This is a genomic window from Clostridium sp. JS66, assembly GCF_033561535.1.
Taxonomy (GTDB): domain Bacteria; phylum Bacillota; class Clostridia; order Clostridiales; family Clostridiaceae; genus Clostridium_AM; species Clostridium_AM carboxidivorans.
The window spans coordinates 5478796-5536466 of sequence record NZ_CP131467.1 but is presented as its reverse complement, the minus strand read 5'-3'; the positions used below and the strand labels follow the sequence as shown (position 1 = coordinate 5536466).

67 protein-coding genes and 1 pseudogene (1 of these 68 running past the window's edge) are annotated in these 57671 nt (G+C 30.0%); 51 read left to right on the top strand and 17 right to left on the bottom strand.

The window, feature by feature from the left end; all coding sequences use genetic code 11:
* The 4 genes from Q6H37_RS25705 to Q6H37_RS25690 form a co-directional block, all read left to right on the top strand.
* Positions 1-105 carry the 3' end of a hydroxyacid dehydrogenase gene (locus Q6H37_RS25705; RefSeq protein WP_318737677.1) on the top strand. 879 nt of this gene lie to the left of the window's left edge, so 105 of the gene's 984 nt are visible here — the last part of the coding sequence; the start codon falls outside the window, past its left edge; the stop codon is at positions 103-105.
* Between the two features lie 54 nt (positions 106-159).
* Positions 160-858: an RraA family protein gene (locus Q6H37_RS25700; RefSeq protein WP_318737676.1), complete on the top strand. Its 699-nt coding sequence runs from the start codon at positions 160-162 to the stop codon at positions 856-858.
* A gap of 119 nt (positions 859-977) precedes the next feature.
* Complete coding sequence (locus Q6H37_RS25695) at positions 978-2057, top strand: methyl-accepting chemotaxis protein (RefSeq protein WP_318737674.1); 1080 nt, start codon at positions 978-980, stop codon at positions 2055-2057.
* A gap of 150 nt (positions 2058-2207) precedes the next feature.
* Entirely contained in the window at positions 2208-3176 is a 969-nt protein-coding gene (locus Q6H37_RS25690; RefSeq protein ID WP_318737672.1) for an aromatic acid exporter family protein, read from the top strand.
* 101 nt (positions 3177-3277) lie between these two features.
* On the opposite strand, the gene Q6H37_RS25685 is transcribed toward Q6H37_RS25690, so the two are convergent.
* Positions 3278-3745: a hypothetical protein gene (locus Q6H37_RS25685; RefSeq protein WP_318737670.1), complete on the bottom strand. Its 468-nt coding sequence runs from the start codon at positions 3743-3745 to the stop codon at positions 3278-3280.
* 307 nt (positions 3746-4052) lie between these two features.
* Here Q6H37_RS25685 and Q6H37_RS25680 point away from each other — a divergent pair, with 307 nt between their 5' ends.
* The 4 genes from Q6H37_RS25680 (at position 4053) to Q6H37_RS25665 (ending at position 7947) form a co-directional block, all read left to right on the top strand.
* The gene (locus tag Q6H37_RS25680; RefSeq protein ID WP_318737669.1) at positions 4053-5039 is read left to right on the top strand and encodes a sugar-binding transcriptional regulator; all 987 of its coding nucleotides are present in this window, start codon (positions 4053-4055) and stop codon (positions 5037-5039) included.
* Positions 5040-5215: 176 nt separating this feature from the next.
* Positions 5216-6592 carry an acyclic terpene utilization AtuA family protein gene (locus tag Q6H37_RS25675; protein ID WP_318737667.1) on the top strand — a complete coding sequence of 459 codons (1377 nt, stop codon included), beginning with the start codon at positions 5216-5218 and terminating at the stop codon, positions 6590-6592.
* Between the two features lie 2 nt (positions 6593-6594).
* Positions 6595-6900, top strand: coding sequence for a DUF4387 domain-containing protein (locus Q6H37_RS25670; RefSeq protein ID WP_318737665.1), 306 nt, complete (start codon positions 6595-6597; stop codon positions 6898-6900).
* 108 nt (positions 6901-7008) lie between these two features.
* A complete protein-coding gene (locus Q6H37_RS25665) occupies positions 7009-7947 on the top strand; it encodes a LysR family transcriptional regulator (RefSeq protein ID WP_318737664.1) in 939 nt (312 codons plus the stop codon).
* Positions 7948-8073: 126 nt separating this feature from the next.
* Here Q6H37_RS25665 and Q6H37_RS25660 read toward each other — a convergent pair whose 3' ends face one another.
* The 5 genes from Q6H37_RS25660 to Q6H37_RS25640 form a co-directional block, all read right to left on the bottom strand.
* Positions 8074-10116: a methyl-accepting chemotaxis protein gene (locus Q6H37_RS25660; RefSeq protein ID WP_318737661.1), complete on the bottom strand. Its 2043-nt coding sequence runs from the start codon at positions 10114-10116 to the stop codon at positions 8074-8076.
* A gap of 294 nt (positions 10117-10410) precedes the next feature.
* On the bottom strand, positions 10411-10977 hold the full coding sequence (locus Q6H37_RS25655; RefSeq protein WP_318737659.1) for an isochorismatase family protein: 567 nt from the start codon (positions 10975-10977) through the stop codon (positions 10411-10413).
* Between the two features lie 39 nt (positions 10978-11016).
* Positions 11017-11292, bottom strand: a complete 276-nt coding sequence (locus Q6H37_RS25650; protein ID WP_318737657.1) for a hypothetical protein — start codon at positions 11290-11292, stop codon at positions 11017-11019.
* A 218-nt stretch (positions 11293-11510) separates the two neighbouring features.
* A complete protein-coding gene (locus Q6H37_RS25645; RefSeq protein ID WP_318737656.1) occupies positions 11511-13814 on the bottom strand; it encodes a hydratase in 2304 nt (767 codons plus the stop codon).
* 203 nt (positions 13815-14017) lie between these two features.
* A complete protein-coding gene (locus Q6H37_RS25640) occupies positions 14018-14953 on the bottom strand; it encodes a LysR family transcriptional regulator (protein WP_318737654.1) in 936 nt (311 codons plus the stop codon).
* Between the two features lie 151 nt (positions 14954-15104).
* Between Q6H37_RS25640 and Q6H37_RS25635 the strand changes: the two genes are divergently transcribed.
* Positions 15105-16187: an AbrB family transcriptional regulator gene (locus Q6H37_RS25635; protein ID WP_318737652.1), complete on the top strand. Its 1083-nt coding sequence runs from the start codon at positions 15105-15107 to the stop codon at positions 16185-16187.
* Between the two features lie 92 nt (positions 16188-16279).
* Here Q6H37_RS25635 and Q6H37_RS25630 read toward each other — a convergent pair whose 3' ends face one another.
* A complete protein-coding gene (locus Q6H37_RS25630; RefSeq protein WP_318737650.1) occupies positions 16280-16972 on the bottom strand; it encodes a response regulator transcription factor in 693 nt (230 codons plus the stop codon).
* 249 nt (positions 16973-17221) lie between these two features.
* Between Q6H37_RS25630 and Q6H37_RS25625 the strand changes: the two genes are divergently transcribed.
* Positions 17222-19480, top strand: a complete 2259-nt coding sequence (locus tag Q6H37_RS25625; protein ID WP_318737648.1) for a cache domain-containing protein — start codon at positions 17222-17224, stop codon at positions 19478-19480.
* Positions 19481-19565: 85 nt separating this feature from the next.
* Here the strand turns inward: Q6H37_RS25625 and Q6H37_RS25620 are convergent, their stop codons facing one another.
* A complete protein-coding gene (locus Q6H37_RS25620) occupies positions 19566-20870 on the bottom strand; it encodes a citrate:proton symporter (protein WP_318737646.1) in 1305 nt (434 codons plus the stop codon).
* A 401-nt stretch (positions 20871-21271) separates the two neighbouring features.
* Between Q6H37_RS25620 and Q6H37_RS25615 the strand changes: the two genes are divergently transcribed.
* From Q6H37_RS25615 to Q6H37_RS25550, 14 genes are all read left to right on the top strand, one after another.
* Positions 21272-21961, top strand: a complete 690-nt coding sequence (locus Q6H37_RS25615; RefSeq protein WP_318737644.1) for a GntR family transcriptional regulator — start codon at positions 21272-21274, stop codon at positions 21959-21961.
* 4 nt (positions 21962-21965) lie between these two features.
* Positions 21966-22844 (top strand): triphosphoribosyl-dephospho-CoA synthase CitG, encoded by an 879-nt coding sequence (gene citG / locus Q6H37_RS25610; protein WP_318737643.1) that lies wholly within the window; start codon positions 21966-21968, stop codon positions 22842-22844.
* Positions 22845-23031: 187 nt separating this feature from the next.
* Complete coding sequence (gene citC, locus Q6H37_RS25605) at positions 23032-24075, top strand: [citrate (pro-3S)-lyase] ligase (RefSeq protein ID WP_318737641.1); 1044 nt, start codon at positions 23032-23034, stop codon at positions 24073-24075.
* Positions 24076-24090: 15 nt separating this feature from the next.
* Positions 24091-24390, top strand: coding sequence for a citrate lyase acyl carrier protein (gene citD, locus Q6H37_RS25600; RefSeq protein WP_007060773.1), 300 nt, complete (start codon positions 24091-24093; stop codon positions 24388-24390).
* Complete coding sequence (gene citE, locus Q6H37_RS25595; protein WP_318737637.1) at positions 24390-25277, top strand: citrate (pro-3S)-lyase subunit beta; 888 nt, start codon at positions 24390-24392, stop codon at positions 25275-25277. The genes citD and citE overlap by 1 nt, the downstream gene beginning before the upstream one ends.
* Position 25278: 1 nt before the next feature.
* Positions 25279-26811, top strand: a complete 1533-nt coding sequence (citF, locus tag Q6H37_RS25590) for a citrate lyase subunit alpha (RefSeq protein WP_318737636.1) — start codon at positions 25279-25281, stop codon at positions 26809-26811.
* Positions 26812-26840: 29 nt separating this feature from the next.
* Positions 26841-27383, top strand: coding sequence for a citrate lyase holo-[acyl-carrier protein] synthase (citX, locus tag Q6H37_RS25585; RefSeq protein WP_318737635.1), 543 nt, complete (start codon positions 26841-26843; stop codon positions 27381-27383).
* 241 nt (positions 27384-27624) lie between these two features.
* Positions 27625-29052, top strand: a complete 1428-nt coding sequence (locus Q6H37_RS25580) for an oxaloacetate decarboxylase subunit alpha (protein WP_318737633.1) — start codon at positions 27625-27627, stop codon at positions 29050-29052.
* Positions 29053-29118: 66 nt separating this feature from the next.
* Positions 29119-29451, top strand: a complete 333-nt coding sequence (locus Q6H37_RS25575) for a hypothetical protein (protein WP_318737629.1) — start codon at positions 29119-29121, stop codon at positions 29449-29451.
* A 25-nt stretch (positions 29452-29476) separates the two neighbouring features.
* Positions 29477-29866 (top strand): biotin/lipoyl-containing protein, encoded by a 390-nt coding sequence (locus Q6H37_RS25570; protein WP_318737627.1) that lies wholly within the window; start codon positions 29477-29479, stop codon positions 29864-29866.
* A gap of 25 nt (positions 29867-29891) precedes the next feature.
* On the top strand, positions 29892-31013 hold the full coding sequence (locus Q6H37_RS25565; RefSeq protein ID WP_318737625.1) for a sodium ion-translocating decarboxylase subunit beta: 1122 nt from the start codon (positions 29892-29894) through the stop codon (positions 31011-31013).
* A 19-nt stretch (positions 31014-31032) separates the two neighbouring features.
* The gene (locus tag Q6H37_RS25560; RefSeq protein WP_007060781.1) at positions 31033-31167 is read left to right on the top strand and encodes an OadG-related small transporter subunit; all 135 of its coding nucleotides are present in this window, start codon (positions 31033-31035) and stop codon (positions 31165-31167) included.
* A 145-nt stretch (positions 31168-31312) separates the two neighbouring features.
* The gene (locus Q6H37_RS25555) at positions 31313-31525 is read left to right on the top strand and encodes a zinc ribbon domain-containing protein (protein WP_318737622.1); all 213 of its coding nucleotides are present in this window, start codon (positions 31313-31315) and stop codon (positions 31523-31525) included.
* A 234-nt stretch (positions 31526-31759) separates the two neighbouring features.
* A complete protein-coding gene (locus Q6H37_RS25550; RefSeq protein WP_318737620.1) occupies positions 31760-33331 on the top strand; it encodes an Ig-like domain-containing protein in 1572 nt (523 codons plus the stop codon).
* 156 nt (positions 33332-33487) lie between these two features.
* Here the strand turns inward: Q6H37_RS25550 and Q6H37_RS25545 are convergent, their stop codons facing one another.
* Positions 33488-34558, bottom strand: coding sequence for a M20 family metallopeptidase (locus Q6H37_RS25545; protein ID WP_318737619.1), 1071 nt, complete (start codon positions 34556-34558; stop codon positions 33488-33490).
* A gap of 285 nt (positions 34559-34843) precedes the next feature.
* Positions 34844-35272, bottom strand: a complete 429-nt coding sequence (locus Q6H37_RS25540) for a hypothetical protein (protein WP_318737617.1) — start codon at positions 35270-35272, stop codon at positions 34844-34846.
* 206 nt (positions 35273-35478) lie between these two features.
* On the opposite strand from Q6H37_RS25540, the gene Q6H37_RS25535 reads away from it, so the two are divergent.
* The 5 genes from Q6H37_RS25535 to Q6H37_RS25515 all read left to right on the top strand — a co-directional run bounded on the left by Q6H37_RS25535 (position 35479) and on the right by Q6H37_RS25515 (position 38401).
* Positions 35479-35739 (top strand): SdpI family protein, encoded by a 261-nt coding sequence (locus Q6H37_RS25535; RefSeq protein WP_318737615.1) that lies wholly within the window; start codon positions 35479-35481, stop codon positions 35737-35739.
* A 445-nt stretch (positions 35740-36184) separates the two neighbouring features.
* A complete protein-coding gene (locus Q6H37_RS25530; protein WP_318737613.1) occupies positions 36185-36364 on the top strand; it encodes a hypothetical protein in 180 nt (59 codons plus the stop codon).
* Between the two features lie 12 nt (positions 36365-36376).
* Positions 36377-36919: a baseplate J/gp47 family protein gene (locus Q6H37_RS25525; RefSeq protein WP_318743163.1), complete on the top strand. Its 543-nt coding sequence runs from the start codon at positions 36377-36379 to the stop codon at positions 36917-36919.
* Positions 36916-37320, top strand: coding sequence for a baseplate J/gp47 family protein (locus tag Q6H37_RS25520; RefSeq protein WP_318743161.1), 405 nt, complete (start codon positions 36916-36918; stop codon positions 37318-37320). The genes Q6H37_RS25525 and Q6H37_RS25520 overlap by 4 nt, the downstream gene beginning before the upstream one ends.
* A complete protein-coding gene (locus tag Q6H37_RS25515) occupies positions 37313-38401 on the top strand; it encodes a phage tail protein I (protein ID WP_318737611.1) in 1089 nt (362 codons plus the stop codon). The genes Q6H37_RS25520 and Q6H37_RS25515 overlap by 8 nt, the downstream gene beginning before the upstream one ends.
* Positions 38402-38509: 108 nt before the next feature.
* Here the strand turns inward: Q6H37_RS25515 and Q6H37_RS25510 are convergent, their stop codons facing one another.
* Positions 38510-39805: an IS110 family transposase gene (locus Q6H37_RS25510; protein WP_318733743.1), complete on the bottom strand. Its 1296-nt coding sequence runs from the start codon at positions 39803-39805 to the stop codon at positions 38510-38512.
* A gap of 413 nt (positions 39806-40218) precedes the next feature.
* On the opposite strand from Q6H37_RS25510, the gene Q6H37_RS25505 reads away from it, so the two are divergent.
* The 9 genes and pseudogenes from Q6H37_RS25505 (at position 40219) to Q6H37_RS25475 (ending at position 44396) form a co-directional block, all read left to right on the top strand.
* Positions 40219-40689, top strand: a complete 471-nt coding sequence (locus tag Q6H37_RS25505) for a putative ABC transporter permease (RefSeq protein WP_318737609.1) — start codon at positions 40219-40221, stop codon at positions 40687-40689.
* Positions 40690-40858: 169 nt separating this feature from the next.
* Positions 40859-41596, top strand: coding sequence for a hypothetical protein (locus Q6H37_RS25500; protein ID WP_318737608.1), 738 nt, complete (start codon positions 40859-40861; stop codon positions 41594-41596).
* A 163-nt stretch (positions 41597-41759) separates the two neighbouring features.
* Positions 41760-41927, top strand: a complete 168-nt coding sequence (locus Q6H37_RS25495) for a hypothetical protein (RefSeq protein WP_318737607.1) — start codon at positions 41760-41762, stop codon at positions 41925-41927.
* Between the two features lie 184 nt (positions 41928-42111).
* Positions 42112-42678: a hypothetical protein gene (locus Q6H37_RS25490; protein WP_318737606.1), complete on the top strand. Its 567-nt coding sequence runs from the start codon at positions 42112-42114 to the stop codon at positions 42676-42678.
* Positions 42679-42692: 14 nt separating this feature from the next.
* Complete coding sequence (locus tag Q6H37_RS25485; protein WP_318737604.1) at positions 42693-43043, top strand: hypothetical protein; 351 nt, start codon at positions 42693-42695, stop codon at positions 43041-43043.
* 2 nt (positions 43044-43045) lie between these two features.
* A complete protein-coding gene (locus Q6H37_RS29620; RefSeq protein ID WP_412523888.1) occupies positions 43046-43156 on the top strand; it encodes a CD1375 family protein in 111 nt (36 codons plus the stop codon).
* Positions 43152-43211, top strand: a pseudogene (locus tag Q6H37_RS29615) (CD1375 family protein); the annotation flags it as partial. The gene Q6H37_RS29620 and the pseudogene Q6H37_RS29615, both read left to right, overlap by 5 nt.
* Before the next feature lie 184 nt (positions 43212-43395).
* Positions 43396-43824, top strand: coding sequence for a hypothetical protein (locus Q6H37_RS25480; RefSeq protein WP_318737602.1), 429 nt, complete (start codon positions 43396-43398; stop codon positions 43822-43824).
* A 275-nt stretch (positions 43825-44099) separates the two neighbouring features.
* Positions 44100-44396, top strand: a complete 297-nt coding sequence (locus Q6H37_RS25475; RefSeq protein WP_318737601.1) for a hypothetical protein — start codon at positions 44100-44102, stop codon at positions 44394-44396.
* On the opposite strand, the gene Q6H37_RS25470 is transcribed toward Q6H37_RS25475, so the two are convergent.
* Positions 44389-44601: a hypothetical protein gene (locus Q6H37_RS25470; protein WP_318737599.1), complete on the bottom strand. Its 213-nt coding sequence runs from the start codon at positions 44599-44601 to the stop codon at positions 44389-44391. The two genes, Q6H37_RS25475 and Q6H37_RS25470, sit on opposite strands and share 8 nt — an antisense overlap.
* Before the next feature lie 118 nt (positions 44602-44719).
* Between Q6H37_RS25470 and Q6H37_RS25465 the strand changes: the two genes are divergently transcribed.
* The 4 genes from Q6H37_RS25465 to Q6H37_RS25450 are packed head-to-tail and all read left to right on the top strand — an operon-like array spanning position 44720 to position 46505.
* Positions 44720-45088, top strand: coding sequence for a hypothetical protein (locus Q6H37_RS25465; RefSeq protein WP_318737597.1), 369 nt, complete (start codon positions 44720-44722; stop codon positions 45086-45088).
* Positions 45088-45225, top strand: coding sequence for an XkdX family protein (locus Q6H37_RS25460; RefSeq protein ID WP_318737596.1), 138 nt, complete (start codon positions 45088-45090; stop codon positions 45223-45225). Before Q6H37_RS25465 ends, Q6H37_RS25460 begins: the two co-directional genes overlap by 1 nt.
* A gap of 9 nt (positions 45226-45234) precedes the next feature.
* Positions 45235-45495 (top strand): hemolysin XhlA family protein, encoded by a 261-nt coding sequence (locus Q6H37_RS25455; RefSeq protein ID WP_318737595.1) that lies wholly within the window; start codon positions 45235-45237, stop codon positions 45493-45495.
* Positions 45496-45545: 50 nt separating this feature from the next.
* Positions 45546-46505 (top strand): GH25 family lysozyme, encoded by a 960-nt coding sequence (locus Q6H37_RS25450; RefSeq protein WP_318737593.1) that lies wholly within the window; start codon positions 45546-45548, stop codon positions 46503-46505.
* 229 nt (positions 46506-46734) lie between these two features.
* Here Q6H37_RS25450 and Q6H37_RS25445 read toward each other — a convergent pair whose 3' ends face one another.
* The 3 genes from Q6H37_RS25445 to Q6H37_RS25435 all read right to left on the bottom strand — a co-directional run bounded on the left by Q6H37_RS25445 (position 46735) and on the right by Q6H37_RS25435 (position 49577).
* Positions 46735-47541 (bottom strand): ExeA family protein, encoded by an 807-nt coding sequence (locus Q6H37_RS25445; RefSeq protein WP_318733562.1) that lies wholly within the window; start codon positions 47539-47541, stop codon positions 46735-46737.
* 15 nt (positions 47542-47556) lie between these two features.
* Positions 47557-48816, bottom strand: a complete 1260-nt coding sequence (locus Q6H37_RS25440) for a DDE-type integrase/transposase/recombinase (RefSeq protein ID WP_318734736.1) — start codon at positions 48814-48816, stop codon at positions 47557-47559.
* A 206-nt stretch (positions 48817-49022) separates the two neighbouring features.
* A complete protein-coding gene (locus Q6H37_RS25435) occupies positions 49023-49577 on the bottom strand; it encodes a DUF6431 domain-containing protein (protein WP_318742904.1) in 555 nt (184 codons plus the stop codon).
* Positions 49578-49882: 305 nt separating this feature from the next.
* Between Q6H37_RS25435 and Q6H37_RS25430 the strand changes: the two genes are divergently transcribed.
* From Q6H37_RS25430 to Q6H37_RS25415, 4 genes are all read left to right on the top strand, one after another.
* A complete protein-coding gene (locus tag Q6H37_RS25430; protein WP_318737591.1) occupies positions 49883-50329 on the top strand; it encodes a hypothetical protein in 447 nt (148 codons plus the stop codon).
* Positions 50330-50600: 271 nt separating this feature from the next.
* The gene (locus Q6H37_RS25425) at positions 50601-51179 is read left to right on the top strand and encodes a hypothetical protein (protein WP_318737590.1); all 579 of its coding nucleotides are present in this window, start codon (positions 50601-50603) and stop codon (positions 51177-51179) included.
* A 323-nt stretch (positions 51180-51502) separates the two neighbouring features.
* Complete coding sequence (locus Q6H37_RS25420) at positions 51503-51868, top strand: ACT domain-containing protein (RefSeq protein ID WP_318743159.1); 366 nt, start codon at positions 51503-51505, stop codon at positions 51866-51868.
* 180 nt (positions 51869-52048) lie between these two features.
* The gene (locus Q6H37_RS25415; protein WP_318737588.1) at positions 52049-52678 is read left to right on the top strand and encodes an HD domain-containing protein; all 630 of its coding nucleotides are present in this window, start codon (positions 52049-52051) and stop codon (positions 52676-52678) included.
* Positions 52679-52789: 111 nt separating this feature from the next.
* On the opposite strand, the gene Q6H37_RS25410 is transcribed toward Q6H37_RS25415, so the two are convergent.
* Both Q6H37_RS25410 and Q6H37_RS25405 read right to left on the bottom strand, forming a co-directional pair.
* Positions 52790-53419, bottom strand: coding sequence for a class I SAM-dependent methyltransferase (locus Q6H37_RS25410; protein WP_318737586.1), 630 nt, complete (start codon positions 53417-53419; stop codon positions 52790-52792).
* A gap of 177 nt (positions 53420-53596) precedes the next feature.
* Positions 53597-53977 (bottom strand): Rrf2 family transcriptional regulator, encoded by a 381-nt coding sequence (locus Q6H37_RS25405; RefSeq protein WP_318737585.1) that lies wholly within the window; start codon positions 53975-53977, stop codon positions 53597-53599.
* Positions 53978-54335: 358 nt separating this feature from the next.
* Here Q6H37_RS25405 and Q6H37_RS25400 point away from each other — a divergent pair, with 358 nt between their 5' ends.
* The 5 genes from Q6H37_RS25400 (at position 54336) to Q6H37_RS25380 (ending at position 57585) form a co-directional block, all read left to right on the top strand.
* Positions 54336-54866 (top strand): GNAT family protein, encoded by a 531-nt coding sequence (locus Q6H37_RS25400; RefSeq protein WP_318737584.1) that lies wholly within the window; start codon positions 54336-54338, stop codon positions 54864-54866.
* Positions 54863-55228: a helix-turn-helix domain-containing protein gene (locus tag Q6H37_RS25395; RefSeq protein WP_318737583.1), complete on the top strand. Its 366-nt coding sequence runs from the start codon at positions 54863-54865 to the stop codon at positions 55226-55228. The genes Q6H37_RS25400 and Q6H37_RS25395 overlap by 4 nt, the downstream gene beginning before the upstream one ends.
* 82 nt (positions 55229-55310) lie before the next feature.
* A complete protein-coding gene (locus tag Q6H37_RS25390; protein WP_318737582.1) occupies positions 55311-55814 on the top strand; it encodes a YbhB/YbcL family Raf kinase inhibitor-like protein in 504 nt (167 codons plus the stop codon).
* Positions 55815-55835: 21 nt separating this feature from the next.
* On the top strand, positions 55836-56504 hold the full coding sequence (locus Q6H37_RS25385; protein WP_318737580.1) for a class I SAM-dependent methyltransferase: 669 nt from the start codon (positions 55836-55838) through the stop codon (positions 56502-56504).
* A gap of 268 nt (positions 56505-56772) precedes the next feature.
* On the top strand, positions 56773-57585 hold the full coding sequence (locus tag Q6H37_RS25380; protein WP_318737579.1) for an alpha/beta hydrolase: 813 nt from the start codon (positions 56773-56775) through the stop codon (positions 57583-57585).
* The last annotated feature ends 86 nt before the right edge of the window (positions 57586-57671 follow it).

The window sequence follows — 57671 nt, the reverse complement described above, 5'->3', positions numbered from 1 at the left end:
TCACTTCATTCTGCTATTGGTATCCATGAAGTGTACGAAGGTAAACAACCAACATGGCCTGTTAAAGCAATAGATTGGGATACAGCAGAAACTTTTGAAGACTAATTCAAAAATTTATTATATATAAAATAATTTTATAAGAAAAAGGAGAAGATTAATATGCCAGTAGGAAATAGAGTATTTTTAAAAAGAGAACTTCCAGATAAGGAATTAGTAAAAGCATTTAGTGAATTACCAGCAGCAAATGTTGCAGATGCTATGGGACGTTTATGTGCACTTCATTCAGATATAAAGCTAATGTCAAGTCCAACAAAAAAAATGTGTGGAGTAGCTTTAACTGTAAAGTCTCGTCCTGGTGATAACCTTACTTTACATAAAGCACTTAATATAGCTGAAGAAGGCGATGTAATAGTAGTTTCAAATGAAGGAGATAGAAGCCAATCAATAATGGGCGAAATCATGTACAAATATCTTTCTGAATATAAAAAGATTAAAGGTATTGTAATTGATGGACCTATACGTGATATTGATGTAATATCACAATGTGAAATGCCAATTTATGCAACAGGAACAACTCCAGGTGGTCCTTATAAAGAAGGTCCTGGTGAATTAAATGTGCCGATTGCTTGTGGACGTATAGCTGTTAATCCAGGAGATATAATTCTTGGAGACCATGATGGAGTAATCGTAATTCCTAAAAATGATGCAGCATTAATATTAGATAAAGCACAGACTATTGCAGCAGGAGATGCAGCAAAGGTTGCAGCTTCAGCATCAGGAACAGTCAATAGACAATGGGTAGATGATTTACTTGAGAAAAAAGGTTTCGAAATTATAGATGATGTATATAGACCTTAATAGAATTTTTTAAGATAAGTTCACTTTATTCGCTGCTTTCCAATTTATGTAGAGTAGTGGATAAGTGAACTTATTTTTGCATATGTAAATAAATATTATGGAAGCAAGGGGATTTATAAATGGGTAAAATTTTATTTGTATTAGTAAACAAAGAAACAGCAAACATGGCATCTCAATCAATTAAAGAAATGAATTTAGATATACCAATTAAATTAGTTAATAGTTCAAAAGAAGCAGAAAATTTTGTGAAGGAAAATCCAAATGTGGATGTGTTTATCAGCAGAGGTGAAACAGCACGACAAATAGAACGTTTTTCTGGTAAACCTGTAGTTTATATAACTTGTTCTATTAATGATATCTTAGATGCACTCCAAAAAGTAGTAATCACTGGAATTGAAAAAATTGCTGTAATTGGTTCTCTTTCTTTAATAGGTGAAGGAACTTATGATTATACTTTGGGAAATACATTAATACATATGCATTCTTATGAAGGAAAAGACTTAGAAGCAGTAATCTCACAACTTCAAAAGCAAGGATTTACTTCATTTGTTTCAGCTTCTTTTAATTCAAAAATAGCTGATAAATATGGAGTGAATATGCAAAGATTAGATATAAATATATTCTCTGTAAAAACAGCTATAAATGAAGCACTAAAAATCGTACAAGCTCAAGATAATGAACATTTAAAAGAGAAAGAATGGAAAGATGCAGTTCAGCTGCAGACTTCAAAATTATATGAGTCTATTGAGCACTCAGCTTCAACAATTGAAGAATTAGCCTCTTCTTCAGAAGAGCTTGCAGCTACAAGTCAAGAAACAGCTAATGTTGTAACTAAAGCTTTTGAAGAGGTTAATAATACATCAGAAATACTAAATATAATTCAACAAGTTTCAAAGAAAACTAACATTCTTGGTTTAAATGCAGCCATTGAAGCATCAAGAGCTGGTGAATTTGGTAGAGGATTTTCAGTAGTTGCATCCGAGGTTCGTAAGCTTGCTAAAGAAAGTAATATATCTGCTGAAAGAATAAACGATATGCTTAAACATTTTCAAAGTTCTGTTGAAGCTGTATCTAGTAATATTGAGCAAAGTAATATAATTACACAAGAACAGGCAAAAGCAAATCAAAATATTGCTTCAATGATAGATAAGCTTAGAGATGTGGGGTATGGATTAATGACTTTAGTGGATAAGAATTAAGAAAGGAAATTTAACGTTTATTGATATTGTAGAAAATTTTATCGTAATAGTATCTGAATTTATAGTTGATGAACCATAAGATAAATGTTAGGATTAAGTGTAAATGAAGTTATAATTAATAGAAATTTTACAATTAATGGGGTTAATCAAATGAAGAAATTTGTTGGTTTGAGAATATTAAAAACAGCAATTGGTTCATCACTTGCTATTATTATTGCAGAATGTTTGGAATTGAAATATGCTGCAGCTGCTGGGATTATAACTATTTTAAGTATTCAAAATACTAAAAAAACATCTATAAAATTAGCTCTTCAAAGAATTGAATCTACCGTCTTAGCATTGATAATTTCAAGTATACTATTTTTAATTTTTGGGTTTAAGCCTTTAACCTTTGGAATATATTTAATTATTTTTATTCCACTTACTGTTCTTTTAAAAATCACAGATGGAATTGTTGTAAGTTCAGTTTTAGTTACACATCTATTAGCTGCAGAGTCAGTATCTATGTTTTGGATAAAAAATGAATTCTTACTTATGACTGTTGGCGCAGGAATGGGTATATTTCTTAATGTTTATATGCCTAAAATAGAAAATGAAATAAAAGAAACTCAGGAAAATATTGAAGAACATATGCGCAAAATTTTATTTAACATGGCAGAAAATTTGAGAAATCAAAGTATTCATATAGAAAATGGATTATTTAACGAATTAGAAATAATATTAAAAGAAGGTACAAGGAGTGCATATAGACATTTGAACAATTATATTATTAATGATGTAAAATATTATGTTCAATATATGGAAATGAGAACTCTTCAATATGAAACACTAAAATATATGAAAAATAATTTTATTAAATTTTATATGACTTTTGAACAAACTGAAACTGTTGCAGCATTTACAGAAAAAGTTGCATCCGATTTTGGAGAGTTTAATACTGCTGAAGAGCTTTTAAAGGAATTAAATGAAATTATAAATATGTTTAAGGGTCAAGAGCTTCCTAAAACAAGAGAGGAATTTGAAAATAGAGCAATGCTTTTTCAATTTTTAAATGACATGGAATCACTTTTGAGGGTAAAAAAAAGTTTTATAAAAAACTATAAACATATTATTGAGTAGAAGTATAAATAAAATGATTTAGTACATAGGATTGGTTGCAAAAGTATGTAGAGTATTATTATACATATGTTTACAACTAACCTTATGTAGATTTTTTATTTTTAATTATTTATCATTTTGTTTTTGTTAAAGTTGATTAAGCAGCCAGATAATAAAATTTCTATTTCATTGTCTGTAAGTTGTCCAACACTTAAGGATATTTCTTTCATTTCATCGCCTACTATATAACCCTTGATTTCAGGTTTTCTTTCTCTAATTGAATTTACTACATCTGTAAGATAAATAAAGTCTCCACATTTAAATTCTGGTTCTCCATCCATAAGTAATGGTAGTATTCCCCAGTTAATAAGGTTTGAACGATAGCTTGATGTATCTCCTGATGGAATAAGTTCATCTGTTGTAGTTACTGGATCTAATTTGTCTAAAATGTCCATCATATTTGAATTAAGTTCATTATTAAGATATTTTTCACCTAATTTAGCTTTAATACATTCATTAGATTCTTTGCTATTGAAAATTAAATCATTACCGTTTAACAAATATGCGCCTTCGCTGTATAAATTGATCATAATTACCTCCTATAATATATGAATAAATTTTAAAAAAACTAGAGATTTTAATTTCTTATATTTTGAATTATAGCATATGAATAGATAATGTTCAACATATGTTTCTTAAAATTACAAATGTTAAATAATTGTATTATTATAAAACATATGTTAGAAAAGCTTTTACATAATGCTATGATGGATTGTAGGTTTTTAATAATTTTATGGATAAATCAGAAGAAATTGAAGTTAATGATATAAATACTTTTAAATTTATCTTAAAAATGATAAAATATATTACGAATTGTTTCATAGAAGAGGGATAATAATGTTTAATGATTATGATAAAATGAACGAAGAAGAAAAGGATGAGGTTTTATCGAAAGTTGCACATATGTACTACAATGAAAATAAAACTCAATCTGAAATTGCAGACTATTTTTCAACAACGAGATTTAAGGTTTCAAAATGGATTCAAGATGCAAGAAATAAAAATATAGTAGAAATAACCGTGCATACTTCTAATAATAGGAATACAAAGCTAGAAAATATATTTAAAGAAAATTTTGCTTTGCAGAATGTTATTATTCTAAATAATCAGTATATACCATATGAGGATACTTTACGACAGCTGGGTAAGTTGGGTGCAGAGTATCTAAATAGAATAATTACACCAGATTCAATAATAGGCGTTTTATGGGGGAAGACTGTTTATAATGTAATAAATCAGATTAGTGCTAACAATAGTCAGTTCATGAATATTACTGCTTTGCAGATAGTTGGTAGTGTAGCTAAAGATAATCCTATTTTAGATTCACCAGAGCTTATTAAAAATTTAGCAGCAGCGTATAATGGTAAATATAAATTTTTACTTGCGCCATTATATATTGAGAATGATTATATAAGAGAAAAAATAATTGATGAACCTGTTATTAAAGATGCTATTGAATATGGTAAAAAAGCAAATATTATTCTTACTGGTATAGGTGGAGAAACATGTACATCTCTATATAGTAACATATGGGGAAAATATATGGACAAATGCGATTTAGAAAATATAAATGCAGTGGGAAGTATTTATGGACGTATTATTGATAAAGATGGTAATGTGTGTGATATAGATATTAATAAAAAAGTTGTAGGAATTGACATGAAATCTATATTAAAGGTTAGATACCGTATAGGAATAGTAGTTGGAAAACATAAAACAGATGCTACAATTGGCGCTTTAAAAGGCAATCTTATTAATACTCTTATTACAGATACGGATATGGCTATTAGCATTTTAAAAAAATGTAATATTAAATTCGATTAAAAAATCTAAGTAGAATAAAATTGGTTGAAAGGCAATATGTAATTTTTGTATGCATTATAAAATTACATATTGCCTTTTATAAGTGAAACCTATGTGGAATATAAAAACAATATATTATACACGTAAATCTCTCTATGTTACTATAAAGGCAGATAAATCAAAGGAGTGAAATATTTATGAGTATATGTAAAGTATTTGTTCCATACGGCTCCGTTGGATTTGGTATCAGCCAGGAAGATTTTGATGCTGCAATGGCTTTAAAACCAGATATTATTTCAAGTGATGCTGGTTCAACTGATTCAGGCCCATATTACTTAGGAAATGGAAAATGTAAATATTCAAGAGAATCTGTAAAAGCAGATATTCGCATGATGATAGTAGCAGCGCACAAAAGTGGAATTCCTATTACTATTGGCAGTAGTGGTACTTGTGGTGTAGATGATTCCGTTGATTGGGTATCAGAAATTTGCTGTGAGATTTGTAATGAAGAAGGAATTAATGCAAAAATAGCTAAAATATATACTGAACAGTGCGGCAATGAAATGAAGAAAAGATATACAGAGGGTAAAATTAAACCACTAGAAGCTGCACCGTCAATTCAAGAAAGCACATTTGATGAATGCTCACATATTGTTGCTTTAGCAGGTATTGAGCCTTTCATAAAAGCGCTTAAGGAAGGTGCTGATATTGTAATTTGTGGAAGAGCAACAGATACAGCAGTAATTGCTGCTATGCCAATTTTGAAGGGATGCGGTGCTGCAGTAGCTTGGCATGGTGCAAAGGTTACTGAATGTGGATGCATTTGTACTACTAACCCTCTAACTGGTGGAGTTTTCCTTACTGTTGAGGATGACAGCTTTATTGTTGAAGCTGTATCAAAAACTAGCAGCTGCACACCTTATTCTATATCTGCACATCTTCTCTATGAAAATTCAGATCCTTTTCATCTTACTGAGCCAGGAGTTGTCATTGATACTACAAATTGTACATACGAACAGCTTGAAAATGGACGAGTTAAGGTTACAGGAACTAAAATCAGTTATTCAAAGCAGTATACTATGAAATTAGAGGGAGCAGGACCTGCAGGATTTCAGACAGTTACTCTTGTTGGAGTACGAGATAAAAGAATTATGAAGGATCCAGAGAAATGGATTTCCAACATGGAAGCATTTGTAGCAGATAGGTTGAATAAATTAGGATTTAATTCTGAAGATTATTCTTATAATTTGCGTGCATATGGTTGGAATGCAGTTTATGGTGGACCAGTACCATCAGATTATGTACCTAATGAATTAGGTATTTTACTTACTGTGACTGCTCAGACTCAAGAGTTAGCAACTAAAGTAGCCAAAGTATTTAATCCATGGCTTCTCCACTTTCCAGTAGATAAGAAAAGTCAACTTCCATCTTTTGCGTTTCCTTTTTCACCTGCAGAGATTGAAAAAGGTCCAATATTTGAATTCAAATTGGATCATGTAGTTGAAGTAAATGATCCATTAGAACTTATACGCATGAAATTTATAGAATGTTCAAAAAAGATAGGGGGTAAATAAGTATGGCAACTATAGGTGATACTGCATTCTATGTTAGAAGCAAAAATGCTGGACCCTTTTGGGTTACAATAGATATCTTTTGTGATATACAGGAAAAGTTTGATATTTTTCATGAGTCCAAGAAGATTACACCTGAAGCAATTGCACAAGTATATGGTGTGGACCCAGCACATTTGAAAATTTTCTATTTGCCTGAGCTTAAAGTGATTAAGATTTCCTACCCACGTCCTTGTCCTCAAGGTGGACGTTATGAACGTGATATGCATTCAGGACAGCAATATGTACAAATTTTAGATTTAGAGATTTAAAAAATATTATATAAAATATGAAAGCCGCTTTAATGAATTTTTTCAGTAAAGCGGCTTTTTATATGCATTATTTAAATTATGATATAATAAAAGAAAGGAGAGAGAGTAATGGATATTCGTGAATATAGATATATTATTGAAGTAGTGGATCAGGGTGGAATTACAAAAGCAGCTAGTGCACTTTATATTTCTCAACCTTCTCTTAGCATGTACATTAAAAATCTGGAAAAAAGACTTGGATTTGTTTTCTTTGAGAAAGTTGAAGGAAAAAATGTGCTTACACCTGAAGGAGAATTGTATGTAGATTATGCACGCCGAATTACACGCTTGAATGATGAACTTTACAAGCAGTTAGATAAAATTAGTCACTTAAAAAGTGGGCTTGGTAGAATTGGAATTACACGTATGCGTGGAGCTGCTTTACTTCCTGTGCTTTTACCTTTGCTACACAAAAAATATCCAGGAATCCATGTACAAGTTGTAGAAGCAACTTCTCAAAGATTAGAAGAGCTTGTATGTATGCGTGAACTAGATTTTATACTAATAAATTTTCCATTTAGGCAAAAAGATCTTAGTCACATTGATTTATTTAGTGAAGAGATCTTAGCTGCTATTCCTGCTGATAATCCCATATGTGAAAAAGCCATTTCAATAGACGGTATTGCGCATAGATGGATTGATATTAAGTTATTAGCAAATGAAAAATTTATTTTGCTTAAGCAAGGTCAAAAAATACGTCAGATAGCAGATGAGCTTTTTTTAAAAGCTGGTATTACACCCAATATTCTTTTAGAGACGAGTAATGCAGAAACTGCTTTAAATCTTTCACGTGTTGGAGAAGGAATTTCTTTTGTTCTTGATTTCTTATGTAAGTCTGTATCCAATTCTAAAGATATAGAATTTTTTAGTATAGGAAGTCCCCAGGTATTCAATAAATTTGTTATTGCATATCCACATGAAAGCTATATATCTATTGCGGGTCGTGCTGTAATTGGTGTGATTCAAGATAAATTTAAATTATATAGTGAATCAAACAATATTCACTAGTAGTGGTCATATTTCCATGCTGTGTAGTATTAAGTTAGTTATACAATAAAAAACACCCCTTTCCTATATGCTAATAATTTATGAAACTAGCATCAGGAAAGAGTGTATTATAAAACTTTTATGTTATTATTTAATTTTAAATTTACTTAATTCGCCTTCAACCTCATGTATTAAGCTATTTAATGTATCAGCATGAGCACTAACTTCCTGTGATGAAGCAGATTGTTGTTCAATAGAAGCTAACATTTCTTCTGTTGATGCAGAGGTTTCTTGTGATAAAGCTGAAATATTTTCTATCATTTCTGTAACTTTAAGTTTTTCGTCAACTAATATTTTAATAGAATTTGTTTGATTTTTAATATCATTTAAAGATGCTACTATAGAATTCTTTATTGCATTAAAGGAAGTATTTACTTTTTCAACGGCAGCCTTTTGCTGAGAATTTGTTTCATTAGTTTTTTGCATTTCTAATACTGCATCTTTTGTATCATTAATTACTGTAGCAATAATATCCCTAATATTTTCAGAGGATATTTTGGATTGTTCTGCAAGATTCCTAACTTCATCAGCTACAACAGCAAATCCTTTTCCAGATTCACCAGCTCTTGCTGCTTCTATAGAAGCATTTAAGGATAAAAGGTTAGTTTGTTCAGATATACTGGATATTACATCAACAACTTGTATTATGTTGGCTGTTTTTTCATTTAAAGTATTTATTATATTTTCTACCTTTGATAACGAATTTTCTAGATTTTCATAAGTTTTGGATAGATCACAAATATCTCTTTCCCCTAATTCAAGATTTTTATTTGAAACATTAAGTGCCTCATTAGATTTATTACAATTTTGCATTACAAAGTCAATTTCTTTACCTAATTTTTGTGTAGCTCTTGAACCTTTATCCATACTGGTAGCTTGCTCTAAAGTTCCCTTAGATATATGATCTATAGCATTACTTACTTCACTAATAGATTTTGAATTTTCTGATGATATCCTTATTAATTCTTCGGAACTATTATCAACCTTACCAAACTTCTCATATATATTAAGCAATAGAATTTTTACACTATCTAACATATTATTATAATCATTTGAAATTTGAATTCCCTCTGTGATATTATCGATTTTTAGAGGAGTTATAAAATCACCTTCAGATGTTCTCTTAATTGCTGTAGAAATTTTAGTAAATATGTTCATTATGTATTTTGAAATGAAAATACTAGCTATGATAGCAATTATTACTCCAATTATAACTGAAATAAAACTAAACCAAATTAAGTCTTTTGTTGTGCTTGTTATGTAACTATAAGGCATAAGGGAAATAATTTTAATTCCCAATTTATCATAAGTTGAATACTCTACGTAATATTTTTTATTGTTTAAGTTAGTATCCAAATTATCTTCCTTATTTTTATAAACTTCATCAACCCAGTTGTATTGTTTTGCAAATTCATTTTTATCTTCTACAATATTTTTTATATTTTTTTTATTATTATTTTTCACTGAAATATTAACACCGACTTCTTTTACTAATCCAGAAGTTAGTAAAGTTCCAGTTTTGTCACTTATAATAAGCTTATTATTTGTGTTATTTTCAAATTGTTTCCTTAAGTTGCTTATTGAATTTAGATTTATATCGTATGCAACTATACCTATTACATTATTGTCTTTCATTACTGGACAAGAAATTGAGATCATCATATTTCCAGTTATTTTGTCTTTGTAAGCGTCAGACCAACTTACTCCATTTTTTGAAATAGTGTCTTTGTATGTTTTGGTGTCTTTAGGGTTATCAAGATTAGTATAAGGTGCAATAAGCATTTTATTTGCAGTACTATCAATATAGTAAACTGCTGCTAATGATTTATCTGAGCTTAAAAATGTCCCACTTAATTTTTGTATACTGTCAAAGTTATTATTCTGGGCATACAAAGCTGATACAGAATTTGCATAGTTTTTGATTGATAATTCATATTCATTAAAATATGTTTCTATAGCAATTCCTGAAGTTTTTACGATGGAATTATTCTGATTTTTTAAATTGTATGTAAGTGAATTTTGTGAATGAAAACACATGATGCTAATGGTTATTATAAGGCACATTAGTACAGCTAAGATGTTTAAGAATTTTAAAATAAACTTTAGACTTTTTTTACCAGATTTGCTCATAATATTTTTTAATCTCCTTGCGCGATATTTAATATTGTATGGTTTCAAAATATATGATAACTAGATTTATATGTACTAGAAATGAAAATAAAAGGTTTTCTTAGAACTTAAAATCAATAGTTAATATTGAAACTGCACATACAGTATAACTAAAATTTTGGCAAATTTCAACAAAAACATTGTATTTAATACACATTACAAAAAAACTATAAAAACCAATGGAGAGTTTTACAACTTGGTCTTTATAGTTATAATAAAAAATTTATTCCAATTTAAATAGGTGATCATAAAATATCAATAAATAACACATGTTCCTTTTTGTTCAAAGTCATTTAAGGTATTTATATGTTTAGTTTTATCCACATACCCAAGGCCATTTGCAAGAATAGTAACATTGAATCCATTTTTCTGAAGCTCAAGTATTGTTTCTTTAACACAGTATTCACTGGCAATTCCACAGATTACAATTTCATTATCAAGTGTATCGTATAGTTTTTCATTTTTTATGTTTAATGCATTGTAGGCTGAATACTCTTCAACATCATCATTTATACCTTTCTTAAAAACAATTTCAGAATTTTGTGGGGATTTGTTTTTATCTTTTATTCCAAGAGTAAATTTCTTAGAAAGTGAAGCGCCTTCTGTGCCTTCAACACAGTGAATAGGCCATATTCCACCATTTTTTTTAAATGATTTATTAGTAATTTTATGCCAATCACAGGAATAAAATACTTTCAATTCTGGATTTTTATTAATATAGTCTACAATGTTTGATACAGCTTTCTCTGAATTTTGGCATGCAAGACTGCCAGTTATAAAATCATTTTGACAATCAATTATTAATAATGATTTTTTGCTCATAATAATTACCTCCAACTCCATATAAATTTAATGTGAATTTTATAGAGAAGCTAGAAAGGTTTCATATGTGTCATCAAAGGAGTCATATGGGTATGGATTTCCACCATTTGTGCTTTTGCATTGGTTGTCACTAAATTCTTGTCCAATTGCAAAAAGTTCACCAACAGTTATGGCATGTCCTGCATCACAAGCTATTTTGCAAAATGCATCCATAGGATCATCTGCTGAACGTGTTGCAAGGAGCTTCTCTCTTAACAAAGGATCTTTTTTAGCATCAGAATGAAGCAGTTCCAATTCTTTATTTATATCGTTCATAATTACATCTCCTTATACTCTAAATTAATAATATTATTATAGCACTACAGCAGGATTTAGTATATTAACTCAACTTTGCTGACTTATAAATTTAAAGCTTATTTTGCATTAGCAAAATAAGCTTTAAAATAAATTAGTTTTCCGACGTAAGGAAGAAAACTCACGTTCATTGTCCTCTGTCCTATGTCAATTGTCCTCTAATATATTGGCATTCTATATTATTTATCCATTTTGTTTTTGTTAAAGTTAATTAAGCATCCAGATAATAAAATTTCTATTTCATTGTCTGTAAGTTGACCAACACTTAAGGATATTTCTTTCATTTCATTGCCTACAATATAACCTTTGATTTCAGGTTTTCTTTCTCTAATTGAATTTACTACATCTGTAAGATAAATAAAGTCTCCACATTTAAATTCTGGTTCTCCATCCATAAGTAATGGTAGTATTCCCCAGTTAATAAGGTTTGAACGGTATCTCTTAGTAGCATATTCTTTTGCTATATTTGCAAATCCACCTAAAACCTTTTGACAGCTTGCTGCTTGTTCTCTTGCAGAACCATCTCCTGGCTTATTAGCATAAATCATGCTTCCGATTAATGTGTTATTTTTATCAAAATTGCAGAACTTAGCTGAGAGCTTTTCATAAGCTTCTTTTAAAGCTGTGTTATCTTCTTCAGGAGTAGATCCTTCCAATCTCTTAATTTCAGCAGCTTGAATTTCTTTTGAACGGCCTACATAATGTGGGTCTTTTCTACAAAGTGTAAAACTTGCTAACTTATGAGGATTTGAACGATAGCTTGATGTATCTCCTGATGGAATAAGTTCATCTGTTGTAGTTACTGGATCTAATAATACTGATGCTACTTGAAGAAGCATGTTATCTGTTAATGGTTCCATCTTTGGCCAATCTGCAATGTTTGGACCAAATCTTAATTCTGTATCATCATTTCCTTTATTGTAAGATTGTAATACTCTGTTATCATATATAGTCTTATTGAAGTAATACTTTGGAATTTCAGAGTTAATTCCTTCAAGTTCAGTAGCTGCTGTAATAAGTCCTTTGTTAACTGCTGTGGCTGCAATTGAACGAGCATCCATTAATGCAACTGAAGCAATTTGTCCATCTCCTGGTTTTGAACCTTCTCTGTTAGGGAAGTTTCTTGTAGTATGTCTAACTGATAAGGAATTGTTTGCAGGGGTATCTCCGCCGCCAAAGCATGGTCCACAGAAAGCTGTTTTTAAAACTGTCCCTGTTGGTATAAGTTTTGAAGCAATTCCATTATCCACTAAGCTTTGATATACTGGCATACTTGATGGATAAACACTTAAAGTAAATTCTGCATTTCCAATAGATTTTCCGTCAAGTATATTTGCTGCTGCACAAATATTTTCATAATTTCCACCTGCACATCCAGCAATTGATCCTTGTTCAGAGAATAATCTTCCATTTATAACTTTATCCTTTAATGAGAATTTTAAGTCAGTTCCCTTGAAGAGTTTTTGTCCTTCTTTTTCTACTTTGTCCAAAATATCCATCATGTTTGCATTAAGTTCATTAATTGTATAAACATTACTTGGATGGAATGGAAGTGCTATCATTGATTGTACTTTAGATAAGTCAACAGTTATTATCTTATCATAGTAAGCAACTTCTTCTGGATTAAGTTCTGAGTAATCATTTCCTCTTTGGTGAACTTCAAGATAATCTTTTACTTTATCATCTGTACACCAAATTGATGTAAGACATGTAGTTTCAGTAGTCATTACGTCTATCCCAGTTCTATATTCAACACTTAAGTTTTTAATTCCAGGTCCAACGAATTCCATAACTCTATTTTTAACGAAGCCGTTTTTAAATACAGCACCAATTATGCTAAGAGCAACGTCTTGTGGTCCAATACCTGGGTTTGGTGTTCCAGTAAGATAAACACCAACAACTTCTGGATAATCTACATCATATGTGTTAGATAGCAACTGTTTAACTAATTCTCCGCCACCTTCACCTATTGCCATAGTTCCTAATGCACCATAACGGGTATGACTATCTGAACCTAGAATCATTTTTCCACATCCAGCCATCATTTCTCGCATATATTGGTGGATAACTGCAATATGTGGTGGAACAAAAATTCCGCCATATTTTTTAGCTGCTGATAATCCAAATAAATGGTCATCTTCATTAATTGTTCCCCCAACAGCACAAAGACTGTTGTGGCAGTTTGTTAGTACATAAGGTATTGGAAATTTTTCAAGGCCTGAAGCTCTTGCTGTTTGTACAATACCTACAAAAGTTATATCATGAGATGTCAAAGCATCAAATTTTAATTGTAATTTATCAGGATTACCTGATTTATTGTGATCTTGTAAAATACCATAAGCTATAGTATTTTTCTTAGCTTCTTCTTGATTAAGATATTTTTCACCTAATTTAGCTTTAATACATTCATCAGATTCTTTGTTATTGAAAATTAAATCATTACCGTTTAACAAATATGCGCCTTCGCCGTATAAATTGATCATGGGTACCTCCTGTAAATATTATAAAATTTAGATAAATCTTACTAATTGAAAGTTCTTCGTTTTTATAATTCAAATTATAACATATAAAAAAGTAATATTCAAAATTTGTTTGTTGATTTTACAAATGTTTAACGTTTGTAAACATAATAAACAAATGTTGAAACAATTACCATTGTATGCTAAAACAAAGTGCAAGTTTTTTATTAAATATCCTTTTGATTTTTTGGAAAAACTGTTTTTAAAATAGAAATAAACTCTCTGGCAGCTACTGAAAGATATCTGCCTTTTTTGTAGGCAACTATTACATCTCTAGTGGGTTTCAATTTGTCAATTGAACAATAAAGTGGATAAGGTTCTGTTTGATGAGAAGATATTAATGTATCAGGAACAAAAGTGATACCCATACCTGCTTTTGCTAATGCATGAGCGGCTTCAATACTTTCACTTTCAAGTATAATTCGCGGAGAAAAGCCAGCTTGCTCACAAAGTGAAGTAGCCATTTTATGAAGTTTTTGATCCCTCTTTAGCAAAATAAATGGCTCATTTTTAAGTTCTTTAAGTTCAATTGTAGGATGAGTAGATTTAGTAGAAGTTTTATATTTAATCTTACTTTGTATAGGATGATTTGGAGGAATTACAACTAGTATTTCCTCTGAGAATATAGTTTCAAAGTCAAGCATGTCATTTTGCATAGGGGTTGTTATTAAGTCAATATCGGTTGAACCCTTCACTGCTAAAGTTTCTAGGGTACTAGAGATATCTTCGATAAGAACTACTTCAATATCAGGAAATTTATCATGAAATATTGGAAGGATTTTTGGCATAATGTAAGTGCTTCTAACTGGAGAAAGTCCTATAATAACACGACCTTTTTTTCGATTAGCAATATCGTTAATTTGTTGATACAGCTGATCTTTTAGATCTAAAATATTCTTGGCTGTTTCAATGTATAGCTCTCCTGCAAATGTAAGCTTTAATGGTGAGGAAGATCTATCAAAAAGTTGTGTACCTAATTCAAGTTCTATTTTTTGAATATATTGACTCAATGAAGGTTGAGATATAAATAATTTATTTGCAGCTTTAGAAAAATTTTTTTCTTCAGCTACTGTTAATACATATTGTAATTGTCTAAAATCCATTAAAGTATCCTCCTTGACTACTATAGGTTAAAAGTTATAATGTTTATATTAATTATAGTATTAGATATATTATATATTACATGATAGAATATGACTAGATAAATATTAGAATTCAACAAAGTTTAGATAATTGACGGAAAGGTTGTTATTTATGATAAATTTAATTATGACTTTAATTGTTGCAATTCTTGGTGGTACTATTGCACTGCGTCTTAAAATTCCAGCAGGTGCCATGGTTGGGTCTATGGTGGTTGTAGCTGTGTTTAGTGTTATTACAGGACATGCGTTTATTCCACAGAATATAAAAATCATAACTCAGATATGTGCTGGAGCATATATTGGAGACAGTATAAAACGTAAAGACGTATTGGAAATGAAGTTAATAATAAAACCTGCTATTTTAATGGTGGTAAGCATGATAACTTTAGATCTTTTTATGGGATATGTAATGTTTAGAGTTACAAGAATTGATTTAATAACAGCGTTATTTTCAACAGCGCCTGCAGGTATTGTAGATATGTCGCTTATAAGTGATGATTTTGGAGCAGATACTTCAAAGGTAGTGGTTTTGCATCTTATTAGACTTGTTACTGTACTAATTGTGTTTCCTCCAATGATGAATTTTATAGCTAAGAGCTTTAAAAATGAAGATAAAAATGCTTTGGATGAAATAGCTAGTAGTGTTGATGAAGCAAATTTACAAAGAAAATCAAATAGAGCAAAAAATAAAAGCACATTAAAAGAAAAATCAATAAATTTATTGATAACTACAGTTTTAGCTTTAGCAACTGGTTTGATTGGATATATACTAAAAATTCCAGCTGGTACAATGACATTTTCAATGGCTGCAGTAGGTGCTCTCAATGTAATTTTTGATAAAGGCTTCATGCCGCTAAATCTTAGGAGATTAACTCAAATGTTTGCAGGAGCTCTCATAGGATCAAGAGTTACATACGGAGATATAGTACAGCTAAAAAGCATATTAATACCTGCTTTTATCCTTTTAATAGGTATTATTTCTGTTAATTTATTTATTGGATTTTTAATAAATAAAACTAGTGGACTTGAACTTATAACTTCTCTTTTAGCTAGTGCCCCTGGTGGATTATCAGATATGGCACTTATAGCAAAGGATTTGGGAGGAGACGCACCTAAAATTGCCATTTTACATACAGTAAGAGTTGTAACTGTAATTGGTATTTTTCCAGTGCTGATTAAAATTGTGACATCGTGAAAAAACAAGTACAGTTTTTCATATACATAAACAACTTTATGGCACTTATATTTAAAAGTTGTTTATGTATATGATATTAAGTAGAAAACTATTTATATGTAGAATTCGTAACCTATTCCCCATACGGTTTTTATATGTTTTGGTTTACTTGGTATATCTTCAATTTTATTTCTAAGATATTTTATATAAACCATTATGCTATTGTCATCGCTGTTATTATCTTGCCAAACACTTTGGTAAAGTTGTTCTTTTGAAAATACCTGGTTTGGATGTTCCATAAAGAACTTCATTAATTTTGTTTCCTTTGAAGATAGTTTGAGTTCTATATCATTTTTATAAAATTTATACGTATTCAAGTCATATTTAAAAGGAAAATGAACTATTATGTTTGAGTCAGTGTTTTCATGTAATATTTCTTTACGTCTTTTTATTTTTGATTTTACCTGTGCAGAAAGAACTGAAGGACTAAAAGGTTTTGTAATATAACTATCTGCACCTATGTCTAGGCCTTTTACAATATCTTCATCATCTTTTTTACCACTAAGAAAGATAATTGGAAGCTGTAAGTTATGTTTTCTGATTTCTCTTGCAACGTCATATCCAGATATGTCATCCATCAATATGTCTAATAGTACTAAATCAAAGCTATATTTATTTATCATTTCAAGGCCTTGACTTCCATTTTGAGCTTGATAAACTAGCATATCTTGAGTTGAAAGTATTTTATAAATTAATTTTCTTATAGGTTCTTCATCTTCAACAATAAGTATTCTGATTTGTTCCATAATTAACCTCACAGTATAAAATTTTAATTAATATATAGTAATTAAATAAAGCAGAAAACAATTACATAATACTAAACACTAAACAAAATATAGTAATAACTGAAAAGGTGTACATTACAAAAAATATGTATAAGGTATATATTACAAAAAAATATGTTAGGAAAAATGGTTTAAAATTTAATTATAATTGTAATACAATTATAATTGAACTGCAAGAGCATAATTATTATTTCGAATGGAGGTAAAAGGGTGATTGTAAGGCTATTTGATAGATTAAGGGAAAAATTAGTACCAAAAAATAAAATTATAAGAACAGTTGTATATATACTTTTAGTTGTAATTTTAAGTGGATTTATATATCTTGCATACAATGAATATAAAAAGACAATCATAGTTCAACAAGAGCAGCAAATGCTAAGTATTTCAAGGTCTATATCACGAAGTATAGAAATGTATAATGATGATGTTATGGATAGTGTAAAGTCTATTGCTTTAGATAAGGATTTTATTAAAAGCGTCTCTTATATTGAAAATGGAGAAATGCTTGATGTTTATGATAATAAAATCAAGGCATATTATCAAACAAAGGATGAGGATATAGATTCAATCTGTTTTTATAATAAAAATGGAAAACTTGTAACACAGTATCCAAAAGGTTTGCAAAATATGGAGAGTGTTCTTCAAACAGATATTGATGCTGCTATATCAAAGAAAAAGACTTACATTGGAAAAGTACACTTAAACAAAAGTAAAAACATTTTTATTTACAGTGTATATCAACCCATTTTTGATGAAGACAATTTCAAAGGTGTGATTTCAGTACAACTAAGAGCTGATGCTATCTATAAAAAGTTAATTGCTCCTGTAAAAGTAGGAGAAAAGGGATATGCAATGGTTAAAGATCAAGATGGAATAATAATTATGCACCAATTAAAAGAACAGATTGGTATAGATGTTATTGAAACGAGAAAACAAATGTATCCTGGACTAGATTTTAGAGAACTTGAAGAACTAATAGATCGTCAGCTTAAAGGAGAAGAAGGTACTGCAATTTACCATTCTTACTGGTGGGGAGAATCATCACTAAAAAAAGCCAAGAAACTTAATGCTTTTACTCCTGTTAAGCTTGGTAATTATTTTTGGGTTGTTGCAGTGACAATGTCTTATGATGAGGTACAAAGACCTATTAATAGATTTTTAGTTATAGTTATTGGAATAGTTATAATAATTATCATAATTATATATTTTTTTCTTTCGGAACTATTTAGAATGAAAAAGAATAAAGAAGCACTTGAGAAAGAGACAGAGTATTTAAGAATTTTAAATGAATCTTCTGAGAAACTTAGAAAAAAAGAGGCCGAGCTTTATCATTCTCATAAATTAAAAATGATTGGTACACTTGCTGGCGGAATTGCTCATGATATTAATAATTTACTTACGCCTATATTGGGTTACTCGGAATTATTGTTTATGAGAACTGGAGAAGATGAGGAATATTATGAGGATATTGAAGAAATACTTAAGGCTTCAAAAAAAGGAAAAGATTTAATTGAACAAATATTGCTTTTCACTAGAAATGATAAGGAAAATGTTAAAATAGAACCAGTTAATATTAATGATATCATCAAAGAAACTATAAATCTTTTAAAAGCAGTTATACCTAAAAATGTAACTCTTAAAGAAAATATAAATAAAGATTGTGGATATATAAAAGCTAATCCTACTCAAATTCATCAAGTTATATTTAATTTATGTACAAATGCTTATCAGTCATTAGGAAATAACAGAGGTGAAGTTGAAATATATTTAAATACTGTTAGTGGAATAGAGGCTAATAATATTAATAATTCACTTTTGGAAAAGCATGATTATGTTGAATTGATGATTAAAGATGATGGTTGTGGAATGGATGAAGAAACTAAAAAGAGAATTTTTGATCCTTTCTTTACCACAAAGGATATTGGGAAGGGATCTGGTTTAGGATTATTTGTAGTTCAAAGCATAGTAAATAAATATGGTGGAGTAATAATGATGGACAGTGAGATAGACATAGGAAGTTGTTTTAACGTTTACCTACCTTTAGTCAATGAAGAATCAGATGTGGAGAAAGATGAAAATTCGGAGTGCAAGTTACTTAAAGATAACTTAAGTAGCAAAAAAAGAATACTAGTAATAGATGATAACTTAGAAAATATAAAAGTAATAAAAAAATCTTTAGAACATCTTGGCTTTGAGGTAGTAGTAAAAACGGATGGAAGAAAAGCAATAAAGTTATTTAAGAAGAATAGTAAAAAGTTTGATATTGTTATTACCGATTACATGATGCCAAATATTAAAGGAATTGAGTTAGCATCAGAAATAAAAAAAATAAAAAATGATGTAGCTGTTATACTGATGTCTGGATATGTTGATGAAAGTGATATGAATTATAACTCCATCGTTGATGCATTTGTTAGAAAGCCTATAGAATTGTCTGAGCTTTTAGAAGTAATAAATAAGGTTTCATAGGAATAACAAAGGTGTTAGCAATGACAACTATGGGATAAATAAAGAAGAAGCTGTCTGAAATTCAGACAACTTCTTTTATTAATATTTATAGATGCAAAACTCCTGTTATTACTAATGTCACTACATATATTACATATAACACCAAACAAAGTGGTAAACAGAATCTCTGCCATTCGCCTAGATCTTGGTCTGTTAAACCTAATAATATATATATTGATGCAACTAATGGACTTAATAAGTGAACTGCTTGTCCTGTTAATGCTGCAACACCAAGTTGGAAATTATTGAATCCATATGCTGCACCAGCCTTCATAAGTACAGGTAATACACCGAAATAGTAAGCATCGTTTGATAGGAATAATGTACCTGGTATACTTATTAAACTAGTAATGCCTAGGAAATGTGGAGCCATGGATGAAGGAATTAATGCTATAATATTGTTTCCCATAGCTTCTGCCATTTTTGAATCTGACAAAACTCCCATAAATACACCTGCTGCAAATATTACAAGAACAGTAGGAACGATATTTTCAGCTTGACTTGCTATAACGTCTTTTTGTTCTTTTAAAGTTCTATAGTTTACTAATAAAGCTAAAGCTGAGCCTATTGCAAAACATACATTAGAAGGAACCTTTTGTGAAAGTAAAGCAGCACATACGATAAGAGTTAAAATGAAGTTTATCCATATTAGTTTTGGTCTTTTAAGCTCTTCTTCTTCTGCTGTTAATGTTGCAGCCATTTCAGCTTCAGCTGAACTACTAAGATCGACTATTCCTAAACGGTTACGTTCTTTTTTACCTAAGAAATAAGCAACTACTAGTACATAAATTATACCAAGTACCATTCCAGGAAGGAAAGGCTGCATTAGTACGCTGCCATCAATTTTTGTAACTGTAGCAACACGGGCAGTTGGACCACCCCATGGTATAAGGTTAAGTATAGTATTCATCATTATTACCATTGCTGCCAAATAAAGTTTGTTGATCTTAAGTTTGTTATAAACTGGGACCATAGCTGAACATACAATTAAGTCTGTAGTTGTTCCATCTCCATCTAGAGATACTACAGCTGCCAAAATAGCTGTTCCGATTATTACCTTAAGTGGGTCGCCTTTTACAGCTTTTACTACAAATTTAACTAGTGGATCAAATAATCCAGCAGTTAACATCATACCAAAGAAAAGGATTGCAAAGAATAGTAAAGAAGCTGTACCTGCAACACTCTTAACACCACTTGCTGCAAAATCTGCAAGTTTTGGTCCGAATCCACCAATGAAACCGAATACAATTGGGACAATAATAAGTGAAGTAAATGGACTCATACGTTTAGTCATTATTAATACTAAGAAAACAATAACGGTTAAGTAACCTAATGCTGCTAATAAAGTCATAAATAATACCTCCTTGATTTTGTCGATATGTGCTAAACTATGTTGCGCATTTTATACCGTTTAGCATATCGTTAAAAATTTAATAATTTCGAGCTCGTTTTTTATTATAATTACATTAAATGCTAAGTTCAATTGCTTTTTTGATAATTTCTTAGATTGTCAATAATAATTTTTTTATTATTAAAATGCCCTTAAAATATTCTTAAAATATTCTTAAAATTTATTAATTTAATATTTTACAAATTATTCATGAAATATTTTAAAGCATTTTTATATAAAATCAGTTTATTTGTTGAATTGTGAAAAAATATAATACTTTTAAGATGATATTTTAAAGGGTTTATTGTTGTTTAAAACTTATTATGTAGTATAATATACTTACGATGGAAAGGAGGTTTTTTATGACGGATTATATGGATGAATTTGTAAAGAATACGAATTTTAATCAGAACAAGCCAATAAGAGAAATAGTATATGAAGGTTTAAGAAAGACAATTATTAGCGGCGTTGTTCCAGTAGGGGAAAGAATTATAGAAAAAGAATATGCTGGAAGATTAAATATTAGCAGAACACCTGTAAGGGAAGCATTAAGAAAATTGGAAGAAGAAGAATTAGTTGAAAGTGTACATCGTATAGGGGTAGTAGTAAAAAGAATTTCAAAGGAAGATGTTATTGAGGTCTATAAGATAAGGCATTCATTAGAAGTGCTGGCAACCACAACTGCAATGGAAAATATAACTCCAAAAGAACTGGAAGAATTAGAAGCATTACTGAATTTAACAGAACAGAAAAATAGGGAAGGCGATGTTAAAGAAGTAATAAGATTGTTTGGAGAATTTAATTCTTTAATATATAAAGCTAGCAAAATGAAAAGATTAGCTAGTATGATTAGTAAGTTAAATGATTATATTGGAAAGTTTAGGGATATCTCTATAACTGATGATGAGAGAAGAGAAAAAGCTTTAGTTGAGCACAGACAAATTTTAAAGACAATATCAGAAAAAAATGCTGAAGGTATTGATAAAATTATAGAAAGGCATTTACATATTTCGCTAGATATTGTGTATTCAACAATGAAAGATGAGGAATAAAATATTGAGACAAAATAATGAATTTGCACATTATGTAGCTTCTTTAGCACAAAGATCAATACTTTATGAGGTTAGTACAACTCCTAAACCCGGATTAGTAGATCGTGATAATACAGGTTCGCATAAGGACATGGATTTTTTTACCTTCATGGCAAGTAGTTCTGCACTTTATAATGGTTTGTATGAATGTGTTCTTGAAGGTATGTCTTTTAATGGGTTAGATAGTACAAAGCTCATGGATAGATTGAGGGCTCCAGGCATTAAATGTGAGAAATCTATGTTTGAAGCTACAAAAGGTGTTAATACTCATAAGGGAATAATATTTTCATTAGGGATTCTTTGTGCAGCAGTAGGTAATTTATATAGAAAACATAAAAAAGAAAATTTTTTTATAGATGAAGTTTGTAATGAAGTAAAAGATATTACTAGAGATTTGACAGTTAAAGATTTTAAAGGAATTAGTATAAAAACCAATCTAACTCATGGTGAACGACTATTTAAAGAATATGGATTTAAGGGTATACGTGGTGAAGTAGAAGGTGGTTTTCAAACTGTTCAAAAGCAGGCAATACCAATTATTAGACAGTGGAGTAAAAATAGGCAACTTTCTATTAATGATTTGTTTTTACAAGTTTTGATGAGTATTATGACTGAAAGTGAAGATACCAATGTAGTTATTAGAGGAGGAATTGAAAGTCTTAATTATACTAAAAATATATCAAAAGAATTTATAAAGCTTGGTGGAATGAATCAAATTGATGCAATAAAAAAATTAGAAATTATGAATATAAAGTTTGTGGAAAAAAATATAAGTCCTGGTGGTTCTGCAGATCTTCTTGCAGTAAGTATTTTTCTCGGATTCATTGAAGAAATCATCAACTAGGATAGAATAAGGCTTAGGGATACTTGAAAGTATCCCTATTTTTTTCGACAAAAAACAGGAAAAATATGAGAAAAACATCAAAAGTGCAGGAAAGAACATCAAAAAAACTTGGTCATGGAAGAACTCTGTCTTATAATTGACTTACAGAATGAAACTCTTAATTTGTTAAAGGAGGGAAGTAAGAATTATGGATTACGGCCTTCAAGATAGAAGAATATTTTTAGATGATTTAGGTGAAAGAAAAAAAATTGAATTATTTTTAAACAATGAAGGTATTAGATTAGATAAAAATCTTGAGTACACTATTGGAGTTTATGATTCAAAACAATTAGTGGCAACAGGTTCATTTTTTAAAAATACTTTAAGATGCCTAGCTGTAAGTTCAGACTATAAGGGACAAGGAGTAACCAATATGTTGGTTTCAGAGCTTATGAGTGAACAATATTACAGAGGTTACACAGATATATTTCTGTATACTAAATGTGATACAGCAAAATTTTTTCAAAATGCAGGATTTAATGAAATTGCTAGAATAGAAGATGCAGTTGTGTTAATGGAAAATAACCCCAATGGAATACAACAATATGTTAAGAGTTTATCAAAAAAAAGAGTAGATGCTGATAAGGTAGCTAGCATTGTAGTTAATGCAAATCCGTTTACTCTTGGACATCAGTACTTGATAGAAAAGGTTGCAAGTGAAAATGATATTGTTCATCTATTTGTGGTTTCAGAGGATGCATCAATCATACCATTTTCAGTTAGATATGACCTTGTAAAAAAAGGTACAAAGCACTTAAAAAATGTCATTATTCATAAAGCAGGAAATTATATTATATCTAGTGCTACATTTCCATCATATTTCATCAAGGATGGAAGATCAGTAGTTGACACTCATGCAAGATTGGACTTAGAAATATTTAAAAGGTACATTGTGCCAGCATTAGGCATAAACAGAAGATATGTAGGAGAAGAACCTTATTGTAAAGTAACAAAAAAATATAACGAAATAATGAAATCAACTTTGGAAAAAGCAGGTGTTGAATGCATAATAGTTCCAAGGTTGAAATTGAAAGGTGAGGCAATAAGTGCTTCAAAAGTTAGGAATTGTGTAAAAGAAGGAAAAATGGCTGAAGTTAAAAAACTAGTTCCAAACAGCACTTATGAATATTTTAAATCTAAAGCTGCAGCGGAATTAGTAGAAAAAATTAAAAATAATATTGGAAGACACTAAAGGGAGGTACAATTAATGGAAATTAAACAAGTCTCAATAGCTGGAACTTTGGAATCAAGTGATATACAGGTAAGAATTGAACCTAAGGAAGAAGCTGGAATAGAGATTGAATTAAAGAGTAGTGTTGAAAAACAATTTGGAAGACAAATAAGAAAAGTTATAAAAGAAACTTTAGAAACTATGAAAGTTGAAAATGCAAAAGTAATGGCTATAGATAAAGGCGCATTAGATTGCGTTATAAAAGCAAGAGTTGAATGTGCTACTTTTAGAGCAGCAGGATTAACTCAAAATATAAACTGGGAGGTAATTGACTAATGGGACGTTTAAGAAGAACCATGATGTTTTTACCAGGTAGCAATGCTGGTATGGTTAAAGATGCTTATATTTATGGAGCTGATTCACTAATGTTTGATTTAGAAGATGCAGTTGCATTAACTGAAAAGGATTCAGCTAGACTTTTAGTATATAATGCTATAAAAAATGTAGACTATGGCAATACCGAATTAGTTGTAAGAGTAAATGCTTTAGACTCCCCTTATGGAAGAGATGATATAGAAGCTGTTGTAAGAGCTGGTGTTGATGTAATAAGATTACCAAAAACTGAAACAGCACAGGACATTCTTGATGTTGAAGCTGTAATTGAAGAAGTAGAAAAGAAAATTGGAAGAGAAGTAGGTTCTACTAAAATGATGGCTGCAATTGAAAGTGCATTAGGAATTATAAATGCATACGACATTTGTAAGGCAAGTAAACGTCTTATAGGTGTAGCAATAGGTGCAGAAGACTATGTTACTAACATGAAGACTAAAAGATTCCCTGATGGAATGGAACTTTTAGGTGCAAGAACTCAACTTATAATAGCAGCAAGAGCAGCAGGAATAGCTTGTTTTGATACTGTATATAGTGATGTTGACAATGAAGAAGGCTTCAGAAATGAAGTTAAATTAATACATCAATTAGGCTTTGATGGCAAATCAGTAATAAATCCGAGACAAATAGCTCCAGTAAATGAAATTTATACACCAACAGATGCAGAAATAAAAAGATCTGTAAATGTTGTAAGAGCAGCAAAAGATGCAGCAGAAAGAGGACTAGGTGTTATTTCTCTTAATGGTAAAATGATTGATAAACCAATTATTGAAAGAGCCGAAAGAGTGCTTGAATTAGCAAAAGCTGCAGGCGTGTATAAGGAGGAAATCTAATATGAAGAACGTTATAGGTAGAGAGATTCCAGATGAAGTTTTAGAAGGAAGAAGAATATTCAAAGGACAGTTTGCGCATAATGAAGAAATAGCTAAAGTAGCCCCAACAATTAAACATGTTAATCCTGATGAAGCCAAACTATTAGATAGCTTAGAAGAAGCAATCAAAAAGACAGGATTAAAAGACGGGATGACAATATCTTTCCATCACCATTTTAGAGAAGGAGACTTCGTTTTAAACATGGTAATGGATGTTATATATAAAATGGGAATAAAGAACTTAACAGTAGCTGCAAGTTCTTTAAGTAATGTTCATAAGGAATTAGTTAAACATATTAAAAGTGGTGTAGTTACAAATATCACTACAAGTGGTTTAAGAGGAGAATTAGCAGAATTTATTTCTAATGGATTAATGGAAAACCCAGTAATCGTTAGATCTCATGGTGGAAGAGCAAGAGCTATAGAAGCTGGAGATTTAAAAATAGATGTAGCATTTTTAGGTGCACCATCTTGTGATGAATATGGTAATGCTAGCGGAATAGGTGGAAAAGCTAACTGTGGATCTTTAGGATATGCAAAAATTGATGCAGAATATGCTGATAAAGTAGTTATAATCACTGATACTTTAGCAGATTTTCCTAATGTTCCAGCAAGTATTGATCAAACATTTGTTGATTATGTAGTAAAAGTTGATGCTATAGGAGATCCAACAGGTATAGCTTCAGGTGCTACAAGATTCACAAAAAATCCTAAAGAATTATTAATTGCACAAAATGCAGCTAATTTAATAATAGAATCTCCATATTTTAAAGATGGATTTTCATTCCAAACAGGTTCAGGTGGATCTACACTTGCTGTTACTAGATTTATAAAAAATGAAATGATAAAAAGAGGATATGTAGCAAGCTTTGCACTTGGTGGAATTACAAAACCAATGACTGAAATGCTTGAAGAAGGATTAATAAAACATATTTTCGACGTTCAAGATTTCGATTTAGGTGCTGTAGAATCAATAGCTAAAAATCAAACACATCATGAAATAAGTTCTTCTTTCTATGCAAATCCTCACAACAGAGGACCAATTGTAAACAAACTTGATGTAGTTGTACTTTCAGCATTAGAAGTAGATACTGATTTTAACGTTAATGTTATAACAGGTTCTGATGGAGTTGCAAGAGGAGCTTCAGGTGGACACTGTGATACAGCAGCTACTGCTAAATTGACTATTATAGTTACACCATTAGTTCGTGGAAGAATACCAACTGTAGTTGATTCTGTTAATACAGTAATTACACCTGGCGAAAGCGTAGATGCTATAGTTACTGAAGCAGGAATTGCTATTAACCCTAAGAGAACTGATTTAGTAGAAGTATTTAAAAATAGTGGACTTCCATTAGTTGCAGTTGAAGAGTTAAGAGACAAGGCTAAGAAGATAGTTGGAGAAGCTGATCCAATTCAATATGACGACAAAGTAGTGGCACTTGTTGAATACAGAGATGGAAGTATTATCGATGTAATAAGAAAAGTAAAGTAATTACAAAGTAATAAGAAGAGGTGTTTCAGATGGGTGTATCCTTCAAAGGTGAAGAACAAAGTATTCAAGATATATTGAGTTCAAGAGATGAAAGAGTACAAATTCAACAGTATTTCTTAAAAAAGTATAAGAGCCCACTTATTTCTTATAAGCTTAATATTCCTGGACCTGTTAAATATAATTCTTTTATTAAAAAAATATTTGACGATGGGTTGTTAGCTGTTAGAAATGAGTTGGCGAAAGCTTCTATTGAAATTATTGATGAAAAATTGCTTTATAAAAATAGTGGACCAGAATATTTTGCATCCTTTAAGGATACAACATCTTTAATTAAAGAAATAACCACTGTAATTGAAGAAACACATCCTTTAGGCAGATTGTTTGATTTTGACGTTCTGGACTTAGAGGGAAATCAGTTAAGTAGGCAGGAAATTGGAAGAGAACCTAGGAAATGCTTGTTATGTGGAAAAAACGCTTTTGAATGTGGTAGATCAAGGAAACATAGCGTTGATGAATTGCTAGATCATATTGAAAAAATTGCTTTAACTTATTTTAATCGAGGAAGTATATAATGTTTTAGCAAAACTTTTACATTCTGCTGTCACATCTCCCGAAACTGAGAAATGCGACAGAAAAATGTAAAAAACTTTCTGCATTCTTTATAGAATAGAGAAGATAATATTAAAAGAACATGCAAGTATTAAAATATTTAAGGGAGGTTAAAGTCCTAAATGGACTTTAACGGGTAATTTGTGAGCTGGAGCGAACGGATTAAATTACCCAGTGCTTCCGACTAAAAGGAGGAATATAGTAGTGAATCCAGTAAAAATTACAGAAACATCACTAAGAGATGGACATCAATCTTTAATTGCTACCAGGCTTACAACTGAAGAGATACTACCTATCCTAGAAAAAATGGACAAGGTTGGATATTATTCATTGGAAGTTTGGGGAGGAGCAACCTTTGATGCATGTCTTCGTTTTTTAAATGAAGATCCATGGGAAAGATTGAGGAAGATACGTAAGATTGTTAAAAATACTAAGTTACAAATGCTTTTAAGAGGTCAAAACCTTTTAGGCTATAAACATTACCCTGATGATGTTGTTGAAGCATTCATTAAGAAATCTGTTGAAAATGGAATAGATATAATCAGAGTTTTCGATGCTTTAAATGATGTAAGAAACCTTGAAACTTCAATTAAAGCAATAAAAAAAGCAGGTGCTCACTGCCAATGTGCAATAAGCTATACAACAAGTAAAATTCATACTATAGACTATTTTGTAGAGCTTTCAAAGAAGATGGAAAGTGCTGGAGCAGATTCAATTTGTATAAAGGATATGGCAGGTATACTAACTCCTTTTTCAGCTTATGAACTTGTAAAGAGATTGAAAGAAGCAGTAGATATTCCTTTAGAGCTTCACACTCACAGCACAAGTGGTATTGCTTCAATGACATATCTAAAATCTGTAGATGCAGGAATAGATATAATTGACACTGCAATTTCACCATTTGGAGAAGGAACATCGCAACCTTCAACAGAATCAATGGCATTGACACTTAAAGAAGGTAACCGTGGACCTGAGCTTAATACTGATTTATTAGGAGAAATTGCTGATTATTTTAAACCTATAAAAGAAAAATACAGAGAATCAGGAATATTGAATCCAAAAGTAATGGATGTTGAGCCAAAGACTATAAAGTACCAGGTACCAGGAGGAATGCTTTCCAACCTGTTATCCCAGTTAAAAGCACAGCGTGCAGAAGATAAATATGAAGATGTACTTAAAGAAATACCTAGAGTAAGGGAAGACTTAGGATTTCCACCTCTAGTTACTCCATTAAGTCAAATGGTAGGAACTCAAGCAGTATTTAATATACTAGCAGGTGAAAGATATAAAATGGTTCCAAAGGAAATTAAGGAATATGTTAGAGGTCTTTATGGAACTTCTCCAGCACCAATTAGTGATGAAATTAAGAAAAAGATTATTGGGGATGAAGAAGTTATAACTGTAAGACCAGCAGATTTATTACAACCAGAATTAGAAAACTATAAGAAAGAAGTTGGAGATTTAGCTAACTCCTTAGAGGATGTACTTTCTTATGCTCTATTCCCTCAAGTTGCTAAAAAATTCTTTGAAAATAGGTTGAATCCTAAAACAGAAGATGTTAAAGAATCAAAGAACAGTAATGAAGTAAAAGACAATAGTGAAAAAGTACAGTACATTACAGTTACTATGTAACAACTTGAGAAGATATGATGACAATATTTGATAGAGTTATGAAGAGTATCAAGGAGGTGAAATATAATGGGAAATAGCGTAAATTTTTCAGAAACAGTTATTATTGCATTTGGAGCTTTAGCAGTAGTTTTTGCTGTATTAGTATTATATGCAATATCAATGGTTTCTAAGCTATCTCAAGCAATAATAGAGTTTAAATCAGGAAATAGTGCAGCACAAAATACTGTGCAAAACTTTACTAATAGTAATAATGTTACATCTCAAAACCCTGTGCAGACGTTCAATGATGATAATGATGAGGAAGATAGATTGGTAGTGGCATTAGCTGCATCAATTATGGCTTCTAAAGAAAACCCAGATTCTTATTTTCATATATCAAAATTAACTAGGATAAAATAATTGATTAGGAAGGTGTTTAATTAATATGAAAAAATACATGATAAAGTTAAATGGTAAAGTTTATGAAGTGGAAATGGAAGAAGTAACTGCAGAAAATTCTGCTTCATTGTTAGAAAAACAAGCTTCAGCTACTAAAGAAACTGCTGCTACAACAATAGAACAAGAAGCACCAGCTGCAGCACCTTCTGCACCAGTTGCAGGAGCAGAAACTGTAGAAGCTCCAATGCCAGGAAACATAATAAGCGTAGCTGTAAAAGTTGGAGATCAAGTTAAAAAAGGACAAGTTTTACTTGTATTAGAAGCAATGAAAATGGAAAATGAAATAGTTGCTGCAAGAGATGCGAAAATCGTTTCAGTAAATGTAGCAAAAGGTGATATGGTAAATCCAGGAGATGCTTTAGTTCAAATAGCTTAGGAAGAAAACGAGGAGGATAAAAATAATGGAATTTTTAATTCAAGGTATTGCGGCCATTACAATAAAACAGCTTGTAATGTGGGTTATCGGAGGAGTGCTTATATATTTAGCTATTGCTAAAGACTTTGAACCAGCATTACTATTACCAATGGGTTTTGGAGCAATACTTGCTAATATACCTATGTCTGGAGCAATAACACAGACGTTAAATGGAACTCCAGTTGAGGGTATACTGGACTTCTTATTCAATAGTGGAATTTCAACAGAAGCATTTCCTTTACTTTTATTTATCGGTATAGGAGCCATGATTGACTTCGGACCACTTTTATCAAATCCTTTTATGCTTTTATTCGGAGCAGCAGCTCAGTTTGGTATTTTCTTTACTATGTGCGCAGCAACACTTTTAGGTTTCGAATTAAAAGATGCAGCTTCAATAGGTATCATAGGAGCAGCCGATGGTCCTACTTCAATATTTGTAGCTAACTATTTTCACAGTAATCTTATAGCACCAATTACAGTTGCTGCATACTCATATATGTCACTTGTACCAGTAATTCAACCTTTTGCAATAAAATTAGTAACTACTAAAAAGGAAAGATCAATAAAAATGCCTTATAAACCAGAATCAATATCTAAGAAGACAAGAATATTGTTTCCTATAATAGTTACTGTAATTGCTGGATTAATAGCACCAACTTCTGTATCCCTAGTAGGATTCTTAATGTTCGGAAATCTTATTAGAGAATGTGGTGTATTAGAGAGATTGTCAGTAACAGCACAAAATGAACTTGTAAATATCATAACTTTGTTACTAGGAATTACTATAGCTGCATCCATGAAAGCAGATCAATTTGTAACAATGAAAACTGCAGTTGTAATAGCACTTGGACTAGTAGCATTTATATTTGATACAATCGGTGGAGTAATATTTGCCAAGATCCTAAATCTTTTCTTAAAGAAAAAGATAAATCCAATGGTTGGTGCAGCAGGTATATCTGCATTTCCAATGTCATCTAGAGTAATACAGAAGATGGCAACTAAGGAAGACAGCCAGAACTTTATATTGATGCATGCAGTAGGAGCTAACGTTGCAGGACAAATAGCTTCAGTTATAGCCGGCGGACTAATAATGAACTTAATTAGATAAGATAAGGAAGGTGTTATAAATGGGCGGTACTGCTCTAATGAATTTCGAACAAGCATTACAAGTAACAGTTTCAGGAATGTGCGGAATATTTGTAGTAATGTTAATAATATTTCTTTTAATAAAAACTTTAATAAAGGTTTTTCCAGAAAAATAATAAGCAATCTAATATACAAGTTGTAGGTGAGGTTATGTATAGACTTCATCTACAGCTTTTTGTTTTTAGAAATATATTTATCATTAAGATTGTTACATGATATAATTAATTTATGATTATAATAAATTAGAAGAGGAGGATTAAGATGGAAAAGAAACAATATATTTGTCCTAAATGTGGCAATAGAGAATATGAATCAGATCAATTTCAGGCAACAGGTGGAAATTTCTCAAAAATATTTGATATACAGAATAAAAAGTTTATCACTATTAGTTGTACAAAGTGTGGATATACGGAATTATATAAAGCACAATCTTCAGCTGGATGGAATGTTTTAGATTTTCTTATAGGCAACTAATTTATTAGTATATATAATAGGTAGGTTTTTTTTATTTATTAGCTAAAAATAGAGTAATTATTAAATGTAAAGAACAAAATTCTATGTTTGAACTTTGTTCTTTACATTTTATTTATAAATCTTGTTTTATTATTATATATAATGATCATGTAGATTGTTTTGGAATATATGTGGATTTGCTTGAAGTAAGCAGTTATAATTATGGTATGAAATGAATATGAGGGGGATGTATAATTGAATATTAAAAAATCTTTATTAAAAAATTCAAAGACAAAAATAGCTTCATTAATTGTATTATCAATGTTAATTTCTTATGGAGTATTAGGAATTAATACAAAAGTACAAGCTAAAACTTTTACAAATACAGCGGCTAGTATAACAGCTGCATCGACAAAGAAGTATTTATCTGAAACAATATCTTCAGGTAAGGTTGTCACTAAAACTGTAATAGAGAAATCCTATAATAGCAGTATACAGGAATCTTCTGAAGATGTAGTGAATGTATATGATATAAATGACATTCGGAATGTACTTACAAATGCAATAATTAATGGAGATACATCTATAAAAATATCATATGATGGAGATGATAAACTGCCAGGCTATCCTGATATATTAGCAGATATTATAACAGAGATACAAAGTACTGAAGGAAATGATTATGAAAAGCAACTATTAAATAGGTTTTCCTGTGACCTATCATACTATGAAGGATCAAATCAATTTACGGCATCATATACTTTAGGTTACATAGAGACAAGTGAGCAGTCTTCACAGGTAAAGTCAAAAGTAGATGAAATTTTGTCCCAAATAATAACCCCTGACATGACAGATGTTCAAAAAGAAAGAGCAATAAATGATTACATTTGTAAAAATGTAGCTTACGATACTACTTTGACAATTCATTCAGCTTATTCTGCATTGTTTGGAAATGGAAAAACAGTATGTTCTGGATATGCGTTATTAGCATATAGGATGTTAACTGAAGCTGGACTGCAAGCTAGAATTATAACAGGTGAAGGCGATGGACAACCCCATGCTTGGAATCTAGTCAAAATAGACGGAAATTGGTATCATTTGGATGTTACTTGGAATGATCCAATACCAGATAGAGTTGGAAGAGTAACTGACACGTATTTTAATTTAGATGATGAGCAGATGAAAGCTGAAAATCATGAATGGATTGAGTCAGATTATCCAGCTTGTGATAAAGTATATACACCTACAGATAATACAGTAGTTCATCCAACATCAGTTGCAATAAGCAAAATGTCAGATGCTTTAATAGTGGGAGGAACAGACACCTTAACAGCAGCTGTAGCTCCAAGTAATGCGTCCAATAAAAAAGTTACATGGAAATCTAGTAATGCTTCAATTGTTAAAGTGGATGACTATGGAAATATTACTGCTATATGGCCTGGAGAAGCTGATATCACAGTTACATCAGAAGATGGAAACAAAGCTGCTTCTTGTCATGTTTCGGTAACAGCTGATAATTCTATAAATAAAGGAAAATTTACTGACTACCAAACAGTAGACAAAGGTAAAATATGGACACTTGTATTTACTAGTGATGTTGGATTTGATGATGAAACTAAACAAGGTATAACTGTTACAGATAGTCAAGGGAAGTTAGCAAATGTAGCTATTCAATTAAAAGATAACAAAACAGTTATAGTAACAGCTCCAGAAGGAGGTTATATTCCAGGAGAAAGGTATATATTGAATATTGGAACTAAAGCACATTCTAAAACAGGTGTAGCATTAAGAAATTCATACAAATTGCATTTCAATATTGCTGAATAATGTTAAAGTTAATAAAATAAATAAAAATTCAGCTATGCTGATAGCATAACTGAATTTTTAATATGCCCAAATTAGTATTAGACTTATCTACTATTTATAATTTTAGTTTAGCTAAATATGAGATAGACATATTTTTACTATATAATTTTGTATAGATTATGAATTATAGTCTAAATTCAATATAAAGTCCATAAGCATTTTCTCATATGTATAGAGAGAATCTATTATTAGGAATTCATCTTTGCCGTGCCAATTTTGTCCTGTAGGGCCAAATTCTACAGCAGGTATGTTACGTTTAGAATAAAATTTAGTATCGGCAGAACCATGTTGTCCAAATACTTCAGTTTTGCCATTAGATATTTTGGAAATTGATTCTTCTAGTTTCTTTACATATATATCGTCAACTTTGGTTTTTACAGCATCTCCTATCGAATGGATGTTTACGTGGGTTCCAGTAATTTCTTCAATTTGTCTTATTATTTCTTGAGGATTTTGTTCTGGAAGAAATCTTATATCAAGATACATTTTACAATAATCAGGTACTTTATTATAAACATCTCCACCTTCAATTTTTGATAAGTTAATGGAAGGATGGCTATAAAGTTCTGACTTTTCTTTAGAAAAAGGTAGATTTTCAATTAATTTAAAGGACTCATAAGCTTTTATGATAGCGTTATCACCAAGCCATGGCCTGCTTCCATGGGCGGATTTTCCTGTGAATTCTAAATAAAATTGTAATATACCTTTAGATTGTATGCCGATACCTAGTTGAGTAGGTTCACCGCATATTACAAAATCTGCTGTAAAACCGTTATTGGTTAAATATTCTGAGCAGTTGAAGCCGCCAGTTTCTTCATCTGTAACTAATTGGAGCTCAACTTTACAAGGTAAATTTTTATCCTTAAGATTCAAAATTGTGGTAAGCATACCAGCAGCTCCAGATTTCATATCAGCACTACCTCTGCCATAGAGTTTTCCATCTTCAATATAAGGTATAAATTGATCAGGAGTTCCAGAAATAACATCTAAATGACCATTTAGTATAACCTTTTTATTTCCAGAGCCAATATTGCATATTAAAGTTTTAAATCCGTTATTTTCTATTATTTCAGGTTTTAGTCCATTAGATATCAATATATCTTTACAAAAAGCTATAGCTTTATTTGCTCCTTTTAAATTTGAACTATCAATCTTAATAAGTTCTTTTGTAATTTCTACACAATCCATTTATAAGACCCCCTAGTTATATTTTACTTAAATGTAATAAAGCAATAAATGTACCAATTCTATTATAATAAACTTTTAAAAAGGAGGCTTTAAAAAATGTATTCAAAAACCTTGTTAAATCAAGGATTAGTATAATATCAAAACTTTTTAGTGAATTACATATGATTGATTTATTTATAAATTGGATGGAAATGAGATAAATTAATAACCTATTTAACCAATAGAAATGAGGTTTAGCTTATACATCTTGATTTCATTTCCTTTGTAAAATCTTTCAATATATATTCATATCAAATCTATTCCTTTACCTTCCATGAATATAATATAGTCATCTTTACAATTACAAGTAGTAGAGCAATTACAAAAATCACTATTAATGGATTCTTTAATATTTTGCTTTAGAGACTCATATGAGCATTTAAGTTTATTCAATTTGTTTAATTCACTGTATAGAATAAAGCCGCTAATGAATGTCAAAACCAATATTACTAAATCAAAAAATTCCAATCCGTATATTTGCGGAATAAGAGTGCTAAACGCTGCTGCAGCATAATCAAAATATCTATCATTAGATAAGCCAACATAGACTATAAGCATTCCTGTAAAGCCAGATGAAAGTATAAGTTTACCCTTTTTATTATCCAATTCATTTTTTAGTTTTAAAAGCTTTTTTGTTTTCTTTTGCATAGTATAGCTCAAATTTAAGTTTTCCAAATATATGTACCTCCCTGAAGAATTTATATTAATAAATATGACATATATATGCAATATATTCGTAATACTTATTTGTGTGATATAATACAAATACATGTAATATAAGGATACATTAAATTGTTATATAGAGAGGTAAGATAAATGATATTACTTATTAATTGTTTAGTTGGTGTTATTTTAACTGTCGTTGGAGTCATATTTAAATTATGGCCTCCAGAACACCTTTTTCTAAAAAGAATAAAGAGACGTGGAAAGAAGCAAATAGGTTTTCGGCTACTATGATGATAGCTGGAGGTATTTTATCAATATTTATTTCAATAATAATTACATTTTTATATAAGAATAGTATGGCTGCAGCTGCTTCAATATCCTCAATGTGTTCAACAATAATTACTTTAAGCCTTGTTTTATATACAGAAATTCATTTGAGAAAAATATTTGATAGCAATGGAAAAAGAAAGTTTTAATATAATATGAAAAAATGGCAACAGTAAAACATCTGATTAAGTGTCAGATGTTTTATTCATAAAATGTTTTAAAAATATACACTAACAAGTAACAAATATAACACAAAATCGTAACAATTACTGTATATAATAATAAGTGTCCTAAGGAGATAGACCTTAGAGGAAGAACTAAAAGAATATAATAAGTCCCCCTTATTATATATATATATTTTGTTTTAAATAAGCACTAGTGAAGAGCACTGGTGCTTATTTAAGTTTATTAAAATTCTTAGAATTTCTAGCCTTGAAAGTCTCTTTTTAAAATAATAAACTAACCTATTAAACACTTAATTTACACAAAATGTAATATAAGGTTATAATAAGCTAGCTTGTCAAAAAAATTTCCTATAACCTTGCTATATAATCACTATTCATGATTATTTTACAAACTAAGGAGGGTGGAATAATGGATTTAAAAAACCTTCCAGACATATCATTTGCTAATAAGGATGTTGAAACAATATTAAACGATAATATAAGTGAATATGAAAAAGCTTATTATGCTCAGACAGGACAACAAATAACTCTTTATCATGGAGATAAAATAAGAATATTTTTATATGGTCAGGCTATTAAGGAATTATAACTTAGGCAACTTATAGATTATACAGCAAAACAAAATTTACTTAAATACTCTAGAGGAGATAATCTTATTGATTTGAGCTCTTTTTATGATTTAGAAAAATTAACACCGACAAAAGCTACAGTAACTATGAGATTTAATTTAAGTGAACCTCAGAAAGAAAATCAAGTGATAAAGATAGGAACTAGAGTAAGTTCAAATAGTAATGTATTTTTTGAAACTTTAAATGATATTTACGTTCAACCTGGTGCTGAATATGTAGATGGTGTATTTGAATGTACTGTTGAGGGAAGTATAGGGAATAACTTTACGCCGGGGCAAATAAATATGTTAGTTGATCCATTGTCATGGATAGCAAGTGTTGCTAACATAGATAAAAGTGAAGGTGGTTCTGATATTGAGGATGAAGAAAGTTATAGAAACAGAATTCATGAAGCTCCAGAAGGATTTAGTACAGCAGGACCTGAAGGTGCATATAAATTTTTTGCAAAGAAATATAGTTCATTAATTAAAGATATTGCAGGTTCTTCACCAAGCGCTGGCGTTGTTAATATATAGTACTTTTACAAAATGGAGAAATACCTTCTCAAACTTTTCTTGATGGTCTTAATATATTTTTAAATGATAAAACTATAAGGCCGTTAACAGATAAGGTTGAAGTAAAAGCTCCTTTAACTGTTAGCTATTCAATAAATTTAACTTATTATATATCAAATGATAATTTAGGTATGATTGAAAGAATACAAAATGAAGTAAATACAGCCATACAAGATTTTATTTTATGGCAGAAAAGTAAGATAGGAAGGGATATAAACCCTTCTATTTTAATTTCTAATATTGTTTCTGCAGGGGCTTCCAGGGCAGATGTAATTAGTCCAATTTTTACATCTTTAGCAGATAATCAGGTTGCATCTTTAAATACCACAACTATAAATTATGGAGGTACTATATATGGTTGATATATATAATGCAAAATTGCTAGATTTATTACCTCCTAATTTACAGCAAGATCCTGACATGATAGCAGCAAGCAAATCCATAGATAAAAGTTTTTTAGAAGTAGTAGAAGAGTCTAAAAAGTGCATATTATTACCTAACATTGACAACTTAGAAAGTGATGTTGTTGACTTACTAGCATGGCGGCAGCATGTTGATTTTTATAATACATCTTTTGATTTAGCCATAAGAAGAGAATTAGTAAAGAAATCAATTCCATGGCATAGAAGAAAAGGTACTTCTTCTGTAGTAGAAGAATTAGTTTCAACATTCTTTAAAAATAGTAAGATTGAAGAATGGTTTGAATATGGAGGAGATCCATATTATTTTAGAATAGTTTTAAATTATTCTCTTGATGATGAAATAAAGACTAATAATATACAAAAGAAATGGAGTCAAAACAACCGTTATTTAGATGGTTCTTGGACTCTTGATGGTTCTCATATGCTTGATGGTGGGGAAATTTATGAAGTAATACAACCTGAGTCAAATAAGAGTAATCCACTGGAGCAAAATAACCTGATGGATGGGTTAAATTTAGTTAAAAATAAAAGATCATGGCTTGATGAAATACTTTACTATTTAACTGGAAGTTTTAGAGAAAATGAAATTTTCACAAATTTAGTTTTTACTTGTAGAACTTTTATAGAGTTTTATAAAACCAGATATCTTCTTTTAGATGGTACCTGGTTTTTAGATGGAGAATATTTACTAGATGGATATAAGAAGTATATTGGTGATCTTATATCTATAAAAAATATAAACAAGTTTTTTATAGATAAGACTGAGATATTTACTCCAAGTATTTTATCTTATTTAAAAGATGATGCTAAAAATTTTCAAATTACTTCAAATCCTACTGTGATAAACAAGACAGAAAGTGTCTTAAAGAGTACTCAAAAACTTGATAACAAATTAAAATTTTTCATAGATAAACCAGTGAAACAATTTGTAGTAAGAGCAACTGGTAACTCTTATTTAAATGGAGAACATCTTTTAGATGGCAGCTGGTTACTTAATGGAAAAGCAATTGAGACCAGCTAGTAAAAGTCAATAAGTTTTTATAAAAAATTTTATTAATAAAAATAGGTATCACAAAAAATCCATTAAAAAACACGAATAATGGAAATTACTTCCTAATTATTTTAGCCGTTAGGCTGCTGGTTTAGATAGCTTATTAAGATACATTTTTGTATGTATTTTAGGGTCACGTAATTCATACTCTTTTTGATTTTTAAGAACAGAGAATATGTAGTTAATTAGCTTATGCATTATTGCCACTAAGCCTACTTTTTTACTTTTACCTTTCATATTTTCAGTATAAAAATTAAGTAAAACTTTATTTATTGGTTCACCGTTTCTACTTTTACGTACGGATGATAACGCGACAACATATAAGGCTCTTCGTCCTATTCGGGTACCTCGTTTAGACATAACATTTTTGTTACTATTAAACTTACCAGATTGTTTAACTGAAGGATCTAAGCCAAAATATGCAACTAAATGCTTAGGTTTAACAAAACCTTTAATATTACCAATTTCGCTCATTATTGCAATGGATGTAAAATCTCCAACACCAGGTATTGAGTAAAGTAATTGTACATTTTTCTTAAATTCATCAGAAATTCTATTGCTACACATTAATATATGAATTTCAGTTAATAGGTTTCCAATTTGGATTTCCAATGATTCTATTATTGCAATAGTATTAATTACTTTTACAAATAGACTTGGTGATTTAAGACCAATGTAAACAGCTTCCTCAGCAGCAGCATATAACTTTTTATATATCTTTTCACTATGTACTAACCCTTTTCTAGAATTGCTTGAAATGAGATTAATAACTTCATCTCTATCAGCATTTAAAACTGCTTCAGCACTAGAATACTTTTTTAAAATGGCTATTGATGTTTTTCCTGTAATATTTGAAAAAACAGACCTGTAACCAGGAAAAATGACTCTTAAATCCGTAGAAAGTTTTTTTGTAAATGTAGATTTACTATCAGTAAATTTATAGTAATCTCTACAAAGAGATTTTAAAGTGTAGATTTCAATATCAAAACTAGAAGAATATTTGACATCTTGAAATTTACCTATATTAGCAATGGTTAATGCATCTTTTTTATCATTTTTTACTTTTCTTATATCCACATTTTTGTTACAATTAGTAATGAGTGGATTAAGGATACATACTTCAAATGTATCTTTAAGAAAGTGGAAAAGAGTAAGATGGTATACACCAGTAGATTCCATGAAAATGGCTGTTTTCATGCTAAACTCTTCTTCCACTTTTTTTATTTGATCTACTAGGTAATCAAAACCATTTCTATTATGCATAATCTTAAAAGGTTTTCTATAAATTTCACCGTTAGGTGCTAGTATAGCAGCTACTGAAAAATCTGCGGATACATCAATTCCAACTGTTGGTCTATAAAAAAATTTACTCATATACATTATCTCCTTTGTTTGTAAGAGATAGAATAGATATTCCATTTCTATCAGTAATTTTGTAACCTTGTTTGTGACACAGGTAATTCCCAAAGGGAAACCTAACCAGCTAAACACAGAATTCTCACTGATGGAATGACATGCTCAGTCACGGGTAATAATGACTCGATAGAGTCATTTCCCAGGAGGTGTCCATCTATCTTCTATTCAGGAGATATTATACATCAATATTTACTAATTTGGTTTCCCCTTAAGGGAAAATAGAAAACTAAGTTAGAGTAGAAACATACACCCTGTCGGGTAAAAGAATTACGAATAATAAGAAAAAACTAAGTTGTAATATTCACAAATGGTATAGATAGTTTTCTATTGAATGTTATGGCTACATTATACAAGGAGGTAAATAAAGTAACATGGGATACAGTTATTTCAACAACAACTACTACTTAAAAAAGGACTTACTTTTAATATTTATTATGGGTGCTTTGTATATGGTGCTAGAAGGCATATGGCGTGGATGGACACATATAAGTATGCTATTTGTAGGTGGACTAGCTGCATTTTTTATAGGGAGGTTGAATGAGCATCCGAAATTTTACGATAAGAAGATGTGGCAAGAGTGTGTAATAGGCACTGTAATAATTCTTATTTTAGAATTTACAAGTGGTATGATACTTAATGTTTGGCTAAGTTTAGGTATATGGGATTATTCAAATGAGCCTTTCAATTTACTTGGGCAGATATGTTTACCATATGCCATATTGTGGTTTTTACTAGTACCATTATGTGTTTATGTAGATGATTATTTAAGATATAAATTATTCGGAGAAAAGAAACCAGAAGGATTGTTAAAAAATTATAGAGACTTATTTACAGGAAATTAAATACAAACATACAAAATTTATAAAATTATTCTGTAAAATGAATATATAATATCAAATTAATTACTTATAGTCCTATAAATAGTATAATTTGACAAACAAGTAAAAAAGTATTATCATTTAATTGTATTAAATATCAATATTTTACATAACATGAAGGGGGATAAACATTATGAAATCAAAAAAAATAATAGCTAGTTTAATGGCATTATCAATTATTGGATCAAGTAGTGTAGTACTTGGAGGAACAGCTAAAGCTGCAGGTGTAAATGGTACAAGCAATGCTGTTTTAAGTGAAAAAAAATTACAGCAATCAAATGGTTATGATTTAAAAGTAAGAGGTTTCAATCTACAGATGACTTCAAGTGGAATATTTACATGGGAAAGATTTTATAAAGAAGTTGCTTACAATAATTATTATGTATTGCCAGAAGATACAAGTAGTGGTGTTGCTATACTACAAAGTGGAACAACATATGGTAGAACAAATAGTGTAAATATTTCAAATATTAAACCGGGAACATACAAATTTGTTGTCCATGGACTAGATTCAAATAATAATGTTGTAGGAATACAATATATAAGATTTGTATATGATGGGAATACTTACAGTACTATAGGAATGAATCTTACATTTGATTCTTCTGGAATTGTTAGTTGGAATCGAGTTAATAATGCAGATAGTTATGAATGTTATTTACACACTGGAAATAAGTTTTCTGATCGTATATCAATTTGCAATAATGCACCTTGGAACACACAATTTGATGTTAAAGATTTAAATGGTGAAAAAATGAAACCAGGAAAGTATTACGTTACTATAGATGCGTGTGATCATAACTTTAGTATATTGCAATCACAAACATTACAATTTTATTATGATGGAAATACTTATACAAGATTACAATAAATATACAAAAGCACATCTAATTTAAGGTGTGCTTTTGTTTCATAATAGAAACATAATATGTCGCATATAACAGCAGATGAAAGAACAAATTGGAATGGTAAAGTTGATTCTACAGCCTATAACGATTATGAAATTGGATTAATTTATGGAGTGAGGTGGTAACATGGCAAGAACACCGTTTTTATATCAATTTCAACTAGGAACTACAGCAACAACTATTTATACAGTTCCAAGTGGCAAAAAAACCACTATCACTTGTTTAGAAGCTAGCAACACAGATATAGGAACACATAAATTTACTTTAAATAAGATACCAATTGCAGGAGGTTAATTTGTTATAGGACAAAAGACGAATAAACTTGTAGGGATATCTGACCCTAATGGGGGAGGTTATTGGGGAAGAGAAATACCAACACCTTTAATAAATTCTGGAGATAAGATAATAGGCATTGCAGATGTAGCAAATGTAATCACAATAACGATAATAGGTTTTGAGGAATAGGAGGTGAGATTATATGCCAGTGTATAAAAGTTCTCAATTAAATAGTGGAGTTGCAGTTGATATTACAGCATTACAAGAACATCAGATAGGTATATCAAGTATTAATTCTTCCAGCCCAATTACATTGCTAAATGTAGATGGAAAAGGTGCTTTAGAAGAAGTAATTATTGTCTCGAATATAGGAAGTTACACTTCATCAATTACTAATTTTGGAATTAAAATTACTGCTGATGGAATAGATATATTAAATCTTTTAACCGAAAATATTTCGAGCAATAATGATATTGAAGTAACATATGGAATTATTGATTTAAAAAATGCATCTGCAAGTACTAATTATGTTTCAATATGTAGCGGATATGGTGGGCATGCTTATGACATGATGGAACAGGGTTTAGTTTTTCCAAGCAGTTTAGAACAATCAGCTACTATTAGGAGTAGCAGTGATATATGTGCGAGTGCGGTTGCAATTATAAATGAACCAATATATTTTAAGCAATCCTTAACTATTCAAATCTCTGGAGCATTGTCGCAACCAAATGGAAATAGTATTAAAGCGTGGGTAAAAGCTAGGTATTAATTGAGGTGAAATAAATGTATATAATTGAAAATGATATTGTATATAAAGAAGATATTTATAACAATGGTACAAAAAGTAAAGTTTGCATTGGGAATGAGATACAATATAAAATAACAAAAACATCTAGCCAAATAATCTATCAATGGCAAAAATTTAATATTAAAAAGGGAATGTATGAAGATGATATAACCAATACTACGCCAATAGAAGGGCAAATGCCGGTAAAAGGTAAAGTAGTTACTGAAAAAGTGCTAGAGATTGTTAAAGAACCTGTAGACCAAGAGAAAGTGCAAATGGCTGAAACTATAATTGATTTAAATAATAAGATAGACGAATTGCAAAATAAATTGAATGGAGGTAAATAATTATGTTAAAACAATACTTAATTGTAGCTTATGCTTATCTAGTGAAGGTAGGAGTATGGGACCTAGAGCCAACAGAGGGGAGTGTAAAGAAAGTTAGTACCTTCTGCACCTGACAATTATAGAACCGCGGTGGCAGAATATTTAGCAACACAGACTGTGACACAATAGAAAACAAAAGTCAAGACAAATGTCGCAAAATACAGAAATAATGGCGTAAAAGACTTTTTAGATAAAAAATGCAGTTTAGGGTGTTAAAATTGTATATTACATCATTTGACTTGAATTACAAAACATGAAAATATATAATTTGATTATCAAACACAATAAAAACATATACGAGGGGGAAGATAAAATGAAATCAAAAAAAATATTATCAGGATTAATGGCTCTTTCAGTTGTTGTTAGTAGCAGTTTAATGATTGGAACAACAGCTAAAGCAGCACCTGTGCAAAACAATGTTAAAATAGCAACATCTCCAAAGCTAGAACAATCACAAATATTAGAAACAAAAAGCATTGCAACTTCATCTAATTCTAAATATGTAATTGTAAGAACTATGGTTCCAGTATATACTAGTGGTGGACAAATATATGGTGGATATAATCTAAATGATACAGTGCCTTATTTTACTGATTCAGAAGGTTATAGTGGACGAGTTAAATGCTTAGATACAGTTGATAGCCCTGAATTACAAAAGTTAGCATCTGCATATGCTGCTAAAACATATTATAGTACTACTATAGAATATGTTTTTGGCGGAACTGTAACAAAAACAAATTAAATAACTTAAATTTAAATAAAATATAGGATAGGGTGCTTTATTTTTTCACCTTATCCTATATTTTATTTAAGTATATTTACAATTTATTGTATTTATTAATTTCTAAGCTTATGAAATTATACTAGCAAGTGATAATATGATTTTATAATAGTAAAAAGCTATTCTCAAAATGTATAGTTTTTTTATGTCGTATTCGAAAAATAATGGGAACTAAAGGCTTAATGATTTAAGTCTTTTTATTTTACTTATTTTTATGAAAGTGAAAGGAGAAAATCATGGGAAATAAAACTAAGAAATTTGAATTAACTGAAAAAGAACAAAAGGATTTGTTTTGTATAGCATGGCAGTTTAATAATTTTTGGGAAGACCTTAAAGAAGGAAAAAAAGCAGATCTCGCATGTGGAACATGTAAATATTTTAAAGATTGCATTAAGAGTAAAAAATCATTTATTTATGACCAATTTCAGCTAATGACAAAACTAACAGGTGTAAGATTAAACGCCGAAATTGGTTTTAGAAAAAAAGTAGAAACGGGCAAAACTAGTTTTATAAAAAGTAATTCATCTAAATAGAACTGGATAACTTTTTAAAAATAGGATATGGCTCGAAACCGCAATTTTCAAAAGCTTGTTCTTCACAGCAATATCCGGTTTTTACATAATGCGTTACTGGATCACCACACATATCAACCTCTCGGTAATCAACTCGAATTGATCTTTTCTCATTATGTTTAGGACAATACCCAGAAACAAGTCTTTGCATAATATCATTATTCATGAACTATCACCTCCTTTTAAAGTGATAATTCTACAAAAATATGTAAGAACCTTTAAATAAATACAGAAACTTATATTAATTGAAGTTATAATTTTTTATTTTGAAAGGAGCTAATAAAATGAATTTAGGAAGAAGAATAGTATATGATGCACAAACAGGAGCTATTTACTTAGACACTGGAGAAGAAACAAATGTTGCAGCAGAAAGACCAGCGTGGAATGGTATAACCTACATAGATATACCATATGGACAAGACTCAGATAAATTTGCAAGAGTGGTTAAATATCATGTTGATGTTACAAGTAAAGTAGTAGTATTCGACCAACTTGGACCAGTAATTATTGATGCAGATACCAAAATAAAGACACTTTTTCAAAGCATATTAGCTTTTAATACTACATTAAATAATAACAATAAATTAGCAGTATTAAATCAAGAAATAGTGAATGCTCTAAAAACAATAACAATACAAGGAGGTAGTAATTAATGTTAGGTTACGATTTTTATTACATAGGATATGTATGTGGATATTTAAGCCTTTCCAATATAAAGCAGGGTGTAGTTAATGGTGATGTATCAAAAGATCAATTTAAAGAAATAACTGGTGTAGATTACACAGAATAGGAGGTTGACATGAGTTATGATGAAAAACTATGTTATGAAAAACATGGTAATATAAAAACTATTTTGGATGATCACGAAAAAAGATTAAATGGACATTCTAACAGATTAGATAAAATTGAACAAAATCAATCTGAATTTAAGATTGAAATAAAAAATTTATGTGCTAACTTAAAGGGTTTAACTACTGCAATGTACTGGTTTATAGGAATCTGGATAACGAGTTTACTTGGGTTCTTTTTTTATGCAATACAAAATAAAATGTTCAAATAAATCGCACACTTAAAGCTTGTTAACATAACATTAAATAGGAGATGATTTATATGAAAGGAATAGATATTTATGAAGGTGATGACATTCAAGACTGGAATGCTGTTAAAAATGCTGGTATAGAAGTTGTAATACAAAAAGCTTCACAAGGTACAAGCCATATAGATAGTTTATTACAATACAGATATCCAAAAATGAAATCAGTTGGGTTAAAAGTAGGTTTTTATCATTTTGCTAATAATACAGGTGATCCAGAAGTACAAGCACAACATTTCTTAGATACTATAAGCAAATTTTCAAGTGACACTGTATTATGGTTAGATATAGAAGCAGAAGAAAACTGGACTAAACAAGAGGCTATTAATTTTGCTAATACTTTTATATCTTATGTGCAAAATAAAGGCTTTCAAATAGGTATATATACAGGAGCTAGCTTTTATACAGATTATTTAGCAGGAAATATCTCTAGTGTTCCTTTATGGTTAGCATCTTATGGAAAGCAACCATCTTTATATCCTTTTAGCGCTTCATGGCAGTATTCGGAAAGTGGTTCTTTAGATGGAGTAGCTGGCAATGTAGATTTAAATTATTTTATAGATAATATATTTATAATAGGTTCAAATTTAATAAAAGAAGTACAGCATGACTTGCAAAGAGTCAGCTGTCTTGAAGAAGGGGAATCTAATGCTACTGGTGTATTAGACATAAAGACTTTAAATGCCATTGCAACATTTAAAGATGCTGCTGGTGTACCTGGTAGTGTTCGTGGTGATGGTTATCTTATAGATGCACTCAATGTAATCACACATAAGCCTACAGTTGGAGAAGGCTGGAATGCAAATCCAATGGCAGTACGATTTTTGCAATGGTACTTTGGACTTCCTAAGACTGGTGTTGTAGACAGTACTATGACAGCTAAACTCAAAGAGTGGCAAGTCAAAGCAGGAATTTGGAGTGCATCAGGAGCAGATGGAGTAATAAGAGAAAAAGATTGGAATAAAATTTTGAAATAGTAATTGTTACGCGTCAAATTATTTAAGCTATTCAAAGTCAAATTATTTCAACCTAAATTAAGTAATAATATGGTAAAAATGCAGATTAAATAATCTTACGATAGAAAAAAATATGTAAAAAGTCAAATTAAATCAACCTTTCTTCACAATATCCACAATGTATAAAATATGAAAATTAGACAATTAATATAGGTATAAAAAAACACTGCCAAGTAAGCAGTGTTTAAAATTAAATTGTAAGGTCAATTTCGCTTTGAGCTTTATAAACTATTTCAGCATTAATAGAGGAAAGTTTTTGATTAGCACCAGAAATAAGACACATTCTCGTTAGAGAATTTAAAGGTCTTATAGAGCCATTTGTGGTTGAATACATAAGTTCAAATGCATCATCAGTAAAAATAGGTTCTATGCAGCCTGCGGCTTTAAGCATTGAAATTATGTAGGGTTTACATTCTTCTGGCGTTAGCCCTCGTAAGCAATAATTCATTAAAATTCGCTGGCGCAGCGCTTCATGAATTTGTCTGCTGAGTTGAAGTAAAAAGTTAGGTTGACCTGAAAGAATTAGCATAGCATAATTCTTTGAATCCATATTAAAGTTAAATATAATTCTTAAATCATCAAGGATGGAATTGCTTAAAAACTGACATTCATCTAATATAATGACTGGGGTTATATTTTTACTATGACTATAAGTGTATATAGCTTCCTGTATTTGTTTAAACATAGTAACTTTTTTACAGGCAGGAATTATTCCAAGACCATCACAAAGAGCTCTGTAAAAATCCATGACCGTTAAGGTCGAAATAGGAATATATATACATTTATATAAATTGGGGTTGAGTGAATTTACAAAATAACGGAGTAGGAAAGACTTACCTACTCCGGGTTCACCAGTAAGTACACCAATGCCCAAAACAGATTTTAAAAATTCTAATCTGCTTAATGCGTGATTAAAGTCTTGGAATTTAAAGCTGTGTGTTAAATCAATATTTTTATCAAATGGGTCAAAGGTTAACCCATAAAAAGTTTTATACATAATATCAACCTCCGGTTAGTTAGCTTTAAAGGCAGAAAAATCAACAGAATCATTATTAGATCTTCTAACCTTTGAGTTATCAATTTTTTTTAGTGGGAAAATAGTATCTGTAAGCTTAGCATCTTCAGAGAAGATGTATGCTTTATCAAGTGAAGTAGGATCATAACGAATATTTATTTTTTCTCTTACATACTTTAATGGAACTTCAAATAATTTAGTTCCTATGGATACTGTGGAGTCATTTTTAACAGTACGTTGAACTTTATATAAAAATAAATGATCAAGTTCACTTTTAGAGGAAACAAACCTTAAATTTTCAATATTATTCATATATTTATCAAAGGGTGTAGAATTTATTGATGAATGAAAGGTTTTGTTATAGTGATTAACATAAGTCAATAGAGATTCATTCAAAATGTCTATTGACTTAAAATCACCCCAGTTTATTGAATTCATCCATTGTTTTTGCATTGTTTGAAACCACCTTTCAATTTTACCTTTCGATTGAGGAGAATATGGCCTAGCAAAGCTTAAAATAGACCCAAGTGAAGCACATATAAGTTGAAACTGTTCACTTTTATATATCTTTCCGTTATCAACAAAAACTTTTTTAGGAATACCTTTAGATGCTACCGCATCTTTAAAAACAGCCATAAGAGACAATAAATCATCTTTAAAAAATACTTTACATCCAACAATAAGCCTACTAGCATCATCAAGGAAAGCTATAATATAAGTTTTATATTTTCTGCCTTGAATAGTGAGATAAGGTCCAACAGATACATCAGACTGCCAACATTCATTCGCATATTCAAATTCAAAGGCTCTTCTATCTTGAGGCGCCAGCTTTTGAGGTGCTATATTAGCCTGTTTTATGAATCTAGTTATTGTAGAAAGAGATATATTGTTTTCATTTTCAAATCCTTTGGCAATAACTTCATGATATATATGTTTAGCAGTTTTTTTGGGGGAATTAATTTTGCAGTTTATAATGAACTGCTTTGTTTCTTGCGAAATTTTTCTTGAACAACCTTTGTCATCTCTTGTTTTAGGATATAAACCGTCTATACCATGTTTCCTATATAAGGTTAACCAACCTTTAATTGTAGCCGGAGAATACTCTTTTCTTCCGCCGTTAGGCATAGTATAAGATTTAGCAGCAATTTCTGATAAATATTCTTTAACAGAAGATTGAGTAAAAGTATTAGTGATTATAGGTGCAATTAGAGAGTATCTAAACAGAGCTATTTTTTGGCTTAATTCATGAGATATCATAATTAAATGCCTCCTTCAACTTTGAGTTTATTTTCATTTTTAATTATGTACCTCAATAATCAGCCTTAACCGTTAAAAGTTGTGTGGAAAAATATAAGAACTTCAAAATAAAATTTAAAAGTTGAGACAAGTTTTAAGTAAATAAGCATTAAAAAAATAAGAAGTGTTTAATTTGATAAAGGGCAAAAAAACTAAAGCTTCTGTAATTAAGGTTTACAGAAAAAATATTTAGGCATATCTAAGAAAAATCTTAAATTAAAATCATATCTTAAACGTGAAAAATCAGTAATCATTGTAAGTAAATTGGATGGAAAAACATTTTTGGTATCAGGGCAAAATATTTTAAGTTGTGCAAAAAATAGGCGAATAGCCGTTAAAGAAGTTATTAGTCTGCTTTTCCAAAATGATAAATGAGTTTTGTTTATGGATAACATACAATTTATAGAGTTAACAAACTTAATAATTTTGCTAAATGAGTAATTAAATTTAAACATAATAATAAGGCAAGTTAATATAACATGATAGGTGTATTGTCTATAAGGTATTATGAAACTTGGAATAAGAGAGTACGTCTTATGGCATGATTTGCACCTATATCTAATGATAACTACTCTATAAGCTTTGTTAAATGTAATCAAATTTCTATAGTAGAATCCATGTCTATATAGTTTTCCTTCATATCCGCATGCTTCGCATCCATATTTTATGGGAAACCTATTATACTTATTAAGCTTATTATATTTTCTTATGCCGTAAGGCATCTTTATTATTTCTATCACTTTTTTTCAGTCCTATAAAATTTTTTATATTTTTAAATTATAGTCAGATTAAATAATCTTATTCTTTTTGTGTCAGATTATTTAATCTGACGTAAAAAGAAAGGCTATTATAATTTACTTTTTTTGAACCTGTTATTAAGCAAATAAATTGCTTAATAACATATACTTTAAACAATCCAACAACATATCCTAACGTACCTATGTATTATGGAATTTTTAATAATGATAATATCATAAAAGATCTAAAGACCTTTATTGAAAAAAACTTAAATGTTGGCAGTAGTTTCATGAAGATAGTTTCTGGAAAGAAGATTTGTTTACTTATACCAGATGATGTAACAGAAGTTACAGATATTGAAAAACGTGCTTTTGATGACTTTGCTAGAAAGCTGTTTGGTGCAAAAAATGTTCTTCTTGGATCAGAATTTCCTTTCGTGGCTCCATATGAAGAAAATGGCTATGTATGCATTTCAAAAACATGCAGAATGATGGTAATGACTTATGTGAAGGATAAATATAAAAATGTCTTTAACCAAAAGTTTATAGAAGCGAAGGAATATACAAATGAAGAGATCTATAATTTTATTAATGAACTATATGGTGGTTTTGGTAGTATACCTAAGATATATTTTAATGGACTAGGCTTATCCCAATACTCTGATATAGGAATCATTACTGATGTTATGGATTTGGTTAACAACTTTGAAAATGCTTTAGAATTAGCAAAGATATAGTTAATTTTTAGCTAACATAAGTAGATGGATTAAGAAAAGGAAAATTAGAGATTTTAATGGCGAATTAGTATTAGATTCTGTTCCTGAAGAGAGGGATGACATATCACTATAAACCCACTCTTTAAACAGTTCCCTAAACTTAGAGTTAAGTCGCAACTTTCTTATTTGACGCAACAACTGAGAAAATGAACAATTTGCGAAAATACATATCATAATATATGCAAAGCTTTGTGAGTGTATTTTAAATTATAAACCTGGAGGATTTAAGTATATGGTTTATGTAATGATAGTGGTAGTACTAATAGTGTTAATAGGTTTACCATTTATATTAGATTACTATATTTTCTTTTGGGGGAACTATTTATTAGATTTAATTGTAGGTATCCTTCTAATCAGTTTAGGACTTAATAGCATAAGAATGGGAATAGGAAGCATTAGACAAAGAAAAAATTATAAGCTACAATCTCTGAACAGAGCTAAGACAAATAAAAAGAAGAGTAAGGATAAACAACAAACTGTAAAGGCAATATTGATAGGAATAATATGTTCAATTCTTATGATAGTTCTTAGTAGTGCTTTTATTAAGGACTTTTATATCATGTCGCTTGATTTATCAAATGTAATAAATAATAACTATGTGAAAATCTCTTGCGAAGTTGAAAAGTCTACTAAATCATCTTCAAAAGGAGACCATCATTCACAATATATTGTTGTTAGAAACTTACAAGATAACAGTATTATAGAGATTAATTTTACATATAAGTATGATAGAATATTGGAAAATAAAAGGTATAATATTTGGTACTTGCCCAATTCACACATGGGGTTAAAAGCAGAGCCTATTAATTAATGGTCACATAAGTAATATGTAGTGGATTTTAAAATATATATTAATTTTGCTGACACAATCAGTCGAGATTCTACCGAATACTAAGGTAATAATAGGAATTGAGGAAAAGAAATAATTATGATCAAAACACAAAGTATTTTAATAGTTAAGCTTGCAATAATGGTAAAGATAAAGTGTATCTATTGAGAATTTGAGATGGATACACTTTATTTTTATTTGTAATAAAGTAAAGTTTGATATTTGTAAGTATGTTATAATTTAGTAAAAGGTAAATAGTAATTTAAGGTATAATATTATAGTAATTTGAAAGGGATGTTAATATGATTGAGATAAAGATAATAAATCAAGATTTTTCGATATGTAAAGTTGAAGATTTATCACAAATAAATTATTCAGATGAGTTTTGTTTTATTAGTAAGACAGACGAAGAATTATCATTAGTGTGTAGTACAAAATTAGTGCCTGAAAATGCAGTTGAATGTGATAATGGCTGGAAAGGATTCAGAATACAAGGCATATTAGATTTTTCTCTTATTGGGATTTTATCAAAAATAGCTACATTATTAGCGAAAAATAAGATTGGAATATTCACAGTATCAACTTATAATACAGATTATATATTTACTAAAGAAGAAAATTTCCAGAAGGCAATAAACGTTCTTGAAAATAATGAATATAAAATAAGTTGATCGGAGAACATTCTGCAAATCCAAAACCAGTTATTCCAATATCAGAATTGAAAGAATTACAATTATAAACTATAAAATTAATTAAGAGTAAGTGTGTAACATAGAAAACATATATTCTATAAATTATAACGAAGTAATCTTAATTTAGCCCGTTAATTTACATTATACAAGGAGGATAATATGTTTCCGAATAGAGAAATGGCTGAAAAGGAATTAGAAATAGCAGGACAATTAAATCCTGGACCGTGGATAGAACATTCTATCAATGTAGCATTAGCAGCTCAAATGATTGCTGAAAAATGTACTAATATTAACCCATACAAAGCATATGTGCTAGGAATTTTCCATGATATAGGTAGAAGATATGGTATAAGTGCAAGAAGACATGGTATTGACGGATATAAATTCATGATGGAAAAAGGTTGGGATGAAGTAAGTAGAATTTGTTTGACACATTCATTCCCAGTTCCTGATTTTGACAAAGAAATAGGCAAAAATGATATGAGTGATGAAGAAAGCGAATTTGTAAGGAAATATTTAAATGACATAATTTATGATGACTATGATAGATTGCTTATTGTTTGTGATGCACTTGCAGATGCTCAAGGCTTTTGTATGTTAGAAAAGCGATTTGTTAATACAACAAGACGATATGGAACATTTCCTTTTACTGTGGAACGTTGGAATGCAACATTTGAAATGAAGGAGTATTTTGAACAACAAATGAAGTGCTCAATATATGATATTCTTCCAAACGTAAAAGAGACTACATTTATAGATTTACCACTATGGGAACCACCAGTAAAATAGTAATTTAGCGGATAGATTTAAAATAAAAAAATAGAACAAATGATGGTTCTATTTTTTATTTTTTTTATACGCTTACCCTATCATAGGTTTTATTTGAGAACTTTATCAGCTTTATATCTCTTTTCTGCATTTTATCATTAAAAAGTTTACTGGAGGTTTATCTGGGTTATCCTTGTGTATGTCATCAATTTCTACAAAATCTATAAGCCCATAATTTCCAAACTCTTTCTCTATAGACTTAGAATTATAGAAAAATAGTTTTACCCCATACGTTGTTTCATAATAATTTTCAGCAAGCTTCGTGCCATTACCGTACATTGGAGCTTTTTCCGAAACGGCCGTAAAAATCATATATCCATCTGGTTTTAAATGGTTATAGCAATCATTAATAAATTTTTTTCTTTCATCTTCATTTAACAAATGAATAAGCGCAAAGCTAGCTATACCATCATAGAGTTTATTTTCAAAAGGCATATCTGATACTGACCCATGATAAATTTTATTACTAATTCCATTTTGCCTTGCTATATTAATTGCTGTTTGAGAAATTTCGATTCCTGTAACTTCCATGTTATTATCAATAAATGGTTTTACGTTTCTTCCATATCCAATACCTGGTATTAAGATATCCTTTAGGTTATTTTCAGCAAAGTAATCTGCTACTATAATTGCAGTGCTTGATGGCTCGAACCCCCACATTGCTTGCTTTTCTGCAAAACTTTTTTCCCAAAATTCTGACATATAAACATCTCCTTTAAAACTTTTTATAATTTTATTATTACTATAAGTCTTATTTTATAGTACAAACATTGTTAATAAGCTATTTATAACAAAAATATAATTAGTTTAATCAAATACATTACAGACTATATTTATCTATAATTGGATTATAAAAACACCAATGAAATTAAGGCGTTTTTATATAATTTCAAATAGTTTTTTATTTTTGAGATAAGTTTCCATTACATTCTCCGCTTCGTCCATTGCTTTTTGGATTTTGCACTCATGATTTTCATCCATTTCACACGTAAACATAGGACTACTTCCTTCAGTTGCCTTAATTACATCTAAAAGTGAAATATCTTCTTTGTTTTTTCGCAGAACATAACCACCATTTACACCGGGGGTTGATTGAATTATATTAGCTCTTACTAACTGTGTTAAAATCTTTGACAAATAACTCGGCGAAATATTTAAATGATTTGCCAAAGGCTGCAAACTTAAATTATCTCTTCTATCATACTTAATCATATATGCAACTATATGTAATGCATAATTAGTAGCTTTGGTGTATTTCATACTAATCCTCCATGTATTATTAATCAGATATTACAGACTGTATTTGTCTACAATACACCTGTTTATACTTTTAGTCAATAATTATTAGTGATTAAGTAACTTTCATTATGTTTTTTATCGAAACCTACAAATTCCAATTTGTCATTGCTTTTTTGCCTGAACATGGTATAATGAATTAAACTTATCAGAGGACTTGTAATCAAAAGATTATTTAAGTGGGATAAGATCCGAAAAGATCTTGTTCCACTTTTTTTCTGGTCCAATATACTATCTTAACGACGTCATTGATTGTATTTTTCTGTGTTTATACAGAATATAACTTAAGTAAAAATTAGAAGTTAAAGGAGATAATTATTAAATGTATTTGAAAACAGATAGATTGATAATTCGTGATTTTGATAAAAAAGATGCTGCGGGATTGTATGAATTCCTTGAGCACCCACCTGTACATTGTTTTATGAGTGAAAAATTAGATTCACTTTATGAAGCAGAAAAAGAAGTGGAGCGAAGAGGCAAAGAAGGTGAACACTTTGCTGTTTGCTTGTCTGATACAGATTCAATTATCGGGGATGTTTTTGCCATAAAAGAGGAGCCTGATACATATAGCGTAGGGTGGAATTTCAACTTAAAATATGGCAAGAGCGGTTATGCAACTGAAGCGGCAAAAGCGTTAATCGACTTCCTCTTCAATAACGATGCAAGGAGAATATATGCTTATGCTGAAGACGATAATATTCAATCCCAAAAGCTTTGTGAGCGACTTGGAATGAGAAAAGAAGGACTCTTTATTGATTTTATATCTTTTGTGAACAACCCAGATGGAACTCCTTATTATGAAAATACCTATCAATATGCTATTCTAAAAAGAGAGTGGATGAAGATAAAATGAAAATAAGAAAAGAGTATACTTGCCCTTTAGAGTTAGTGCACGATATGATTAAAGGAAAATGGAAATCAATTATATTATGGAGGTTACGATTAGGTGCTACCTCATTGGCTAAATTAGAAAGAGATATTGATGGCATTAATCAAAAGATGCTGTTAGAGCAGTTAAAAGAATTGATTGAGTATGGATTTGTAGAAAAGAAAACCTTTGATGGATATCCTCTTCATGTGGAATATTCTCTAACAATAGATATGGGTATGCAGATTATAAATGCTCTAAAGATCATGCAGTCTATCGGAATTGATTATTTAAAAGAACATGGTATGGAAAAAATATTGATTGAAAAAGGAGTTACTAGAGAATAATACCCACAAAAAAGTTGGTAATTTACGTTATAGATGCTTTTTGCTATAGTTTTTTTATAAATAAAAGTGTTGGAGGTAAAATATGATAGTAACAAGTACGGGTATTATAAATGGGATTATTCAAAATCAATATGGTAGTCGAGGGGAATATTTTAATGAAAATGGAATTCCTACTTTTTCTCTTCCATTTAAAATTGTAGATGCTCCTGTAAATACTGTTTCCTTTGCAATAGTGTTAGAAGATAAAGATGCTTATCCAGTGACAGGTGGCTTTACATGGATACATTGGCTCGCAGCTAACATTACACGTAATGAATTGAAAGACAATGAGAGTCAGATATCAGATGATTTTATACAAGGTATAAATAGTTGGACTAGTTTACAAGGAAATCAGCAATCAAGAAAACTATCTTGTTATTATGGTGGTATGACACCACCAGATAAGCCACATTTATATGAGCTTCATGTTTTTGCTTTAGATAAACTGTTAAATTTAAAAGTAGGTTTTTTACTAAATGAACTATACCATGAAATGGATGGACATATTTTAGAACAATATACGTTGAAAGGAACTTATGAAAATTAATCTTGTAGGTGAGATATGAAGATGGAAGATTATAATGTTGTTAAAAATGATTTTAATGAAATTTCACAACTTGATGAATTAAAATGGAATCATAACAACTGTTATTTCAAGCAGCTCATGAAACTTGTACCCAATACAGTTGAAACCTGCCTTGAAATAGGTTGTGGCAAAGGTGAACTTTCATTTATGTTGTCAAAGAAATCTAAAAAAGTAATTGCCGTTGACCTGTCAGATAAGATGATTGAAAGGGCAAAAGTATTATATCCTAATAAGAATATTGAGTATATTTGTGGAAATATTCTCGATATGAAATTTGAAAATAATAGTCTTGATGTTATCATAACAACAGCAACAGCACATCATTTGCCTTATGAGTGGCTTCTATGTTTTGCAAAGAATAAACTTAAAAAGGGTGGTAAACTTATTATATTAGATCTTGTAAAAGCAAAGTCATTCAGTGATTATATTATATGGGGGAGTGCCTTTATCCCCAATATCATAATGAATTTATTGAAAAATGGCAGGTTGCAAAAGGATGATGCCCATTCAAAAGAAGTTTGGGAGAGGCATGGCAAACATGACACGTATATGACAATGGATGAGATAAAAGCATTAGCACAAAAACATATCCATACAGCAAAAGTTAAACGTAAACTTTTTTGGAGATATTTATTAGTATGGCAAAAATAGTTGTAATCTGAAAATTGATTAAGTTGGAATGTTCTTGTTTAATCAAACAACTGAAGAAATTAACTATTTGCAAAAACACTGTATTATTGAAAGATAAAGTGTATCTATTGAGAATTTAAAATGGATACACTTTATTTTTTATTGCAATAAAGTAAAGTTTGATATTTGTAAACTATGTTATAATTTAGTAAAAGATAAATAGTAATTTATCGTGAATGATTGCAATGTTACTTAATGTTTTATGTATACGGAAGCGAGGTTGTGTAAGGTGAATGGTAAGGAGTTAAAGACAAGAAGGGGTACTGTTTATTATTGGATTAGTCATAACAAAAATCCGAACACAAAATGTATTGTTTTTACGCATGGTGTAACCGCTGACCACTCCATGTTTGAAAAACAGGTGGAATACTTTAAACAAGAATATACGGTAATTACATGGGATGTTCCTCTTCATGGTCTTTCACGCCCATATTTAAATTTTACATATGAGAATTGTGCACATGATCTGATGAGAATATTGGATCAGGAAAAAATTGACAAGGTAATATTGGTCGGTATGTCTATGGGTGGTTATCCCAGTCAGGAGTTCGCATTTCATTATGCTGAAAAAGTAGAAGGTTTTATAGCACTTGATACCACACCTTTTGGCATTAGTTATTACTCAGGATTAGATATTTGGTGGTTAAAACATGTTGCTTTAATAGCAAAATGTTTTTCAGCAAATGCTTTGCGAAAAAGTATGGCAAAATCTGTTTCCAAGACGAAGTATTCATATGACAAGATGATAGAAATGCTTGCAACATTTACAAAATCTGAAATCATTGAACAAATGGATATTGCTTATGGTACCTTTATAAAGGAAAATAAAGATGTTAGTTTTTCTTTTCCGGTACTGATTTTGCTTGGTGAATTCGATAAAGTTGGAAAAGTAAATCAATATTGTGAGGCATGGTCAAAGAAAGAGGGATGTCCACTTCATATAATAAGTAATGCATCACATTTTTCAAACGGAGACAATCCAGAACAGGTAAATTCTGAGATACAGGAATTTATAAATGGATTAATTAAGTATAATGTATAGAACTGATAAGTTCCAATTTTAGAGTTAAGTATTATAAATAATAAATTAAGTGGTAATAATAAACAAAGCTATAGACTAGCTTTAAC

Excerpts from the sequence above, each read along its gene's own strand:
- Q6H37_RS25665 (WP_318737664.1), top strand. The coding sequence starts at position 7,009 with ATGGATATTCGTGAATATAGATATATTATTGAAGTAGTGGATCAGGGT.
- citE (WP_318737637.1), top strand. The coding sequence starts at position 24,390 with ATGGGACGTTTAAGAAGAACCATGATGTTTTTACCAGGTAGCAATGCT.
- Q6H37_RS25510 (WP_318733743.1), bottom strand. The coding sequence starts at position 39,805 with ATGAGTAAATTTTTTTATAGACCAACAGTTGGAATTGATGTATCCGCA.
- Q6H37_RS29620 (WP_412523888.1), top strand. The coding sequence starts at position 43,046 with ATGTTAAAACAATACTTAATTGTAGCTTATGCTTATCTAGTGAAGGTA.
- Q6H37_RS25435 (WP_318742904.1), bottom strand. The coding sequence starts at position 49,577 with ATGCCTTACGGCATAAGAAAATATAATAAGCTTAATAAGTATAATAGG.
- Q6H37_RS25515 (WP_318737611.1), top strand. The coding sequence starts at position 37,313 with ATGGTTGATATATATAATGCAAAATTGCTAGATTTATTACCTCCTAAT.
- Q6H37_RS25695 (WP_318737674.1), top strand. The coding sequence starts at position 978 with ATGGGTAAAATTTTATTTGTATTAGTAAACAAAGAAACAGCAAACATG.
- Q6H37_RS25680 (WP_318737669.1), top strand. The coding sequence starts at position 4,053 with ATGTTTAATGATTATGATAAAATGAACGAAGAAGAAAAGGATGAGGTT.
- Q6H37_RS25685 (WP_318737670.1), bottom strand. The coding sequence starts at position 3,745 with ATGATCAATTTATACAGCGAAGGCGCATATTTGTTAAACGGTAATGAT.
- Q6H37_RS25450 (WP_318737593.1), top strand. The coding sequence starts at position 45,546 with ATGAAAGGAATAGATATTTATGAAGGTGATGACATTCAAGACTGGAAT.
- Q6H37_RS25655 (WP_318737659.1), bottom strand. The coding sequence starts at position 10,977 with ATGAGCAAAAAATCATTATTAATAATTGATTGTCAAAATGATTTTATA.
- Q6H37_RS25465 (WP_318737597.1), top strand. The coding sequence starts at position 44,720 with ATGAATTTAGGAAGAAGAATAGTATATGATGCACAAACAGGAGCTATT.
- Q6H37_RS25385 (WP_318737580.1), top strand. The coding sequence starts at position 55,836 with ATGGAAGATTATAATGTTGTTAAAAATGATTTTAATGAAATTTCACAA.
- Q6H37_RS25620 (WP_318737646.1), bottom strand. The coding sequence starts at position 20,870 with ATGACTTTATTAGCAGCATTAGGTTACTTAACCGTTATTGTTTTCTTA.
- citF (WP_318737636.1), top strand. The coding sequence starts at position 25,279 with ATGAAGAACGTTATAGGTAGAGAGATTCCAGATGAAGTTTTAGAAGGA.
- Q6H37_RS25675 (WP_318737667.1), top strand. The coding sequence starts at position 5,216 with ATGAGTATATGTAAAGTATTTGTTCCATACGGCTCCGTTGGATTTGGT.
- Q6H37_RS25470 (WP_318737599.1), bottom strand. The coding sequence starts at position 44,601 with ATGAATAATGATATTATGCAAAGACTTGTTTCTGGGTATTGTCCTAAA.
- citX (WP_318737635.1), top strand. The coding sequence starts at position 26,841 with ATGGGTGTATCCTTCAAAGGTGAAGAACAAAGTATTCAAGATATATTG.
- Q6H37_RS25430 (WP_318737591.1), top strand. The coding sequence starts at position 49,883 with ATGAAGATAGTTTCTGGAAAGAAGATTTGTTTACTTATACCAGATGAT.
- Q6H37_RS25485 (WP_318737604.1), top strand. The coding sequence starts at position 42,693 with ATGTATATAATTGAAAATGATATTGTATATAAAGAAGATATTTATAAC.
- Q6H37_RS25440 (WP_318734736.1), bottom strand. The coding sequence starts at position 48,816 with ATGATATCTCATGAATTAAGCCAAAAAATAGCTCTGTTTAGATACTCT.
- Q6H37_RS25480 (WP_318737602.1), top strand. The coding sequence starts at position 43,396 with ATGAAATCAAAAAAAATATTATCAGGATTAATGGCTCTTTCAGTTGTT.
- Q6H37_RS25570 (WP_318737627.1), top strand. The coding sequence starts at position 29,477 with ATGAAAAAATACATGATAAAGTTAAATGGTAAAGTTTATGAAGTGGAA.
- Q6H37_RS25475 (WP_318737601.1), top strand. The coding sequence starts at position 44,100 with ATGGGAAATAAAACTAAGAAATTTGAATTAACTGAAAAAGAACAAAAG.
- Q6H37_RS25535 (WP_318737615.1), top strand. The coding sequence starts at position 35,479 with ATGGCCTCCAGAACACCTTTTTCTAAAAAGAATAAAGAGACGTGGAAA.
- Q6H37_RS25560 (WP_007060781.1), top strand. The coding sequence starts at position 31,033 with ATGGGCGGTACTGCTCTAATGAATTTCGAACAAGCATTACAAGTAACA.
- Q6H37_RS25660 (WP_318737661.1), bottom strand. The coding sequence starts at position 10,116 with ATGAGCAAATCTGGTAAAAAAAGTCTAAAGTTTATTTTAAAATTCTTA.
- Q6H37_RS25425 (WP_318737590.1), top strand. The coding sequence starts at position 50,601 with ATGGTTTATGTAATGATAGTGGTAGTACTAATAGTGTTAATAGGTTTA.
- Q6H37_RS25645 (WP_318737656.1), bottom strand. The coding sequence starts at position 13,814 with ATGATCAATTTATACGGCGAAGGCGCATATTTGTTAAACGGTAATGAT.
- Q6H37_RS25445 (WP_318733562.1), bottom strand. The coding sequence starts at position 47,541 with ATGTATAAAACTTTTTATGGGTTAACCTTTGACCCATTTGATAAAAAT.
- Q6H37_RS25565 (WP_318737625.1), top strand. The coding sequence starts at position 29,892 with ATGGAATTTTTAATTCAAGGTATTGCGGCCATTACAATAAAACAGCTT.
- Q6H37_RS25555 (WP_318737622.1), top strand. The coding sequence starts at position 31,313 with ATGGAAAAGAAACAATATATTTGTCCTAAATGTGGCAATAGAGAATAT.
- Q6H37_RS25575 (WP_318737629.1), top strand. The coding sequence starts at position 29,119 with ATGGGAAATAGCGTAAATTTTTCAGAAACAGTTATTATTGCATTTGGA.
- Q6H37_RS25630 (WP_318737650.1), bottom strand. The coding sequence starts at position 16,972 with ATGGAACAAATCAGAATACTTATTGTTGAAGATGAAGAACCTATAAGA.
- Q6H37_RS25500 (WP_318737608.1), top strand. The coding sequence starts at position 40,859 with ATGAAATCAAAAAAAATAATAGCTAGTTTAATGGCATTATCAATTATT.
- Q6H37_RS25670 (WP_318737665.1), top strand. The coding sequence starts at position 6,595 with ATGGCAACTATAGGTGATACTGCATTCTATGTTAGAAGCAAAAATGCT.
- Q6H37_RS25615 (WP_318737644.1), top strand. The coding sequence starts at position 21,272 with ATGACGGATTATATGGATGAATTTGTAAAGAATACGAATTTTAATCAG.
- Q6H37_RS25495 (WP_318737607.1), top strand. The coding sequence starts at position 41,760 with ATGGCAAGAACACCGTTTTTATATCAATTTCAACTAGGAACTACAGCA.
- Q6H37_RS25400 (WP_318737584.1), top strand. The coding sequence starts at position 54,336 with ATGTATTTGAAAACAGATAGATTGATAATTCGTGATTTTGATAAAAAA.
- Q6H37_RS25650 (WP_318737657.1), bottom strand. The coding sequence starts at position 11,292 with ATGAACGATATAAATAAAGAATTGGAACTGCTTCATTCTGATGCTAAA.
- Q6H37_RS25635 (WP_318737652.1), top strand. The coding sequence starts at position 15,105 with ATGATAAATTTAATTATGACTTTAATTGTTGCAATTCTTGGTGGTACT.
- Q6H37_RS25545 (WP_318737619.1), bottom strand. The coding sequence starts at position 34,558 with ATGGATTGTGTAGAAATTACAAAAGAACTTATTAAGATTGATAGTTCA.
- Q6H37_RS25505 (WP_318737609.1), top strand. The coding sequence starts at position 40,219 with ATGGGATACAGTTATTTCAACAACAACTACTACTTAAAAAAGGACTTA.
- Q6H37_RS25395 (WP_318737583.1), top strand. The coding sequence starts at position 54,863 with ATGAAAATAAGAAAAGAGTATACTTGCCCTTTAGAGTTAGTGCACGAT.
- Q6H37_RS25455 (WP_318737595.1), top strand. The coding sequence starts at position 45,235 with ATGAGTTATGATGAAAAACTATGTTATGAAAAACATGGTAATATAAAA.
- Q6H37_RS25390 (WP_318737582.1), top strand. The coding sequence starts at position 55,311 with ATGATAGTAACAAGTACGGGTATTATAAATGGGATTATTCAAAATCAA.
- Q6H37_RS25410 (WP_318737586.1), bottom strand. The coding sequence starts at position 53,419 with ATGTCAGAATTTTGGGAAAAAAGTTTTGCAGAAAAGCAAGCAATGTGG.
- Q6H37_RS25640 (WP_318737654.1), bottom strand. The coding sequence starts at position 14,953 with ATGGATTTTAGACAATTACAATATGTATTAACAGTAGCTGAAGAAAAA.
- Q6H37_RS25405 (WP_318737585.1), bottom strand. The coding sequence starts at position 53,977 with ATGAAATACACCAAAGCTACTAATTATGCATTACATATAGTTGCATAT.
- citC (WP_318737641.1), top strand. The coding sequence starts at position 23,032 with ATGGATTACGGCCTTCAAGATAGAAGAATATTTTTAGATGATTTAGGT.
- Q6H37_RS25490 (WP_318737606.1), top strand. The coding sequence starts at position 42,112 with ATGCCAGTGTATAAAAGTTCTCAATTAAATAGTGGAGTTGCAGTTGAT.
- Q6H37_RS25460 (WP_318737596.1), top strand. The coding sequence starts at position 45,088 with ATGTTAGGTTACGATTTTTATTACATAGGATATGTATGTGGATATTTA.
- citD (WP_007060773.1), top strand. The coding sequence starts at position 24,091 with ATGGAAATTAAACAAGTCTCAATAGCTGGAACTTTGGAATCAAGTGAT.
- Q6H37_RS25700 (WP_318737676.1), top strand. The coding sequence starts at position 160 with ATGCCAGTAGGAAATAGAGTATTTTTAAAAAGAGAACTTCCAGATAAG.
- Q6H37_RS25530 (WP_318737613.1), top strand. The coding sequence starts at position 36,185 with ATGGATTTAAAAAACCTTCCAGACATATCATTTGCTAATAAGGATGTT.
- Q6H37_RS25415 (WP_318737588.1), top strand. The coding sequence starts at position 52,049 with ATGTTTCCGAATAGAGAAATGGCTGAAAAGGAATTAGAAATAGCAGGA.
- Q6H37_RS25690 (WP_318737672.1), top strand. The coding sequence starts at position 2,208 with ATGAAGAAATTTGTTGGTTTGAGAATATTAAAAACAGCAATTGGTTCA.